Annotated in this window: 48 protein-coding genes and 1 pseudogene; 20 read left to right on the top strand and 29 right to left on the bottom strand. The window is 74.1% G+C overall.

The features are described 5' to 3' along the window. A pseudogene (locus IH44_RS0119645) lies at positions 1-1,232 on the top strand (hypothetical protein); the annotation flags it as partial. A 66-nt stretch (positions 1,233-1,298) separates the two neighbouring features. Here the strand turns inward: IH44_RS0119645 and IH44_RS0119640 are convergent. Continuing rightward, on the bottom strand, positions 1,299-1,820 hold the full coding sequence (locus IH44_RS0119640) for a MarR family winged helix-turn-helix transcriptional regulator (RefSeq protein WP_081966984.1): 522 nt from the start codon (positions 1,818-1,820) through the stop codon (positions 1,299-1,301). A gap of 133 nt (positions 1,821-1,953) precedes the next feature. Then, complete coding sequence (locus IH44_RS0119635; protein WP_030460927.1) at positions 1,954-2,865, bottom strand: nitroreductase/quinone reductase family protein; 912 nt, start codon at positions 2,863-2,865, stop codon at positions 1,954-1,956. A gap of 350 nt (positions 2,866-3,215) precedes the next feature. Between IH44_RS0119635 and IH44_RS0119630 the strand changes: the two genes are divergently transcribed. Together IH44_RS0119630 and IH44_RS0119625 are read left to right on the top strand one after the other, a co-directional pair. Further along, a complete protein-coding gene (locus tag IH44_RS0119630; protein ID WP_198545015.1) occupies positions 3,216-4,688 on the top strand; it encodes a chitinase in 1,473 nt (490 codons plus the stop codon). 32 nt (positions 4,689-4,720) lie between these two features. Then, on the top strand, positions 4,721-6,901 hold the full coding sequence (locus IH44_RS0119625) for an RICIN domain-containing protein (RefSeq protein ID WP_030460925.1): 2,181 nt from the start codon (positions 4,721-4,723) through the stop codon (positions 6,899-6,901). A gap of 139 nt (positions 6,902-7,040) precedes the next feature. Here the strand turns inward: IH44_RS0119625 and IH44_RS0119620 are convergent, their stop codons facing one another. From IH44_RS0119620 to IH44_RS0119585, 8 genes are all read right to left on the bottom strand, one after another. Then, a complete protein-coding gene (locus IH44_RS0119620) occupies positions 7,041-7,424 on the bottom strand; it encodes a VOC family protein (protein ID WP_030460924.1) in 384 nt (127 codons plus the stop codon). 44 nt (positions 7,425-7,468) lie between these two features. After that, on the bottom strand, positions 7,469-8,404 hold the full coding sequence (locus tag IH44_RS0119615; RefSeq protein ID WP_030460923.1) for a trans-aconitate 2-methyltransferase: 936 nt from the start codon (positions 8,402-8,404) through the stop codon (positions 7,469-7,471). A 113-nt stretch (positions 8,405-8,517) separates the two neighbouring features. Further along, positions 8,518-9,219, bottom strand: coding sequence for a hypothetical protein (locus IH44_RS0119610; protein WP_030460922.1), 702 nt, complete (start codon positions 9,217-9,219; stop codon positions 8,518-8,520). Positions 9,220-9,343: 124 nt separating this feature from the next. Then, positions 9,344-9,826, bottom strand: a complete 483-nt coding sequence (locus tag IH44_RS0119605) for a macro domain-containing protein (protein ID WP_030460921.1) — start codon at positions 9,824-9,826, stop codon at positions 9,344-9,346. Between the two features lie 76 nt (positions 9,827-9,902). Beyond that, positions 9,903-11,168 carry an FAD-dependent monooxygenase gene (locus IH44_RS0119600; RefSeq protein ID WP_030460920.1) on the bottom strand — a complete coding sequence of 422 codons (1,266 nt, stop codon included), beginning with the start codon at positions 11,166-11,168 and terminating at the stop codon, positions 9,903-9,905. Positions 11,169-11,295: 127 nt separating this feature from the next. Further along, on the bottom strand, positions 11,296-11,979 hold the full coding sequence (locus IH44_RS0119595) for a maleylpyruvate isomerase family mycothiol-dependent enzyme (protein WP_030460919.1): 684 nt from the start codon (positions 11,977-11,979) through the stop codon (positions 11,296-11,298). After that, positions 11,976-12,815: a fumarylacetoacetate hydrolase family protein gene (locus IH44_RS0119590; protein WP_030460918.1), complete on the bottom strand. Its 840-nt coding sequence runs from the start codon at positions 12,813-12,815 to the stop codon at positions 11,976-11,978. Before IH44_RS0119590 ends, IH44_RS0119595 begins: the two co-directional genes overlap by 4 nt. Then, complete coding sequence (locus IH44_RS0119585) at positions 12,812-13,981, bottom strand: cupin domain-containing protein (RefSeq protein WP_030460917.1); 1,170 nt, start codon at positions 13,979-13,981, stop codon at positions 12,812-12,814. The genes IH44_RS0119590 and IH44_RS0119585 overlap by 4 nt, the downstream gene beginning before the upstream one ends. Before the next feature lie 76 nt (positions 13,982-14,057). Here IH44_RS0119585 and IH44_RS0119580 point away from each other — a divergent pair, with 76 nt between their 5' ends. Beyond that, entirely contained in the window at positions 14,058-14,834 is a 777-nt protein-coding gene (locus IH44_RS0119580) for an IclR family transcriptional regulator (RefSeq protein ID WP_030460916.1), read from the top strand. 311 nt (positions 14,835-15,145) lie between these two features. Further along, positions 15,146-16,015 (top strand): N-acetyltransferase, encoded by an 870-nt coding sequence (locus IH44_RS0119575; RefSeq protein ID WP_030460915.1) that lies wholly within the window; start codon positions 15,146-15,148, stop codon positions 16,013-16,015. An 85-nt stretch (positions 16,016-16,100) separates the two neighbouring features. On the opposite strand, the gene IH44_RS0119570 is transcribed toward IH44_RS0119575, so the two are convergent. After that, positions 16,101-18,311: a TerD family protein gene (locus IH44_RS0119570; RefSeq protein WP_030460914.1), complete on the bottom strand. Its 2,211-nt coding sequence runs from the start codon at positions 18,309-18,311 to the stop codon at positions 16,101-16,103. Positions 18,312-18,437: 126 nt separating this feature from the next. Then, positions 18,438-18,935, bottom strand: coding sequence for a MarR family winged helix-turn-helix transcriptional regulator (locus tag IH44_RS0119565; protein WP_030460913.1), 498 nt, complete (start codon positions 18,933-18,935; stop codon positions 18,438-18,440). A 183-nt stretch (positions 18,936-19,118) separates the two neighbouring features. On the opposite strand from IH44_RS0119565, the gene IH44_RS0119560 reads away from it, so the two are divergent. Together IH44_RS0119560 and IH44_RS42905 are read left to right on the top strand one after the other, a co-directional pair. Continuing rightward, positions 19,119-19,961 carry an SDR family oxidoreductase gene (locus tag IH44_RS0119560; RefSeq protein ID WP_030460912.1) on the top strand — a complete coding sequence of 281 codons (843 nt, stop codon included), beginning with the start codon at positions 19,119-19,121 and terminating at the stop codon, positions 19,959-19,961. A gap of 132 nt (positions 19,962-20,093) precedes the next feature. Continuing rightward, positions 20,094-21,155, top strand: a complete 1,062-nt coding sequence (locus tag IH44_RS42905) for a VanZ family protein (RefSeq protein WP_051817074.1) — start codon at positions 20,094-20,096, stop codon at positions 21,153-21,155. A 6-nt stretch (positions 21,156-21,161) separates the two neighbouring features. On the opposite strand, the gene IH44_RS0119545 is transcribed toward IH44_RS42905, so the two are convergent. The 5 genes from IH44_RS0119545 to dhaK all read right to left on the bottom strand — a co-directional run bounded on the left by IH44_RS0119545 (position 21,162) and on the right by dhaK (position 26,419). Then, positions 21,162-22,160 (bottom strand): TIGR03842 family LLM class F420-dependent oxidoreductase, encoded by a 999-nt coding sequence (locus IH44_RS0119545; RefSeq protein WP_030460910.1) that lies wholly within the window; start codon positions 22,158-22,160, stop codon positions 21,162-21,164. A gap of 19 nt (positions 22,161-22,179) precedes the next feature. Further along, positions 22,180-23,568: a dihydropyrimidinase gene (gene hydA, locus IH44_RS0119540; RefSeq protein WP_030460909.1), complete on the bottom strand. Its 1,389-nt coding sequence runs from the start codon at positions 23,566-23,568 to the stop codon at positions 22,180-22,182. A 5-nt stretch (positions 23,569-23,573) separates the two neighbouring features. Next, positions 23,574-24,416: a nitrilase-related carbon-nitrogen hydrolase gene (locus IH44_RS0119535; protein WP_030460908.1), complete on the bottom strand. Its 843-nt coding sequence runs from the start codon at positions 24,414-24,416 to the stop codon at positions 23,574-23,576. A 286-nt stretch (positions 24,417-24,702) separates the two neighbouring features. Then, the gene (dhaL, locus tag IH44_RS0119530) at positions 24,703-25,356 is read right to left on the bottom strand and encodes a dihydroxyacetone kinase subunit DhaL (protein ID WP_030460907.1); all 654 of its coding nucleotides are present in this window, start codon (positions 25,354-25,356) and stop codon (positions 24,703-24,705) included. 73 nt (positions 25,357-25,429) lie between these two features. After that, complete coding sequence (dhaK, locus tag IH44_RS0119525) at positions 25,430-26,419, bottom strand: dihydroxyacetone kinase subunit DhaK (protein WP_030460906.1); 990 nt, start codon at positions 26,417-26,419, stop codon at positions 25,430-25,432. A gap of 245 nt (positions 26,420-26,664) precedes the next feature. On the opposite strand from dhaK, the gene dhaM reads away from it, so the two are divergent. Together dhaM and IH44_RS0119515 are read left to right on the top strand one after the other, a co-directional pair. After that, a complete protein-coding gene (dhaM, locus tag IH44_RS0119520) occupies positions 26,665-27,057 on the top strand; it encodes a dihydroxyacetone kinase phosphoryl donor subunit DhaM (protein WP_030460905.1) in 393 nt (130 codons plus the stop codon). Between the two features lie 123 nt (positions 27,058-27,180). After that, a complete protein-coding gene (locus IH44_RS0119515; RefSeq protein WP_157852397.1) occupies positions 27,181-27,474 on the top strand; it encodes a hypothetical protein in 294 nt (97 codons plus the stop codon). Here IH44_RS0119515 and IH44_RS48190 read toward each other — a convergent pair. From IH44_RS48190 to IH44_RS0119500, 4 genes are all read right to left on the bottom strand, one after another. Next, positions 27,471-27,770 carry a transposase gene (locus IH44_RS48190; RefSeq protein WP_232795015.1) on the bottom strand — a complete coding sequence of 100 codons (300 nt, stop codon included), beginning with the start codon at positions 27,768-27,770 and terminating at the stop codon, positions 27,471-27,473. The two genes, IH44_RS0119515 and IH44_RS48190, sit on opposite strands and share 4 nt — an antisense overlap. 94 nt (positions 27,771-27,864) lie before the next feature. Then, positions 27,865-28,017: a hypothetical protein gene (locus IH44_RS48185; RefSeq protein WP_232795014.1), complete on the bottom strand. Its 153-nt coding sequence runs from the start codon at positions 28,015-28,017 to the stop codon at positions 27,865-27,867. A 35-nt stretch (positions 28,018-28,052) separates the two neighbouring features. Then, entirely contained in the window at positions 28,053-28,574 is a 522-nt protein-coding gene (locus IH44_RS0119505) for a hypothetical protein (protein WP_030460903.1), read from the bottom strand. Positions 28,575-28,933: 359 nt separating this feature from the next. Beyond that, positions 28,934-29,539 (bottom strand): TetR/AcrR family transcriptional regulator, encoded by a 606-nt coding sequence (locus tag IH44_RS0119500; RefSeq protein ID WP_030460902.1) that lies wholly within the window; start codon positions 29,537-29,539, stop codon positions 28,934-28,936. Positions 29,540-29,751: 212 nt separating this feature from the next. Between IH44_RS0119500 and IH44_RS41195 the strand changes: the two genes are divergently transcribed. After that, positions 29,752-30,180: a hypothetical protein gene (locus tag IH44_RS41195; protein WP_030460901.1), complete on the top strand. Its 429-nt coding sequence runs from the start codon at positions 29,752-29,754 to the stop codon at positions 30,178-30,180. Between the two features lie 47 nt (positions 30,181-30,227). Here the strand turns inward: IH44_RS41195 and IH44_RS0119490 are convergent, their stop codons facing one another. The 3 genes from IH44_RS0119490 to IH44_RS0119475 form a co-directional block, all read right to left on the bottom strand. Next, positions 30,228-30,752 (bottom strand): GNAT family N-acetyltransferase, encoded by a 525-nt coding sequence (locus tag IH44_RS0119490; RefSeq protein WP_232795013.1) that lies wholly within the window; start codon positions 30,750-30,752, stop codon positions 30,228-30,230. A 60-nt stretch (positions 30,753-30,812) separates the two neighbouring features. Next, positions 30,813-31,991 carry a hypothetical protein gene (locus IH44_RS42900; RefSeq protein ID WP_157852395.1) on the bottom strand — a complete coding sequence of 393 codons (1,179 nt, stop codon included), beginning with the start codon at positions 31,989-31,991 and terminating at the stop codon, positions 30,813-30,815. Between the two features lie 356 nt (positions 31,992-32,347). Further along, on the bottom strand, positions 32,348-33,625 hold the full coding sequence (locus tag IH44_RS0119475) for an MFS transporter (protein ID WP_030460898.1): 1,278 nt from the start codon (positions 33,623-33,625) through the stop codon (positions 32,348-32,350). A 424-nt stretch (positions 33,626-34,049) separates the two neighbouring features. On the opposite strand from IH44_RS0119475, the gene IH44_RS0119470 reads away from it, so the two are divergent. Further along, positions 34,050-35,000, top strand: a complete 951-nt coding sequence (locus IH44_RS0119470) for a beta-ketoacyl-ACP synthase III (RefSeq protein WP_030460897.1) — start codon at positions 34,050-34,052, stop codon at positions 34,998-35,000. A gap of 106 nt (positions 35,001-35,106) precedes the next feature. Here the strand turns inward: IH44_RS0119470 and IH44_RS0119465 are convergent, their stop codons facing one another. Then, complete coding sequence (locus IH44_RS0119465; RefSeq protein ID WP_030460896.1) at positions 35,107-35,451, bottom strand: hypothetical protein; 345 nt, start codon at positions 35,449-35,451, stop codon at positions 35,107-35,109. Between the two features lie 202 nt (positions 35,452-35,653). On the opposite strand from IH44_RS0119465, the gene IH44_RS0119460 reads away from it, so the two are divergent. Continuing rightward, entirely contained in the window at positions 35,654-38,146 is a 2,493-nt protein-coding gene (locus IH44_RS0119460) for a DEAD/DEAH box helicase (protein WP_369794975.1), read from the top strand. 9 nt (positions 38,147-38,155) lie between these two features. Here the strand turns inward: IH44_RS0119460 and IH44_RS0119455 are convergent, their stop codons facing one another. Beyond that, on the bottom strand, positions 38,156-38,830 hold the full coding sequence (locus IH44_RS0119455; protein WP_030460894.1) for a hypothetical protein: 675 nt from the start codon (positions 38,828-38,830) through the stop codon (positions 38,156-38,158). 89 nt (positions 38,831-38,919) lie between these two features. On the opposite strand from IH44_RS0119455, the gene IH44_RS0119450 reads away from it, so the two are divergent. Further along, on the top strand, positions 38,920-39,732 hold the full coding sequence (locus tag IH44_RS0119450; protein WP_030460893.1) for an aminoglycoside phosphotransferase family protein: 813 nt from the start codon (positions 38,920-38,922) through the stop codon (positions 39,730-39,732). 309 nt (positions 39,733-40,041) lie between these two features. Next, positions 40,042-40,941 (top strand): NAD(+) diphosphatase, encoded by a 900-nt coding sequence (gene nudC / locus IH44_RS0119445; RefSeq protein ID WP_030460892.1) that lies wholly within the window; start codon positions 40,042-40,044, stop codon positions 40,939-40,941. 189 nt (positions 40,942-41,130) lie between these two features. Here the strand turns inward: nudC and IH44_RS0119440 are convergent, their stop codons facing one another. Then, on the bottom strand, positions 41,131-41,667 hold the full coding sequence (locus IH44_RS0119440; RefSeq protein ID WP_030460891.1) for a TetR-like C-terminal domain-containing protein: 537 nt from the start codon (positions 41,665-41,667) through the stop codon (positions 41,131-41,133). Positions 41,668-41,886: 219 nt separating this feature from the next. Here IH44_RS0119440 and IH44_RS0119435 point away from each other — a divergent pair, with 219 nt between their 5' ends. Beyond that, a complete protein-coding gene (locus IH44_RS0119435) occupies positions 41,887-42,897 on the top strand; it encodes a zinc-binding dehydrogenase (RefSeq protein WP_030460890.1) in 1,011 nt (336 codons plus the stop codon). A gap of 32 nt (positions 42,898-42,929) precedes the next feature. Then, positions 42,930-43,349: an Imm7 family immunity protein gene (locus IH44_RS0119430; protein ID WP_030460889.1), complete on the top strand. Its 420-nt coding sequence runs from the start codon at positions 42,930-42,932 to the stop codon at positions 43,347-43,349. A 4-nt stretch (positions 43,350-43,353) separates the two neighbouring features. On the opposite strand, the gene IH44_RS0119425 is transcribed toward IH44_RS0119430, so the two are convergent. Further along, positions 43,354-44,568: an MFS transporter gene (locus IH44_RS0119425; protein ID WP_035955652.1), complete on the bottom strand. Its 1,215-nt coding sequence runs from the start codon at positions 44,566-44,568 to the stop codon at positions 43,354-43,356. 126 nt (positions 44,569-44,694) lie between these two features. Here IH44_RS0119425 and IH44_RS0119420 point away from each other — a divergent pair, with 126 nt between their 5' ends. Beyond that, entirely contained in the window at positions 44,695-45,684 is a 990-nt protein-coding gene (locus tag IH44_RS0119420) for a DUF5937 family protein (RefSeq protein ID WP_030460887.1), read from the top strand. Between the two features lie 25 nt (positions 45,685-45,709). Here IH44_RS0119420 and IH44_RS0119415 read toward each other — a convergent pair whose 3' ends face one another. Continuing rightward, on the bottom strand, positions 45,710-47,962 hold the full coding sequence (locus tag IH44_RS0119415) for a hypothetical protein (protein ID WP_030460886.1): 2,253 nt from the start codon (positions 47,960-47,962) through the stop codon (positions 45,710-45,712). 149 nt (positions 47,963-48,111) lie between these two features. Here IH44_RS0119415 and IH44_RS0119410 point away from each other — a divergent pair, with 149 nt between their 5' ends. The 3 genes from IH44_RS0119410 to IH44_RS0119400 all read left to right on the top strand — a co-directional run. Next, positions 48,112-48,903 carry a hypothetical protein gene (locus IH44_RS0119410; protein ID WP_030460885.1) on the top strand — a complete coding sequence of 264 codons (792 nt, stop codon included), beginning with the start codon at positions 48,112-48,114 and terminating at the stop codon, positions 48,901-48,903. A gap of 151 nt (positions 48,904-49,054) precedes the next feature. Next, positions 49,055-49,978 carry a phosphotransferase gene (locus IH44_RS0119405; RefSeq protein ID WP_369794974.1) on the top strand — a complete coding sequence of 308 codons (924 nt, stop codon included), beginning with the start codon at positions 49,055-49,057 and terminating at the stop codon, positions 49,976-49,978. 225 nt (positions 49,979-50,203) lie between these two features. After that, on the top strand, positions 50,204-52,393 hold a 2,190-nt coding region (locus tag IH44_RS0119400), incomplete at its 3' end, for a glycosyl hydrolase family 28-related protein (protein ID WP_030460883.1).

The raw sequence follows: 52,393 nt of genomic DNA, 5'->3' as shown, positions 1-52,393 counted from the left end.
CCCCGGCCGACACCCGACCGCTCCCGCCGACCGCCGCGACCTTCCCACTGCCCACCCCGGCCCCGCTGCCCACCCCGGCCCCACCGGCCACCCCGGCACCGCCGGCCGACACCCGGCCGCTCCCGCCGACCGCCGTCACGGCCCCGCTGTCCGTTCCGGAGCCCGGATCGCACGCCGGGGAGTCGACGTACGTCGACTGGATCCGGGCGCTGGACGCCGCCGGTCAACTCCCGCCGCCCGAGCAGCTGTTGGCCCGGCACGGCCGGGGCTACCAGTCCACCGCCTGGGTGGACGCCGTGGCCCGGGCCTGGCCGGCGGCCGGGATCGGTGCGCTGCTCGCCACCTACGAGGAGGCCCGGCTGCCCCGGCTCGCCAACGAGATCGTCCGCAGCATTCCGGCCCGCCGCACCACCGCCGAACTCCCCGCCCTCCTCGCCGGGCTCCGCGAGGCCGGGCAGCACCTGCGCCTCACCATGCTGACCGCCGCCCTCGAAGCCCACCACCCACAACTCCCGTACCCGGCACCGGTATCGACACCAGTCGCAACACCAGTACCAGCACCAGCCGTGCCGGTCGCGGTGGAGCGGGCCGCCCTGTTCGCCCGGTTCGCCCACCGCACGCGGGCCGTCGAGGCGGAGCGGGCCGCGCTGCTCGCCCGGTTGGCCCGCGGGATGCGGGCGGTCGCGGCCCGGCCGGGGGTGCCGCCGTTCGCGGCGGTCGTCACGGCGGTGGGTGCGCTCACCGCCGCGGGGGTCGCGGACGAGGCGGCGTTCCTGGAGTGGATCCGGTCCCGGCCGTCGGGGCCGGAGCGGTTCCGGGCCGAGTGGCTGCCGACGCTGCACCAGGTCCGGCACCCGGGGATCTCGCCGGACGACCTGGTGACGACGGTTGCCCGGGCCTGGCCGGCCGCCGAACTCGGTGCGGTGGTCGCGGCGTTCCACGCCGCCGGGCAGTTCGCGGTCGCAGAGCGGCTGGTCTGCCTGGCCCCGGCGGTCCGGGCGTCCGCGGAGTTCCCCGACCTGGTGGCCGGGTTCCGCCGGGCGGGCCAGCACGGGCGGCTGGAGGTCCTGCTCCGGGAGGCCGGGCGGCTGTCCCCGCTGTCCGTCGCGGCGGCCGCCGCGAACCTCACCGCCGCCGGGGAGGCCGACGCCGCCCTGGCGGTCCTGCACCCGCGGCCGATGACGCTGTCCGAACGCCGGAACCTGCTGCTCAACCGCGGCCCGCTCCGCTGACCCCGCCCGCTCCGCTGACCCCGCCCGCTCCGGCAGTCAGGCCCGCCGCCCCAGCCTGACGGTCCGTCAGGAGCCGTCCGCGGTGCCCTGTTCGTAGGCGGCCATGGTGCGGACGAACAGGGCGCGTTCGGCGGGGGTGAGCGGCGCGAAGGCGGACCGCCAGGAGGCGGAGCCGTTGGCGAGCCAGCGTTCGATGGCGGTGCGGGTGGTGGGGTCGGCGGTCAGCGAGACGATGGTGCGGCGGCGGTCGGCGGGGTCGGGGCGGCGGTCCAGGACGCCCTGGCGGGTGAGGTCGCCGACCATCAGGCTGGCCGTGGTGTGGGCGACTTCGAGGCGTTCGGCGAGCGCGCCGACCGGCATCGGTCCGTCGAAGACCAGGTAGGCCAGCAGCGAGAGGTGCCGGGGCGCGAGCTGGAAGCCGGCCAGCGCCTCGGGCACCGCGGTCCGCTTGACCCGGGCGGCGACCCGCGGCATCAGCAGCAGCATCGCCCGGACGGCGTCGTCCGCGGAGAGCCCCCCGCCGCCCCCGCCATCGCCCCCGTCGCCATCTTCGCCACCGTTCGGCAGGTCCGCGGACGGGCCGGTCATGCGCCCTCCCGGGTCGGTACGCGTCGAGGTCCGGCCCCACGGTCGCGGAGCCGCACCTCACGCTACCGGACCCCGCCCGCAGCCCCGTCCACCCCCGCCGGCAGCCCCGTCCACGCCCGCACGCTCCCGTGCCTCAGCGCTCCGGGTGCGGGGCGGACACCGCGAGCAGCCGTTCCTCCTCGTACGCGAAGTGCGCCTCCAACCCCTCGGTCAGCCGGTCGAGTTCGGTGCGCAGGGCGGCGGGGTCGGCGGCGGCGGGCGTGGCGAGGTGGGCCTCGAAGCGGGCGAGGGCGTCGGCGACGGTGCGGTGGTCGGCGCGCAGGCGGGCGATCGCGGGGCCGAGTTGCGGGTACTGCCGCTGGAAGGCGGTGAACGCGCCCTCCTCCCGGATGTGGTGCATGTCGAGCCCGTGGCAGAAGCTCAGGCAGCGGGCCCGCAACTGGGCCGCCAGGTCGGGCCCCGCCCCCGGCCCGAGCCCCGCCCCCGGCCCCGCGGTCCGGAAGTCCGCCCCGGGCGGCACGGCTGCGCCGTCCAGGCGGGCCCGCAGGTCGGCGAGTTGGCGGCGCAGGTCCTCGTGGTGGAGCCGGAGTCCGGCGACGATCGCGGCGGGCAGCGCGGGGTCGCCGGAGAGGTCGAGCGGGTGCAGGGCGATCACCGGGATGGCGCGGTCGGCGCGGTCGGCGTATTCGGCGAAGGCCGGGACGCGGCGGGCCTGTTCGGCGTACTGGCGGGCGCGTTCGTCGGGGTCGAGCTCGACGGGGCGGACCGAGTGGGCGACGGTTCCGCCCGCGCCGTCGGGGAGTTCGGCGGTACCGCCGCCGGCGGCGAGCAGGTTGCGGTACCAGAGGGGGTGCTGCGGGGCTCCGCCGTTGGAGCCGAAGACCAGGTAGCGTCCGGCGTCCTCGCGGTAGGCGAGCGGGGTGGTGCGGGGTCGGCCGGTGCGCCGTCCGGCGACGGTGAGCAGCAGCAGGTCGGGGAAGCCGTCGACCTTCCCGCCGTTGGCCCGGAACCGTTCGATCACCTGCTGGTTGAAGTCCTCGGCCATGGTGCGCGCCTCCCCGTTCCGCGCGGCCCGTCGCCGGTGCCGCGACCGATTCACATTTGCAAGCAAATACAATCTAGGCACGCCCCGGCGCGGCGGTCAACCACCGCCCCGCTCCGCACACGTCCTTCGACTCCTGTACGCACAGGGGTTGACGTGGTCGCGCAGACGCCCCTAACTTCACGTCTTGAAAAAGGTCCAGACCAAAGCCGGCAGGGCTGTTGGCCACCACCACGTTGATCCCCCGTCAGGGGGACGCTCCGCCCTGCCCGGACCGCTCCGGACGCTCCCTCAGGCATCGCTTCGCGTTCACTACCTGAACGAGTGAACGTTCTCCCCCACGAGGAGCCGCCTTGATCCGCACCCGTTCCAGCGCCCGTTCCCACGCTCGCCCCCACGCCCGCCCCCGTACGGCCCTGCGCGCCGCCGCGGCCGCCGTCGCGCTGCCCGCCACGGTGGCCGGCCTGCTGGTGGCCGGCGCCGGCCCGGCCTCGGCCGCCGCCAACGCGGGGCCTGGCTTCCCGGCGCACTACGCGGCGCCGTACCTGGAGACCTGGAACTCGCCGAACACCCTGGCGGACGCCCGCAACAGCGGCGGGCTGAAGTACGTCACCCTCGCCTTCGTGATCAGCGACGGCAGCTGCAACGCCACGTTCAACGGCAACACCCCGATCACGGACGCCGGTTGGACCAACGCGATCAACGCGCACCGGGCGGCCGGCGGCGACGTGATCGCCAGCTTCGGCGGCGCCTCCGGCACCGAGCTGGGCCAGGCGTGCACCAGCGTCTCCACCCTCCAGGCGCAGTACAAGCGGGTGGTGGACGCGCTCAACCTCACCCGCATCGACCTGGACGTCGAGGGCGGCGCGCTGAACGACACCGCCGCCAACGACCGCCGCAACCAGGCGCTGGCCCAGCTCCAGCAGGCCCAGGCGGCCGCGGGCAAGCGCCTGGACGTCAACTACACGCTGCCGGTCAGCCCTTCGGGACTCGAATCCAACTCGATCAGCCTGCTGAACAACGCCAAGAGCCGCGGCCTGACCGTCAACGCCGTCAACATCATGACGATGGACTACGGCTCGCCGATGGACATGGGCCAGGCCGCGATCAGCGCCGCCAACGGCCTGCACACCCAGCTGGGCCAGATCTGGACCTCCAAGACCTCCGACCAGCTGTGGGCGATGGAGGGCAACACCCCGATGATCGGGGTCAACGACACCACCTCCGAGGTGTTCTCCACCGCCAACGCGCAGACCCTGGAGACCTTCGCCGCGTCCAAGGGCATCCAGCTGCTCGCCTTCTGGGCCCTCGGCCGCGACAAGGCGTGCGCCAGCAACGGCACCCTCTCCGACACCTGCAGCGGCACCCCGCAGTCGGCGTACCAGTTCGCGAAGACCTTCAACCAGATCACCGGCGGCTCCACCACCCCGCCGACCGGCGGCCGCACCGGCCAGATCACCGGCTACGGCGGCAAGTGCGTGGACGTGGCGGCCGCCAGCTCGGCCAACGGCACCGCCGTGCAGCTCTACGACTGCAACGGCACCGCCGCCCAGCAGTGGACGGTGGGCACCGACGGCACGATCCGGGCGCTGGGCAAGTGCCTGGACCTGACCTCGGGCGGCACCGCCAACGGCACCCAGGCCCAGCTGTACGACTGCAACGGCACCGGCGCCCAGCAGTGGCAGGCGCAGGCGAACAAGACCCTGGTGAACCCGGCCTCCGGCCGCTGCCTGGACGCCACCGGCCCGTCCTCGGCGAACGGCACCCGGCTGCAGGTCTGGGACTGCTTCGGCGGTGCCAACCAGCAGTGGAACCTGCCCGCCTGACCGCCCGTCGACCTGAGAAAGGAGCGACACCCATGCGCAGCAGCAAGAGACTCCTCCCGCTGACCGCCACGGCCGGCCTGCTGGCCTCCGCCACGGCGCTGCTCTCCCCCGCCCCCGCCGCCCTGGCGGCCGTCCCGACCGGGGCGACCACGCTGGTGGCGCAGAACTCCGGCAAGTGCGTGGACGCCGCCGCGGCCGCCACCGCCAACGGCACCGCCGTCCAGCAGTACGCGTGCAACGGCACCACCGCCCAGCAGTGGCAGGTCCAGGACCTCGGCAACGGGTACGTCCGGATCAACAACCAGAACGACACGTCGAAGGTGCTGGACGTGGTCGACGTCTCCACCGCCGACGCCGCCAAGGTCCAGCTGTGGACGTACGGCGGCGGCCTGAACCAGCAGTGGCAGGCGGTCGCCGAGGCGGGCGGCGCGTACCACTTCGTCAACCGCAACAGCGGCAAGTGCCTGGACGTGCCGAGCGCCTCGACCGCCGACGCGGTGCAGTTGCAGCAGTACGCCTGCAACGGCACCGCCGCGCAGTCCTTCACCTTCGGGAGCACCGTCACGAACCCGCCCGGCACGCCCGACTTCGGGCCGAACGTGGCCGTCTTCGACCCGTCGACGCCCGCCGCGACCATCCAGGCCAAGCTGAACGCGGTCTTCTCGCAGCAGGAGACCAACCAGTTCGGCGCCCAGCGCCAGGCCCTGCTGTTCAAGCCGGGCAGCTACAGCGTGGACGCCAACGTCGGCTTCTACACCCAGGTCGCGGGCCTCGGCCTGTCCCCCGACGACGTCACCATCAACGGCGCGGTGCACGCCGAGGCCGACTGGTTCCAGGGCAACGCGACGCAGAACTTCTGGCGCTCCGCCGAGAACCTGTCGGTCAACCCGACCGGCGGCACCGACCGCTGGGCGGTCTCCCAGGCCGCGCCCTACCGCCGGATGCACGTGCGCGGCAACCTGCAGCTGGACGACGGCGGCTGGTCCTCGGGCGGCTTCATCGCCGACTCGAAGATCGACGGCCAGGTCCGCTCCGGCTCCCAGCAGCAGTGGCTGTCGCGCAACGCGCAGTGGGGCAGCTGGACGGGCTCCAACTGGAACATGGTGTTCGTCGGCGACGTCAACGCGCCCGCCAACTCCTTCCCCAACCCGCCCTACACCACCGTCAACCAGACCCCGGTGGTGCGCGAGAAGCCCTTCCTGTACGTGGACGCCGCGGGCGCGTACCAGGTGTTCGTCCCGGCGCTGCGCTCCAACACCTCCGGCACCAGCTGGGCGGGCGGCGCGCAGCCGGGCAGTTCGCTGCCGATCGACCGGTTCTTCATCGTGAAGCCGGGCGCGACCGCCGCCGACATGAACGCGGCGCTGGCCCAGGGCAAGAACCTGCTGGTCACCCCGGGCGTCTACCACCTGAACCAGACCCTGAACATCAACCGCGCCGACACCGTGGTGCTCGGCCTGGGCCTGGCCACCCTCGTCCCGGACAACGGCGTCACCGCCGTCAACGTCGCCGACGTGGACGGCGTCAAGCTGGCCGGCCTGCTGATCGACGCCGGGACGGTCAACTCCCCGGTGCTGATGCAGCTCGGCGCGGCGGGCTCGTCCGCCGACCACAGCGCCGACCCGACCTCGCTGCACGACGTGTTCTTCCGGATCGGCGGCGCGGGCGTCGGCAAGGCCACCCAGTCGCTGGTGGTCAACTCCAACAACGTGATCGGCGACCACATGTGGCTGTGGCGCGCGGACCACGGCAGCGGGGTCGGCTGGACCAGCAACACCGCCGCCAACGGGCTGGTCGTCAACGGCAACAACGTCACCATGTACGGCCTGTTCGTCGAGCACTACCAGCAGACCCAGGTGATCTGGAACGGCAACAACGGCCGCACCTACTTCTTCCAGAACGAGCTGCCGTACGACCCGCCGAACCAGGCCGCCTGGACGAACGGCTCGACCCGCGGCTACCCGGCCTACAAGGTCGCCGACTCGGTGACCGATCACGAGGCCTGGGGTCTGGGCTCCTACGCCTACTTCAACGTCAACCCGGCCGTGGTCGAGGAGCACTCCTTCGAGGTCCCGAACCGCTCCACCGTCCGCTTCCACGACATGGTGACCGTCTCGCTCGGCGGCACCGGCACCATCGCCCACGTCATCAACTCCACCGGCGGCCCGTCCAACTCCACCACCAACGTGGCCAACCTGGTCGCCTACCCGTAAACCCGACCCCAGTCCGTCCCCAGCCCGACCCCAGTCCGGTCCCCACCGGAGAACGGCCGGGGCCGCCCCTCCGTGCGGGAGGGGCGGCCCCGGCCGCCTTGCCATCGGCCACCTGCCGTCAGCCGCCTGCCACCTGCCGTCAGCCGGTGGCGGCCCGCTCGGCGGCGCCGCGCAGGACGCAGAACTCGTTGCCCTCCGGGTCGGCCAGCACCGCCCAGCCGGTGCCGTCGGCGTTGCGGCGGTCGGCGACCAGGGTGGCGCCGAGGGCGAGCAGCCGGTCGACCTCCGGGTCGCGGGCGGTGTCGGGGCGCAGGCACAGGTGGACCCGGTTCTTGACCGTCTTCGGCTCGGGCACCTGGTTGAAGTACAGCACCGGGCCGCCCTCGGCCAGTTCCACCAGCGTCTCCGGATCGCCCGGCCCGCTGTCCGGGTCGACCGGACGGCCCGTCACCTCGCTCCAGAACCGGGCCAGTCCATAGGCGTCCGCACAGTCGATCGCCACGTTCTGCACTACTGAGACCATGCCCGAGAGTCTCCCCCATCGGCCGCCGGAAGACGAGCCGCCGCTCAGCGGCGGGCGGCCCAGACCTGGCGTTCGGTGCGCACCGCGAGGTCCGGGCGCAGCGCGATGCTGTCCGGGCCGTCGGCGTCGACCAGCCGGTCGAGGGCGGCCAGGTCCGCGGGGTCGAGCGTCTCGGCGGCGGCGGAGCGGATCCGGCGCAGGGTGGCCAGGGCGTAGCGGCCGACGGAGGGGTGCTCGGTGGCGGCGATGTCGACGGTGACGGCGCGTTCGCCGGTGACAGTGAGCCCGGCGGCGGTCAGGATCGGCCCCCAGTCGGCGCCCCGGTGCGGGACGTGCTCGGCGTGCAGGCGGTCGGTCGCGGCGTGGCAGCGCTCCTCCAGGCCGGGGCGCTCGGCGGGCGCGTCGGGCGGCAGGAAGCGCGGGAAGCCGGCCAGTTCGACCAGGGCGAACACGCCGTCCGGTCCGAGGAGGTCGCGGACCTGGCGCAGCGCCCGGACGGGGTCGGCCAGGTGGTGCATCGAGGCGGACGCCCAGACCAGGTCGGGAGTGCCGAGGTCCGGCCAGCGGGCGCCGTCCAGGTCGGCCTGCACGGTGGCGATCCGGCCCGCCAGGCCCAGGGCGTGCGCCTTCTCGCGCAGGCGCAGCAGGTGGCCGGGCGAGGCGTCGACGGCGGTGATCCGGGCTTCGGGGAAGCGGCGCAGCAGGGCGAAGGTGCCGGCGCCGGTGCCGGCCCCGAGGTCGACGACGTGCCGCGGTTCGGCGTCCAGCGGCAGCCAGTCGGTGATCGCGGCGAGGTGCTCGGCCAGCACCTCGGCGTCCAGGTCGAGGACCTCGGCCTGCGCGGCGTCGTCCTCGGCGGGGTGCCGGTGCTGCTGGTGGCCGTGGTCGGGGTCCTGACCGTGGCCGTGGCCGTGCTGGTGGCCGTGGTCGTGTCCGTGATCGTGGCCGGGGGCGGGGGCGGGGGTGTGCGGGTGGCTCATGGGGCCACCGTACGGGCGCCATGCGCGCGGGGCACGCACCCTCCCGGAATGCGCAAGGGACGGGCCCCCGGGCATGCCGCACGCGCAAGTGGCCGGTGGCCGGTGGCCGGCCGCTACACCTGGTCGGGGACCGCGTGGGTGAGCGGGCGGTCGGCGTCGGTGAGGCAGGAGATGGCCCGCTGGTGCAGGTCGCCGAGCCGGTCCCGGACGGTGACCCGCACGTACAGGTCCCGGACCACCACGAGCGCGGGCTCGGCGAGCCAGCCGAGCAGGTAGTTGCTCTCGCCGCCGAACACGCTGTTCGGGCTGATGGAGGCCAGCCGGTAGTCCGTGCCGGGGCGCAGCCCGTACGGGGTGACGGCCGCGATCGCCCCGGCCCGGTCGGTCCAGCCCGTGCTCGGCGCCGGTCCGGCCGACTCCTCGGCGGCGGGCGCGGGCACCCCGAAGTCGATCCAGTACTCGACGGAGACCACCACCACCGCGCTCTGGCCGCTGTTGACCAGGTGGCACGTCCAGGCGAGTGCCCCGTCGGGCGCGTGCCCGATCCCCGGCCAGGCCCGGCCGCCCAGCAGCGGCTGCACGGTGCGGGCGAACTGGGCCCGGGCGATGATCGCCCCGATCCCGGCCATCAGTGCGGCGGTGGCGCTCTGCGCGTCGAGCAGTTGCCAGGACCACGGCCAGTCCCGCTGCCCGTCCGGCGACAGGTTCTGCCGCACCATGGTGTGCACGAACAGCAGCACCGACACCGCGGCCAGTCCGTTGAGCGTCCAGACCACGAACGGACTCCGCCGCACCACCCGCTGACGCAGGTCCACGATTCCCCTCCCCCGCCCCGGGCCCACCGAATCGAACACCCGACGCACCCCCAGCGTCCCGCCGATCCGCCCGCAGCGGAAGAGGGCCGCCACCGGGGGCGGCCACCACCGGGGGCGGACCCCGCTACCCGTGGTCGTAGACCGTCACCGGTACGCCCCGGGCGGTGAGCCGTGCGGTGATCAGCGGTTCGACCCGTTCCCACCGGCCGCCCGCCAGGCCGCAGCCGATCCGGGGCATGTGGACGGAGGCGCCGAGCCGTTCGGCCTCGGGGGCCAGCTTGGCCAAGGCGGCGTCGATCGCCTCGTAGCGGACCGGGACGCCCGTGGAGCGGGCGGTGCGGGTGCCGCGCTGGCCGACCAGGTTGGCCACCCACAGGTAGGGGCTGACCTGCACCAACTGGAGGGCGCCCAGCCCGAAGTCGTTGCCGGCCCGCTCCCGGTGCCAGCGGCGGAACGCGGCCTCCGGCTCGGGCCAGCGCCGGGAGAGCGCCAGCACGAACCCCTTCCCCCAGCCCCCGAGGTCGTTGCACACGTGCGCGATGATCCGCACGCCCTTGCCCTGCGGCGCGGTGGCGTCGCCCCGCACGTAGGTGATCGTCTCTCCCATCCGGGCATCCTGGCATCCGCCGCTGACACGCCGTCGGGCGGTCAGCGGGCCGGCTGTTCCTCCTGGCGCGCGCCCGTCAGCGGGCCGGCTGTTCCTCCGGGCGCGCGCCCGTCAGCGGGACGGGGGTGAACATCGGCGGTTCCCGGTCGGGGGTGAGGGCGGTCGGGCCGTAGATCCAGTCGGTGAACGCGTAGTCGTCGGCGACCCGTTCGCGCAGGACCTCGTTGCGCCGGAGCCGGGCCTCGCCGTCCAGGTGCCACAGGTCGCCCCAGCTGCGGGCGGTGGTCTGGACGCGGCGGCAGTGCTCCACCCGGACGTCCTGGTAGGCGGCCAACGCGGCGTCCCACTGCGGGAGTCCGCCCTCGTCCGTCAGCCGGGCGGCGTGTTCGGCGAGCACCCAGCCGTCCTCGATCGCCATGATCGCGCCCTGGGCCATGTACTGCAGCGGCGGGTGCGCGGCGTCGCCGAGCAGCGCGATCCGGCCGTGCACCCAGGTCTCCACCGGGTCGCGGTCCATCATCTGCCACCAGCGGTCGCGCCACATCAGCGGGATGCCGGTGCGGACGGTGTCGCAGGTCGCCCCGAACGCGGCGTCGAGTTCGTCGGGGGTGCCCCAGTCGGGGTCGCCCGCCTTGGCCTTGGGCGACTCGAAGACCGCGACCTGGTTGAACATCTCGCCGCCGCGCAGCGCGTACTGCACGAAGTGGCAGCGCGGGCCGACGTACACGGTGACGTCGTGCTCGGCGATGCCGTTGCCCCGGACCTGCTCGATCGGGACGGCGGCCCGGTAGGCGACGTAGTCGGAGCTGACCACCTCGTCGCCGACCAGCTTGCGGCGCGCCACCGAGTGCAGCCCGTCGGCGGCGATCACCAGCGGCGCCCGCTCGGTGCTGCCGTCCGCCAGCACCACCCGGGCGCCGTCGCCGTCCTGCCGGTAGTCGACCACGGTGCGGTCGGTGAGCAGTTCGACCCCGGCCCGCCGGCAGGCCCGCAGGAAGATGCCGTGCAGGTCGCTGCGGTGGATCACCACGTACGGGTAGCCGTAGCGCCGTTCGAGGTCGCGCAGGTCGAGCCGGGTCAGCTCGCGGGCGTCCAGCGCGTCGCGCATCACCATCCCGTCGGGCAGCACGCCCAGCTCGCGGGCCTCGTCCAGCAGGCCGTAGTCGGCGAGGATCCGGGTGCAGTTGGGCGCGATCTGCAGCCCCGCCCCGACCTCGCCGAACTCCTTCGCCCGCTCCAGCACGCGCACGCCCAGGCCCTTGCGGGCCAGCGCGAACGCGGCCGCGAGACCGCCGATGCCGCCGCCGACGACGAGCACGTCAGGGGTGGTGGGAGGGTTCATGAGCTGCTTCTTTCGACATCACGGGGAGGCAGGTGCACGCCGGGGAAGGGGAGCGGTGGGGCACGGGCCCGGGAGAGCCGGGGCACGGGGCCCGGGGCACGGGGCCCGGGAGAACCGGGCTCGGGCGTCAGAGCCAGGGGCCGAGGGGCGGGGCGCCCTCGATGTGCTGGCGGCCGGTCAAGTAGGCGGCGAGCTGCGGGAGTTCCGCTTCGAGCACCGGCTGCTCGCCGTCGCCCGGCGGGTTCCACCGAACGCCGCCGTCCGGGGTCCGCAGGGCGAACGCGGGGGTCCGCTTGGCGAGGACGTCCGCGCAGAGGGCGGCCAGGAAGCCGGCCGGGAGGTCGGCGAAGGCGGTGCCGGCGGCCAGGTCGACGGCGTGCACGCAGGCTTCGCGGGCGCGCAGCCAGGGGAGTTCGGCGGCGGGGACGGTGCGGCCCTGGGCGGTGGTGACGGGGGCCTGCCACTGCTCGGGAGTGAGGGCGTCCAGGCCGGCGGTCAGCCGCTGCGCGGATTCCCTGACCCAGGAGGTGAGTTCGGCGGCGGGCAGGGCGCGGCCGCGTTCGATGCCGGCCAGCCGCTCCTCCGGGGAGGCGTACATCGGGGTGGGTTCGCCGGTCGCGGCCCAGTGCACCAGGTTGCCGAGCGCGTCGGCGTTGGCGGCGAGGTGGGCGGCGAGGTGGGCCCGGCTCCAGCCGGGCAGCGGGGTGGGGGCGGCGTACTCGGCGGGGCCGAAGCCCTCGGCGGCGGCCAGGAAGAGCCGGGTGCCGAGCGCCGCCCAGCCCCGGGCGTCGGCCAGGGTGCGGCCGCTCATTCGGCGCCGTCCCGCACGACGCGGTTCTCCAGTCGGCCGAGGCCCTGGATCTCGGTGACGACCCGCTCGCCGCCGCTCAGGTAGCGGGCGGGCTTGCGGGCGTGGCCGACGCCGCCGGGGGTGCCGGTGGCGATCAGGTCGCCGGGGTGAAGGCGGATGACGGTGGAGACGTACTCGACCAGGGCGACGGGGTCGAACAGCAGGTCGCCGGTGTTGTCGGACTGCATGGTCTCGCCGTCGACGGTGAGCGTGACGTCGAGCGCGGGGCGGACGCCGCCGGGCAGTTCGTCGGGGGTGACGAGGTAGGGGCCGACCGGGGTGGTGGAGTCCCAGGTCTTGCCCTGGAGCCACTCGCGGGTCCGGAACTGCCAGTCGCGGCAGGTGATGTCGTTGAGGACGGTGAACCCGGCGATCGCGGCCTCGGCCTGCTCGCCGCGGGCCCGGCGCGCGGACTTGCCGATGACGACGGCGAGTTCGACCTCCCAGTCGAGCTCCGCGGTCTCCGCGGGGCGCAGGATGTCGTCGCCCGCGCCGATCAGCGAGTCCGCGAACTTGGCGAACAGGGTGGGGTGTTCGGGCAGGTCGCGGCCCATCTCCTGGATGTGGTTGCGGTAGTTGAGGCCGACGCACACCACCTTGGAGGGCCGCGGCACCACGGGCGCGAACTCGGCGCCCGCCAGCGGGTGGGTCGCCCCGGTCGCGGCGGCGGCGATCCCCGCCCAGTCGTCTTCCGCGAGCAGCGCGCCGAGGTCGGGGTACCCGAGGTCGGTCAGGGTGTCGCCGTCGAGCCGGACGGCGCGGGTGGTGCCGCCGGTGCGGAGGGTGGCGAGCTTCATCGGGTGGTTCCTTCCACGTGGGTGCGCTGCAGGTGCAGGGCTTCGAAGATCGGGGCGTCACTGAACCGGAACAGGTCGAGCGCGCCGGAGTCGGAGTCGGTGGCGCCGGCCTCGGAGCGGATCGAGAGCGGCTGCCAGGAGGGGACGGTGAACAGGTCGCCGCGGGCGACCGTCCAGGTGCGTTCGCCGACGGTGACGGTGCCGGAGCCGTCGAAGACCTGGTAGACGGAGGAGCCGGTCTCCCGGACGGGCGCGGTCTCGGCGCCGCGGGCGATCCGGTGCATCTCGGCCCGCAGGGTGGGCAGCACGTCGCCCGCGGTGGCCGGGTCGGTGAACCGGACGGCGGCGTGGCCGGGCTCGACGGTGCCGCCGAACCCCTCGGCCTCCAGGGCGAGTTGGTCGGTCAGCGCACGGTCGGTGTGCTCCCAGCGGTAGGCGAGCAGCGGACTGCCGGGGCCGGGGCACCGGGCGCCGACGGGGCGCAGGCCGGGGTGGCCCCAGAGGCGTTCGGCCCGGGAGCGGTCGGGGGTGGCGCGTTCGGCGGCGGAGATCTCGTCCCGGCCGAACTCGAAGAACTGGGTCTCGCCCGCGTACTGGAACGGGATGTCGAGGCCGTCGATCCAGGCCATCGGGGCGCTGGTGGCGTTGTGGTGGGCGTGCCAGTTCCAGCCGGCCTGCGGGAGGAAGTCGCCGCGGCGCATGGCGACGGGGTCGCGGCCGACCACGGTCCACACGCCCTCGCCCTCGACGACGAAGCGGAAGGCGTGCTGGGTGTGGCGGTGCTCGGGGGCGTCCTCGCCGGGCATCAGGTACTGGACGGCGGCCCACAGGGTGGGGGTGGCGAACGGGCGGCCGCCGAGCGCGGGGTTGGCCAGCGCGATCGCCCGGCGTTCGCCGCCGCGTCCGACCGGGACCAACTCGCCCGCACGGGCGGCGAGTTCGCGCAGCTTCTGCCAGCGCCACAGGTGCGGGGCGGCGTGCGAGCGGGGGTGGGCGGGCATCAGGTCGCCGATCTCGGTCCACAGCGGGACGAGCAGCTCCTGTTCGAAGCCCCGGTAGAGCTCGTGGAGCGCCGGGGTGACCTCGGGCTGCCCGGCCGCGGCGACGGCCTGGAGCCGGACCGGGGAGCCCGTTGCGGGGTCTGGGGCGGGGGTGGACTCGATCACGGGCCCAGCGTGCCTCGTCCCGCCCAGGAGAACGGGTAGATTCTTCACAGCAGAACAGCCACCGAAGGGCCCCGCCGTGGACAAGCCGCTGAAGACCCCGCCGCCGTACCCGATCGCCAGCGTGGACCACGCGCTGCGGGCCGCGACCATGCTGCAACTGGAGGGCGGGGCCACGGTCTCCCAGGTCGCCGAACGCCTGGGCGTGGCCCGCTCCACGGCGCACCGGATCCTGGGCATGCTGGTCTACCGGGACTTCGCGGTGCAGGACGACGACCGGACGTACCGGGCCGGCCCGGTACTGGAGCTGGCCGCGCACTCCCGCTCGCTGGTCTCCCGGCTGCGCCCGGCCGCGCTGCCGCACCTGCGCCGGGCGGTGGACGTGCTGGACGAGACGGTGAACCTGATCGTCCGGGCCGGCGACACCGCCCGGTTCATCGCCAGCGTGGAGTCCGCGCAGACCCTGCGGGTCGGCTCGCGCGAGGGCATGGTCTTCCCCGCGCACCGCACCACCGCCGGGCTGCTGCTGCTCGCCGAGCTGACCGACGAGCAGTTGGAGGAGGTCTACGCCCCCGAGCGCTACCGGGACCGGCCCGGCGAGCGGCCCGACCTGCCGCAGCTGCGGACCGAGCTGAAGCGGCTGCGGCGGGCCGGTTTCGCGGTCAACCGGGAGCGCTCCGAACGCGGCCTGGTCGCCGTCGGGGTGACCGTCCGGGACGCGGCGGGCACGGCGGTGGCGGGCCTGTCGGTGTCGATGCCGGGCGTCCGCTACGACCCGCACCGGCTGCAGTCGCTGGTGGCCGTGCTGGAGGCGGCGGCCCGCGCCCTGGAGGCGGACCTCGCCGAACAGCCCTGACCCCGCCCCCTCCTGACGCCCCGTCGACGACACGAGCCGGGGCACCCGTGGCGGGCGCCCCGGCTCGGGGTCGACGGCGAGGAAAGCGGACGGACTGGAGTCGTTATGCATACGAAAGGAGAAGGAAGCCCGTCCATGGCCTCACCGAGCCGCCACGTTAGCACCCGCCCCGCCCCCGGGTCACCCGCGTTTCCCCGGCCTTGAACCCGCCACCGGACCCGCCACCGGACCCGCCCCTGGCCCCTCTTCTCTTTGCCGGCGGGCCGTTAATCGGGTTGCGGGCGGCCGCGCCGGGGTGTGTGCTCCCGCCCATGACGATTGCGCCGGGGACGCCGGGCCCCGAGGGGACGCGCGGGGCGATGGACGCGCTGCGGGAGTGGCAGGACGACGGAGCGCCGATGCAGCTGCACCCCGGGGACCTCGGCTGGAACCACCGCTTCGGCACCGCCGAGACGGCCGCGGTGGTCCGGACGTGGAGCCGGGGCGGGCGGATCCTGGCCGTCGGGATGCAGGACTCGCCGACGGTGTTCCGGATGACCGCCGCCCCCGACGCCTTCCGGGACGAGGAGCTGGCCCGGCAGCTCGCCGAGGACCTCTCCCGGCCCGAACGCGGCGTGCTGCCGGCCGGCCGGGTGTCCGTCGAGGCGCCGCTCGGCCTGCTGCTCCACGACCTGCTGACCGAGCGGGGCTGGGGCCTGGACGAGCCGTGGACGCCGCTGTTCCGCGACCTCGCCGCCCCGGTGGAGGACCCGGGCGTGCCGGTCGAGGTGATCGGCCCGGAGCGGGCGCAGGGCTTCGCCGAGGTCCTGCGGTCGGCGTTCGACACCCTGCGGCCCTCGGCCGCGTACTGGCACGCGATGTCGGCCGGGCCGTCCTATCACCGGGACGCCCGCTGCCTGGGCGTCTTCGACCGGCGGGGCGGCGCGGCGGCGGTGGTGACGGTGTGGTCGGCGGGCCCGGGCCGGCCGGGGCTGGTCGAGCCGATGGGCGTGCACGCGGACCACCGCGGCCGCGGCCTGGGCCGGGCGATCACCCTCGCCGGGGCGGCCGCGCTGCGGGAGCTGGGCTCGTCGAGCGTGCGGGTGTGCACGCCGAGCTCCAACGCCGGCGGCGTCGCCACCTACCGGGCGGCCGGGTTCGCGGCGCAGCCGGAGATCGGTGACCGCGTCCGCCCGGCCTGACCCCCTCCCCCGGCCCTGGCACGGAACGGATCAGGCCGGGATCAGGTCGAGGCCAGGCCGGAATCAGGCCGGGATCAGGTCGAGGTCAGGCCGGGATCAGGTCGCGCAGGTTCTCCGGCGTGATCGCCACCGAGCCCTCCGGGAGGCCGTCCGGCCGTTCCAGGCCCAGGTAGGTGACCGGGCCGTCCGGGAGCCGCCCGTCCCAGGTCTCGACCTCCGCCCCGTTCGCGGCCATCAGGCCGATCAGGTGGCGGACCGTCAGGTAGCTGCGCGCGACGCCGGCCCGCAGCAGGTCGGCGACCGTGCCCCGGTTGCCCTCGACCTGGTTGGCGGACGGCTCGCCCCGCAGGTGGACGTGCAGCCAGCGGGCGTACCACCGGCCGTCCTCCCGGCGTTCGAACACCAGCGGCAGGGCGACCCGTCCGGCGCCGCGCAGGTCGGACTTCATCCGGACGGTGCGCGGTTCGAACGGGCGGCCCTGCTGCTCGTCCTCGCGCAGCATCCAGCCGAAGAAGGACTCCTCGACCTCCTGGAAGCCCTCGCCCTCGTACACGTTCACCTCCGGCACGACGAACGCGCCGGAGACCGACGACAGCCGCAGGTTGATGAACTCCGAGGCGCCGTCGGGCGCGTCGACCACGTCCCCGGAGTGCTCGCCCACCAGGGAGCTGAGCCGGGTGAACGAGATCCAGGTCGGGTCGCCGTAGTCCCGGTCGAGGATCAGCGCGGACAGGTCGAAGTCGGTGCGCCGCTCGCGCTGCTTCCAGTACACGAAGAACCGCAGCAGCTCGCCCCGGACGGGCTGCACGGAGCCGCGCGGCAGCACGCCGATCCCGGTGGCGCTCGCGTTGCCGCTCAGCGGCAGGGCGACGTCCAGGACCTCCGGGTCGACCAGCAGCCGGGGCGGCCGGTCGGTGGGCAGGCAGCGGACGGTCTCGGCGTCGAGGGCGGCGATCAGGCGTTCGCGTTCGGCGGCGGGCAGCGGCGGGCGGTGGTCCGCGGTGACGTGGCTGCGGGCGTACCGGTTGACGAAGACCCGCCGTTCGGGGCCCGCGCCGGCCCGGTTGCCCAGGTGGGCCCGGTTGCCCAGGTGTTCGCGCAGCGAGAGCAGCAGCCGGCCGGACGCGGCGGGCAGGGCGCGTTCGGCGGCGGCGGCCACCGCGGCCCGGTCCTGCTCGGTGCGGGCGGTGCGCAGCAGCCGGTCCAGGGCGCGCAGCAGCTTGCCGGGGGCTGCGGCGGCCAGCAGGTCGGCGGCGGCGGCGACCTCCCCGGCGGCGAGGAGTTCCTCGACCCGGCCGTCCGAACTGCGGACCGCCGACTCGCCGCGGGCGACGGCGAACACCTCGGCGGCGTGCGGCCACTTCGGGTACTCGTGCGGGTGCAGGCGCTCGCCGAGCCGCTTGAACGGCTCGCGGTGCGGCAGCACGTCGGCGAGCTTGCCGGGGGCGGCGGCGACCAGCCCGTCCAGCGCGGCCAGCAGGGCCCGGCGCACCGGGCGCGGCAGCGGGCCAAACCTGGTCGGTGCGGCGAGCGTCACATCGCCGCCGGACAGCGCGCAGGCGGTGCGCAGCACGTCGGTGACGGTGTCCGCGAGCAGCGGCGAACCGGCTTGCAGCCGGGCCGCGTTGACGGTGGCCCGGTTCTCCCGGACGGGTATCGCGACGGGCTGCGGACCGTCCGCGCAGTGCCGGGCCAGCTCCGCCAGGTCGCGCAGCGCCTGCTCGCCGAGCGGGGTGGTGCTGCCCGCCAGCGCCAGGTAGAGCGCGGCAGCCTCCTCCTCGGGCGTGCCGCCGAGGTGCAGCACCGTCACCCGGTCGCCCGCACCGGCGATCAACTCCCGGTGCGCGGCCAGCAGTTCGGCGTACCCGTGCCGGTACACGCCGTAGCCGTCCAGCGTCAGCAGGTCGACCCCGTCGAGCCCGGCCTCCCCCTCCTCGACGCCGGCGGTGCGGGCCAGCAACTCCCGCCAGAACTCCTCGGTGTCCGGCACGTTGCGCGGGAAGTCCACGAAGTACGCGTTGTGCCGCACGTGGTCGCCGACCAGCTCCCGGACGGCGGCCAGCCCGCCCTCGGCGAGCCGCCCGGCCTCCGCACCCGGCAGCCCGGACAGCCGCTCCAGCAACTCACCGGACAGCTTGAAGCCCACCGACATCAACGCGGCATCGAACTGCCGCGCCACCACCGCCCCTTGTCCTTGTCCTTGTCCTTGCCCTTCTCCCCCGGCCCCGGCCCCGACCTCCGGCACGGGCAGGCGGCGGGCGTGGCGGACGATCAGCGGCGTGAGCACGTACGACATGCCCCGCATGCTCGCAGACCCGCCCGTCGCCCCGCACCCGGTTTCCCCGCTGCCGGAACCGCCGTGGGAACGGCCCGGGGGCCGTTCGGCGACGGGCCGGGGGCGCTGCGCCGACCGGTGCGGTCGTCAGTCGGTGTCGCGCCGACGCTCCTTCAGGTGGTCGAGGGAGTCGACGTACTTGAGCATCAGGCGGGCGAACTCCAGGCGCTCGGTCTCGGCCCAGTCCGCGGTGATGTACTCGAACGCGGAGCGCTGGTGGCGGCGGAAGCGGGCCATCAGCTGGGCGCCCCGGGGGCTGAGGTGCAGGACGGTGCGGCGGCCGTCGTGCTGGGAGGCGGTGCGCAGCAGGTAGCCGGCCTTGATGTTGTCGGTGACCATCCGGCTGGCGACCGAGGGGTCGACGGCGAGGAGTTCGGCGATCGCGCCGACGGTGACCTCGGCCTCCGGGTCGCGGGTGTGCTCCAGGACGAGGTTGAGCACCAGGGTGCGGCTGAGGTCCTTGGCGGAGATCGGGTGCTCGACGTCCAGCAGCGAGGTCCGGCGCAGCTTGCCGAAGGCCGGGCCGACGGCGTCCAGCAGCTCGTCGGCCGTGGGGTGCGGCCAGTGGGCGTCGTTCTTCGTCATGCGCCCATGGTAGGTGCGTGACAGCGCGCAGGAACATGCCGACCCGCAGAAGCATGCAGACTTCCAATAATGTGTTGCTCGGCAATTACATGCATGACAGCATGCATCAATAGCCCGATCCGGGCCGGCCGGCGGACGTCCGCCCGCTTCCCATCCCGCCTCTCTCCACCCACGGGGGTTCCCATGACCGTCCTCATCACCGGTGCGCGCGGCCAGATCGGCCGCGCCGTCCTCGAGCGGCTGCACGCCGCCGGCCGGCCCGTCCGCGCCGCCAGCGCCCGCCCGTCCGGGCTCGACGTCCCGGCCGGGGTGGAGCGGGTCGAGCTGGCGCTGAACCGGCCCGACACCTTCGCGGCGGCGCTGGCGGGCGTGCGCCAGGTGTTCCTGTACCCGGAGCCCGCGGGCATCGACGCGTTCGTCGCGGCCGCCGGGGCCGCGGGCGTGGAGCACGTGGTGCTGCTCTCCTCCGCCTCGGCCCTGTCGCCGGACGCGGAGAGCGACCCGCTGGGTTCGCACCACCTGCTGGTCGAGCGCGCCCTGACGGCCTCCGCCCTGCCCGCCACCCTGCTGCGCCCCGACGCCTTCGCCAGCAACGCCCTCGGCTGGGCCCACCCGATCGGCGCCGGCCTCCCGGTCGAACTCCCCTACCCGGACGCCGTCCTGGCCCCGATCCACCCCGCGGACGTCGCCGACGTCGCGGTCGCCGCCCTGACCGGCCCCGCCCTGCGCGGCCGCGCCGTCACCCTCACCGGCGGCCAACGCCTCACCCTGCGCGAGCAGGTCGGTGTCCTGTCCGAGGTGCTCGGCCGCCCCGTCCCGGTGGAGACCATCACCCGCACCGAGGCCGAACGCCAACTCTCCCGCTTCATGCCCGCCCCGATGGCCGACTCCCTGCTCTCCTTCTGGGCCACCGCCACCACCACCCCCACCCCCCTCGGCGACACCACCCGCACCCTGCTCGACACCCCGGAACGCACCTTCCACCAGTGGGCCACCGAACACGCGGCCGCCTTCACCACGGCCTGACGCCCCATCAACTCACCACCCCCACAACACATGTGGGAGTTTGCCGACGCCCGACAGCGGATCGTACGCTGACGGCCGACCGCGAGGGGTGCTCCCCTCTGGCCTCCCCGTCCCGTCCCGCCCGGAGGACCGATGCTCGAAGCCGCCCTCTCCGCCGTGCCGCTGCTCTTCCCCGCCTTCGCCGTCCTCGGCGCGCTGTTCGGGACGGTGATGTTCCGCCGGGCCCGCCGGCAGGAGCAGTCGGCACTCGCGCCGGTCCTGTGGGCCGTGGCGCTGGCGGGGGAGGTCGCGGTGACGCTGACGCCGACCGCGGGCGGCGCCTCCGGTTCGGTGAACTGCACGGTCGGCGCGGGCAGTTGGGAGGTGGCGCTCGGCCAGCAGGGGCTGCTGAACCTGGCCCTGTACGTGCCGCTGGCGGCGTTCGGGGTGTGGGCGTTCCGACGTCCGCTGTCGGTGCCGGCCGGGTGCGTGGTGCTCTCCGCGGCGACGGAGCTGCTGCAGACCGTGCTGGGGACGGGCCGGGCCTGCGACGCCGCCGATTTCGTCGACAACTCGACGGGAGCGCTGCTGGGCACCGTGCTGGCCACGGGCGCGCTGGCGCTGGCCGGGCGGAGGCCGTTGGCGGTGCGGCGGGACGGGGTGCGGGCGCTGACCGCGGCCGGTGGCGGCCTGTCGGCGGTGGCGGTGGCGGTGTGGCTGTTCGTCCCGCTGTACGACGAGACGGCGGCCCGCGCCCCGTTCTCGGGCTCGGCGGACGTCCTCGGACCGGCGCGGCAGCTCGCGGACGGGCTGTTCGGTCCGGGGAGCCGGGTGGAGACCACCTCGGCGGTGGCCGATCCGGCGCTCTCCCGCTTCGCGCTGACCGAGGTGGTCACCGACCGGGGGCGGTTCCGGTTCGAGGAGCGGAGCGGGAGCCTGGTCTCCGTCGAGTTCGCCGATCCGGGCCCGGCCGGGGCGTCCCCGCTGCCGGAGGGGCAACTCCTGCGGGCGGGCGGGGAGTTCGCCGCCGTCTGGTTCCCGGACCTGGCGAGCGGCGTCCGTCCCGTCCTCGCCCCGGGCCCGGACGCCGACGGGTCCCGGGTGCTCTCCTACCGCCGTCCCGACGCGGACGGGGCGCAGCAGCCGGGGCGGTTGGACGTCACCGTCTCCGCTTCCGGCCGCGTCCGGTCCGCGACCGCCGCCCGTCCGCGCTGAGGTGGTTCAGGACAGGGCCGGGATGACTTCCGCGCCGTAGGCGTCGATGACGGCTTCGCGGGCGTCGTGCATCGCGTACAGCGCGAACTGGTCGACGCCGGCGTCGCGCAGGACGCGGAGTTTCTCGATGTGGGCGGCGGCGGGGCCGAGGAGGCAGAAGCGGTCGACGACGGCGTCGGGGACGAAGTCGGTGGAGGGGTTCCCGGCGCGGCCGTGGTGGCTGTAGTCGTAGCCGTGGCGGTCCTTGATGTAGGCGGTGAGTTCGTCGGGGACGAGGTCGGAGTGCTCGCCGTACTTGGCGACCAGGTCGGCGACGTGGTTGCCGACCATGCCGCCGAACCAGCGGCACTGTTCGCGGGCGTGGGCGAGGTCGTCGCCGACGTAGGCGGGGGCGGCGACGCAGACGGTGACGGCGGCGGGGTCGCGGCCGGCTTCCTCGGCGGCCCGGCGGACGGCCTTGACCATCCGTTCGGTGAGGTAGGGGTCGGCGAGTTGGAGGATGAACCCGTCGGCCTTCCGGCCGGCCAGGGCGAGGGCCTTGGGCCCGTAGGCGGCCATCCAGACCGGCAGCCGGCCGTCCCGGATCCACGGGATGCGGATCGGGGTGCCGTCGACCTCGGCCTCGCGCCCCTCGGCGAGGTCGCGGATCGCGTCGATGGCGGCGCCGAGCCGGGCGAGGGTGTTGGGGCGGCGGCCGGCCACCCGCATCGCGGAGTCGCCGCGGCCGATGCCGCAGACCGTCCGGTTGCCGTACATGTCGTTGAGGGTGGCGAAGGTGGAGGCGGTGACCTCCCAGGCGCGGGTGCCGGGGTTGGTGACCATCGGGCCGACGTGCAGGCGTTCGGTGTGTTCCAGGATGCGGCTGTGGATGACGAAGGGCTCCTGCCAGAGCACCGCGGAGTCGAAGGTCCAGCCGTGGCTGAACCCGGCCCGTTCGGCGCGGCGCATCAGGTCGACGACCTCGGCGGCCGGCGGGTCGGTCTGCAGGACGAGTCCGAAGTCCACGCGGGGGCTCCTTGAAGGGTCAGAGGTACTGGCAGGTGGAGCGGGGCAGGAAGGTGCCGTGTCCGGGGCGGCCGAGGTAGTCGCCGCGGTCGAGCACGACCTCGCCGCGGGAGAGCACGGTCTCGACCCGGCCGGTGACGGTGCGGCCCTCGTACGCCGAGTAGTCGACGTTCATGTGGTGGGTGGCGGCGGAGAGGGTCTGGACGGCGTGCGGGTCGTAGATGACCAGGTCGGCGTCGGCGCCGGGGGCGATGGTGCCCTTGCGCGGGTGGAGGCCGAACATCCGGGCGGGGGCGGCGCAGGCGAGTTCGATCCAGCGGCGGCGGCTGATCCGGCCCTCGACGACGGCCTGGTGCAGCAGGTCCATCCGGTGCTCGACGCCCGGCAGCCCGTTGGGGATCTTCGAGAAGTCGCCGCGGCCGAGTTCCTTCTGCCCCGCGAAGCAGAACGGGCAGTGGTCGGTGGAGACCACCTGGAGGTCGTCGGTGCGCAGGCCGCGCCAGAGCGCGTCCTGGTGGTCCTTGGGGCGCAGCGGGGTGGAGCAGACGTACTTGGCGCCCTCGAAGTCGGGTTCGGCGAGGTTGTCGGTGGACAGGAACAGGTACTGCGGGCAGGTCTCGCCGAAGACCGGCAGTCCGAGGTCGCGGGCGGCGGCGAGTTCGGCGAGCGCCTCGCGGGCGGAGACGTGCACGACGTACAGCGGCGCCCCGGCGACCCGGGCGAGCTGGATCGCCCGGTGGGTGGCCTCGGCCTCCAGCAGCGCCCGGCGCACCTCGCCGTGGTACCGCGGGTCGGTCTCGCCGCGGGCCAGGGCCTGTTCGACCAGGACGTCGATGGCGGGGCCGTTCTCGGCGTGCACCATGGTGAGCGCGCCGAGGTCGGCGGCCTGCTGCATGGCGCGCAGGATCTGCCCGTCGTCGGAGTAGAAGACGCCGGGGTAGGCCATGAACAGCTTGAACGAGGTGACGCCCTCGCCGACCAGTCCGGGCATCTCGCGCAGCACGGCCTCGTTGACGTCCGAGACGATCATGTGGAAGGCGTAGTCGATCGCGCAGTTGCCGTCGGCCTTGGCGTGCCAGTCGTCGAGCCCGGCGCGCAGCGAGGAGCCCCTGCTCTGGACGGCGAAGTCGACGATGGTGGTGGTGCCGCCCCAGGCCGCGGCCCGGGTGCCGGTGGTGAAGGTGTCGGAGGCCCGGGTGCCGCCGAACGGCATCTCCATGTGGGTGTGCGCGTCGACGCCGCCGGGGACGACGTACTTCCCGCTCGCGTCGAACACCCGGTCGGCGCTCCAGCGCTGACTGCCGGGCAGGGCGAGGGCGGCGACCCGGCCGTCCTCGACCAGCACGTCGGCGGGCACCTCCTCGGCGGCGGTGATGACCAGGCCGCCGGTGATCAGGGTGCGGGCCATCGCGCTCAGCCCTCGGTCAGCGGGCCGTAGGCGTCCGGGCGCCGGTCCCGGTAGAACGCCCACTGCTGGCGGACCTCGTCGATCAGGCCGAGGTCGAGGTCGCGGACGACGAGTTCCTCGCGCTTGTCGGAGGCGACCTCGCCGACGAACTGCCCGCGCGGGTCGACGAAGTAGCTGGTGCCGTAGAAGTCGTCGTCGCCGTACTCCTCGACGCCGACCCGGTTGATCGCGGCGACGAAGTACTCGTTGGCGACGGCGGCGGCGGGCTGCTCCAGCTGCCACAGGTAGGCGGACAGGCCGCGGCTGGTCGCCGACGGGTTGTACACGATCTCCGCCCCGGCGAGGCCCAGCGCCCGCCAGCCCTCCGGGAAGTGCCGGTCGTAGCAGATGTACACGCCGACCTTCCCGACCGCGGTGTCGAACACCGGCCAGCCGAGGTTCCCCGGCTTGAAGTAGTACTTCTCCCAGAATCCGCGCACCTGCGGGATGTGGTGCTTGCGGTACTTGCCGAGGTAACTGCCGTCGGCGTCGATCACGGCGGCGGTGTTGTAGTAGAAACCGGCCTTCTCGATCTCGTACACCGGCGCGACCACCACGATCCCCAACTCCCGGGCCAGCGCCTGCATCCGCCGCACCGTCGGCCCGTCCGGGACGGGCTCGGCCCAGGCGTAGTGCTCGGGTTCCTGCACCTGGCAGAAGTACGGGGCGTTGAACACCTCCTGGAACCCGATGATCCCCGCCCCCCGCCCGGCCGCGTCCCGCGCGGCCCGCTCGGCGGCGGCCAGCATGGTCTCCTTGTCCCCCGTCCACGCGGTCTGGAACAGGGCAGCCCTGACGACACGGCTCATGGGCACAACTCCTCGGCTCGACGGCGCGAAGGCGCGGCGGAAATGGCGCGGCAGCGCGGCAGCGCAGTGGCGCGGTGGCGCTTCAGCACAGCGGCGCTCCAGCGCTGAAGCGCTGTAGAGCGTCGAGACTAGGAGCTTTACGGCGAATGGGTGGGTGCCACGCGGGAGGAGCCGGAAATTCGCCTTCCCGCACATTCCTCCGATTTTCCACCGATCATCCGGCCATCCGGCCATTCGGTCCGCCGACCATTCGGTCATTTGATCCTCCCGGCGCGGGATTTCCGGATCAGCGCGCGGCGGCGTCCGCGAGGGCCCGGACGATCAGGGCGGCGGAGGTCGCACCCGGGTCCTGGTGGCCGACGCTGCGCGGGCCGAGGTAGGAGGCGCGGCCCCGGCGGGCCTGGAGCGGGGTGGTGGCGCGGGCGCCCTGCTCGGCGGCGTCGGCGGCCGCGGCGGTCGCCCCGGCGAGGGTGGCCCCGGCCGCGGCGGCGGTGCGCAGGGCGTCCACGGCCGGGGCGAGCGCGTCGGCCATCGTCTTGTCGCCCGGCTCGGCGCCGCCCAGCGCCCGGACGGCGGCGAGGCCGGCCGCCAGCGCGTCCGCGCAGGCCGCGGGGCCGGCGTCCGGCGGGAGTTCGGCCCCGGCCACCCGGAACGCCTGCCCGTACAGCGGCCCGGAGGCGCCGCCCACCTTGGCCAGCAGCGTGCTGCCGACCGTGCGCAGCAGCGCGCCCGCACTGTCGAAGCCGGCGGAGCCGTCCGACCCCGCGTCGTCCAGCGCGGCGAGGACGGCGGTGAAGCCCCGGCGGAGGTTGCTGCCGTGGTCGCCGTCGCCGATCGCCGCATCGAGCGCGGTGAGTTGCTCCTCGGCGCGTCCGACGGCCGCGGCGGCGGCCCGGATCCACGCCTCGGCGAGGGCGGCGTCGAGGGTCTCGTGCGTCATGGTGCTGCGTCACTTCCTGCCGGAAGCCGCCCCGTACTATCGGCCGCCGTACCCGCCATACCTGCCATCCCCATCACGTCCGAACCAGGGCGGGGGTGTCGGCCGGGGCGTCCCACAGGTCCAGCATCCGGGGGTCGGCGCCGGTCAGGGTGATCGAGAAGCCGGCCATGTCGAGGCTGGTGACGTAGGAGCCGACCAGGGTGCGGGCGGCGGGGAGGCCGTGCTCGGCGAGGCGGTCGGTGACGGCGGCGCACAGGACGTACAGCTCGATCAGCGGGGTGCCGCCGAGGCCGTTGACCAGCAGGATCGGCCGCTCGTCCGGGCCGGGCCGGTAGTCGTCCAGGATCGCGTCGACGGCCGTGGCGGCCAACTCGCGGGCGGGGCGCAGCCGGTCGCGGCGGCGGCCGGGCTCGCCGTGGATGCCGACGCCGACCTCGATCTCGTCCTCGGCGAGGTCGAAGCCGGGGCGGCCGACCGCCGGGTTGGTGGCGGCGGTGAGCGCGATGGCGAACGAGCGGGACGCGGCGACGACCCGCTCCCCCAACTCCCGGACCTCGTCCAGGCCGGCGCCGCGTTCGGCGAGCGCGCCGCAGATCTTGTGCACCAGCAGGGTCGCGCCGGTGCCGCGGCGGCCGGCCGCGGAGTCCCGGACGGCGACGTCGTCGTCGACCAGGACGGTGGCCACCCGGTGGCCCTGCTCGACGGCGAGTTCGGCGGCCAGCCGGAAGTTCAGCACGTCGCCGGTGTAGTTCTTCACCACGAACAGCACGCCCGCGCCGTTGTCGGCGGCCTGCGCGGCGGCCAGGATCCGGTCCGGCGGCGGTGAGGTGAACAGGTCGCCGGGGCAGGCCGCGTCCAGCATGCCCGGGCCCACGAACCCGACGTGCAGCGGCTCGTGGCCGGAACCGCCGCCCGACACCAGCGCCACCTTCGGCCCGGCCGGACGCACCGCCCGGGTGACCACCCGCCGGTCGAGGTCCACCGCGAGCGCGGGGTGGGCGGCGGCGAGCCCGGCCAGTGCGTCGTCGACGACGCTCTCCGGGCTGTTGATCAGCTTCTTCACGGCGGTCGTGCCCCTTCGTCCGCACCCGGCCGATTCGTTGGATCCCATCCGGTCCACATGATTGACCCGGTTCACATGATTGATCCGGTCCACACGGTTGATCCGGTTCACACGGTTGATCCGTTTCATTCGTTTCGCCGGATTCCGGCCGACGCTACCCCAACCCCCGTGCCCCGCCGCCGAACCCCGCCACGCCCCGCGCGGCGCGCCCGGCCACGCCCCCGGCCGCCGGTAGGCTGCGCCGCATGCGCGCTCCGGTCGGTCTGGTCCTGGTCTCCCACAGCCCGCACCTGGCCCGCGGCGTGCAGGAACTGCTCGCCGAACTGGCCGACGACGTCCCGGTGCTGCTCGCCGCGGGCACCGAGGACGGCTCCCTCGGCACCAGCTACGACCTGACGGCCCGCGCGGTCCGCGCCGCCGACCGCGGCACCGGCGTCCTGCTCCTGGCCGACCTCGGTAGCTCCGTCCTGACCGCCACCCTCGTCCTCGCCGACCTCGCCATCCCCGCCACCGCCCTCGCCGACGCCCCCTTCGTCGAGGGCGCCGTGGCCGCCGCCGTCACCGCCGCCACCTGCGCCCCGTTCCCCGAGGTCCTGGCCGCCGCCGAAGGGGCCCGCGACTTCCGCAAGCGCCAGTAGGGACCCGGCCGGACGGGCAGAGCAGCGGCGCGTTCCCGAACGCCTCGTTCACGGCACGGGCGCATGGGAACAACGGAACTGGCGCAACGTACCGGGCCCTTCTACGCCGGCGACACGGACAGCATGGCCACCGGGCGCCTGGACGCTGTGGAGACCGTCCGCGACTGGTGGCGGGGCCGGGCCCGGGTCAGGGATCGGGCGGTTGCCATCGCCGCCGACTGGGGTGCGGACACCCACCCCCACTGGGGCTTCAACGCCGATCCCCGCTACCTCGGCCACTACCACGATGCGGCCCGAGGGCACCGGGACTTCATCGCCTACATCGACGACGGGCTGGAGTCGTACCTGCGCGGCTACCTCTTCTGGCTCGAACAGCGACGCGAGCCGCACGTCGGCGAACCCCTCCCCCACCTCTAGCCGACTGCGGCACCGCAGTAGTTCCGGTCGCCGATCAGGATCTGCCCCGCCCGGGCGGTGACCAGCCCCGGCTCGGCGTGGAACCTGCCCGGCAGGGTCTCGCGCTCGTCGGCCTTCGCGCCGGTCAGCGCGAAGGCGACCGGCAGCCCATGCAGGGTACACACCAGGTGCAGCCGCAGGCCCTGGAAGAATCGCGTGCGGCTGGCGCAGCAGCCGTACTCGGCCCGTCCGGCCAGGTCGGGGCGTTTGACGGTCTCCCGGGAGCGCCCGCATTCCACGGGTGTGGAGTCGACCACCCGCACGGTGTCGGTCCACGGCGAGGTGCCGGTCGCCAGGAGCCGGTTGACGTGTCCGATCAGGTCGGCGGCCCTGCGCAGGCGCCCGTTGGAGTCAGGCCGGCCGGGCAGGTACGGAGTACAGGTGCCGCAGGTTCGTGCGGGCGTGGCGGAGCCAGCGGCGTTCGTCGTCGGTCTTCACGTAGAGCGCGGTGGCGAGGGAGTCCAGGTCAGGCGCACAACCGATCTTCGGACTCCCTCGCTTCATGTCATGCGCGACAGCGAGCCCTTGGACTCGATCGTCTATTCGCACTCCCGGAAGCGTGGGTCGCCCTTCGGCGCGGAGCCCGGCAACAGCGTCAGGTGGTCGGTGGCCTTGGCGCCCTCCCGGACGACCTCGGCGGGCATCGTGCCGGACACGGCCCACGGGGCCACCGTCGTGTAGAAGGTCCGGGTCCCGGCCGGGGTACGCAGAGTGCCCACCTCGGTCAGCGGCAGGCTGACGCCATTGCAGGTGAGGTTGTCGACCTTCTCCTGGTCCACGAAGAACACCATCGCCCACGCGCCATCGTCGATGAAACTCGGGCCGATCAGCCCCTTGAGCATCGGGGTGCTGCCCGCCGACAGGTCCTTGTCCGCGTAGCAGCCGCGCACCAGGCCCAACGGCGCGTGCTCTCCCCAGCAGAGGTCGCCGCCAACCGTGGGCCACAGGAACCAGTACACGTCCCCCTCGTGGAAGGCCGGGATCAGCCGGTCGATGACCGGACCCTCGCCGGCCTGCTCGGCCAGCTCGCGGATCTGCTGCTCCGCCCTCGCCGGCGTCACCGGCGGTCGGCTTGCCGGGGAGGGCCAGATTGTCACGGTCGGGATCGCACTCGGATCGGCCGAGCCGGGCGCACCGGGCACCGTCGGCGCGGGAGCACTCGGTGTGGCCGACGCTGTCGCCGACAGGGACGTTGCTGCGTCCGCCGACCGCCCCGGCGCCCCGGTGCATCCGCCGGCCAGCAGAATCGCCGCCCCGACCGCGGCAAGACAGCCGTACCCGACCCGCCCCATGGTCCCCCCGTGTTCGACTCGCGCAGTGCATAGATGATGCCAACGAGACCTTGGCATCAATCATCCAGGCAGTGCCGCCGGAGCACTCCCGGACGGCGGGCGCGGCGCCGTGGACTCCCCGGTGGCGGTCAGGCGGGGAGGAGGCGGTCCAGGGCGCGGCGGGTGCGGGTGGCGGCGAGGGGGTCGCGGAGGAGTTGGAGGGCCTGGTTGAGGGCCAGGTAGATGCCGGTCAGCTCGTGGACGACCTGTTCGGGGTCGGTGTCGGAGGGGAGTTCTCCGGCTTCGACGGCGAGGCGGACCTCGCCGGCCAGGCGGCGGCGCCAGACCATCAGCAGGCGGGCGACGTTGCGGCGGACGGGGCCGTCGTGGGCGTCGAACTCGACGGCGGCGGTGGTGAACAGGCAGCCGCCGGGGAAGACCTCGCGGGCGTGTTCGAGGTAGTCGATCCAGCTCTGGCAGACGGCCCGCAGGCGGCGCAGGCCGGGTTCGACGGTCGCCGCCGGGTCCCAGACCAGAGCGGTGAAGAGTGCGGAGGCCCGTTCCAGGGTGGCCAGTTGGAGGGCTTCCTTGGTGCCGAAGTGGCCGAGCACGCCGGCCTTGGAGAGGCCGAGATCGGCGGCCAGCCGTCCGATGGTCAGCCCTTCCAGCCCGTCGACCGAGGCGAGGGCGACGCTGCGGTCGATGATCCGGGCCCTGGTCCGGCGGGTCTCGACCACCGTGCTGCGCGGGCTCATCCGATCCTCCTCCGCGGTCCGCCTCGTCCGGGTGCGCCCGATCCGCACCCCGGCCCGGAATCCTACGTCGTACGGCCCCGGGGTGCGGTGGCCCGCGCGGCCGGGCGGGCTTCGGCGCGCCTTCGCCGCCCCACTTGTCGTCCAGCCGACGAGAAGTGTTATCGTCTAAGTGACGCTAACGCCTGCCGGGTCGACCGCCCCAGGAGGACACCGTGGAAGAACAGCAGCCCAGCACCTCCGCCCCCACCACCGGCTGCGCTCGGAGCACCGGCCCCGACCTGCGGAACGGCCTGCGAAACAGCCTGCGGAACGGCCTGCGGAACGATCTGCGGAACGACCCGTGGGGCGACCTGATGGACCAGTTGCTCGACGACCCGTCCGAGGAGGTGCGGCGCGCCGCCACCCTCCGGACCCGCGACACCGCGGCGCTGTGGCGGGCCGCGGAGGACGTCCCGGCCGTCCGCGCGGCCGCGGCCGCCAACCCGCACGCCCCCGCCGACCTGCTGGCCGAACTCGCCGACGACCACGACGGGGACGTCCGGGCCGCGGTCGTCCGCAACCCCGCCTGCCCGCCGGGGCTGCGCCAACGTGTCGCGGCCGCCCACGCCCCCTCCCCCTACACCTGCACCCCGAAGCACTGACCCGGCCGGGGCGCTGAGCCGACAAGGCGCCGAGCCGACGAGGCACGTCACCGCTCGGGGCGGTGCTCCAGCAGGAGGCTCCCGTCCGGGCGTTCCCCGCCCGCCCCCGGTGGCACCTGCCGGAACCCGGCCTTCTCCCAGGCGCGCACGGCCCGGACGTTCGCCGCCGCCGGGTCGACGGTCACCCGCCGCCACCCCAACTCCCCGACCAGGTGGGCGAGCAGCGCCCGCGCGGCGTCCGGCCCCAGGCCCCGGCCCCGGGCGTGCGGCACCAGGACCAGGTCGATGCCGCCGCCGTCCGGCCCGGCCCGCCAGTACTGGGCGTAGCCCACCGGCGTGCCCGCGGCGAGCACCAGGAACGACTCCACCTGCGGGCGCCGCCGCCCCAGGTACTTCTCGGCGACCTCCTGCCGCGACAGCGGCACCCCGCCCCAGTGCTCCACGAACCCGGGGTCGGCGAACCACCCGGCCAGCAGCTCCAGGTCGTCCTCGCCCGTCGGAACGAGCCTGGTCAGCACCCCGTCCAGCCCGTCCAGCCCGTCCAGCCCGTCCAGCCCGGAACCGCCACCCACCGCGCCCACCCCTCCCCGCTCTCCGCCTGTTCGACGCCCCAGCGTTCCATGCCCGCCCGGTCAACGGCGCCGGCGCGCCCGCGGCCCGGGCCCGTCCGGCAGCAGGCCGGTGCGCCGGGCCGTCAGCAGCGACCATCCCGCGAGGTTGCCGGTCGGCCAGGCGGTCAGTTCCGCCAGGCGGGCCGGCCAGCCCGGCTCGCGCAGCAGGGCGGTGAGTTGCGCCAGGAGCGCGGCCCGGCCGCCCGGTGGCCGGTCGAGGGCGGCGGCCTCTCCCCGCGGGTCGGCGAGGTGGCCGGCCAGGGCGAGGACGGAGCGACAGCGGTCCGCGGTCGGGGCGAGGCGTCCGACGTGGTCCGCGTAGTGGGTGAGCAGTTCCCGGGCGTTGTCGAGCCGGGCGAGGGTGGCGCCCGTGCCCGCGCAGTCGGTGGTGGCGCGCAGCAGCCGGCCGGTCTGGTCGACGGTCTCGCTGTCGGCGTGCGGGTCGGCGATCGCCCGTTCGACGTCCGCGGCGACGAGCGTCTCGGCGGCGAAGTACCCGTTGAAGTCGCCGTGGTCGGCGGCCCGGCGGCGCAGCCAGTGGACGGCCTGCGGGTCGGCGGGCCGGTCGGGGTCGGCCAGCGGGTGCGGGCCCTGCCACCACGGGTAGTGGGCGCGGGGATCGGCGAGGCGGTTCAGCGCGTGGACGCAGTGGGTGCGGGCGGTGCCGGTGGTCCGCTCGGCCAGCCGACTCAGGGCCGGGGTGGCCGCCGCGTTCGGCAGGCGTTCCAGCGCGTCGGCGGGGAGCCGGCCGAACGGGGAGCCGAGCAGGCCGACGGTCAGGATCAGCGGGACGTCGCTCTCGACGGCCGTCTCGGCCAGCAGGGCGAGTCCGGCGGCCACCGCTTCCCGCCCGGTGCCGTGGCGCACCAGCCAGCGGCCCACCGTGCGCAGCAGCGCGGGCGGGTGACGCCTGCTCAGGTCGCGGACCGCCGGGTCCCGGTGCCGCGGCACCGGCACCTGCGCCAGCGCGCTGTCGAGCAGCCGCAACGAGGCCGGGCTCAGCGGGCGGCCGAGCCGCTGGTCGAGGACGGCCGCGGTGCGGGCGCCCCGCAGCCGCACCTCCGCGAGGTCCCGGTGGTACCGCTGCCCGCGGTCCGGCTCCGGCGGGAGCACGACCTCCCGCAGCGGGCCGTCGGGGTTCGGGCGGTGCAGCCGCAGCGCGTACTCGTACAGCGGCACCCGCGCACCGGGCGCGGTCACCGGAGGGTGTCGGACTCGATTCTCTTCACACCCCGGAGCCTGGCACCCCCGCCCCTCCGCGGACAAGGGCCCGACGGGCCCCTTCCGCTGACGGGCTGCCAGAACGGCGGTCCGGCGGTGTGCGTGCCGGAGGAGTTGCGCTGCTTCCCCGGTCCGGCCGAGGCCGATGAGGATCTCGGCCCGGAGCCGGGCGCTGTGGCCGGGGTTCCGTTCGAGGGCTGCGAGGGCCTCCTCGATGCGGCCGGCCGGCCGGGACGAGGAGTTCACCCAGGGCCCGGGCCGCGTACCGGGTGTCGTCCCGGGGTGCGCCCGGGCCCGGGTCTCCGGTACAGCTCGGGGGAGCCCGGGCCGCCCGTTCAGGCGCTGAGCTCCCGGGACCGTCCGGCCCAGCGGACCACGAGCGGCATGGCCAGGCCGGCCGCGACGAAGACGCCGCCCATGGCCAGCCAGCCGGGGGCGCCCCAGCTCAGGCAGAGCAGGCCGAGCAGGCCCGGGGCGACGGTGTAGCAGAGGCCCATGCCGATGCCGAACACGCCGGAGTACTGGCCCTGCGCGTGCGCGGGGGCCAGCCGGAAGCGCAGTTCCAGCGACCCGGCCGCGTGCCACAGCGAGCCCACGGTGTGGACGGCGACGCCGGCCGTCATGACGGTCGCGGCCGCCCAGCCCGGCAGGCCGGCGGCCGTTGCGATGACCGCCATGCCGACCAGGAACGCCAGCCCGGCGCGCCGGGTGGCCCGGCCGGCGACCTGTCCGCCCTTGATCCCTCGGCTGGTGCGGATCTGCAGGACGACCACCATCACGGTGTTGACGGCGAGCGCGACGCCGGTGAACCAGCGCGGCGCCTGGGTGTGCAGGACCACCCACAGCGGCAGGGCGTAGGTCACCACCTCGCCCTGGATCCACAGGATGCCGTCCAGGACGACGAACGCCATGTACGGCTTGTCCTTGAGCGCGAGCCACCGGTTCGACCCGGTCGCGGCGGGCAGCGGTTCCAGCGCGGGCAGCCGGAGCACGACGGCCGCGCAGCCGACGAAGGTCAGGGCGTTGGCGACGATGAGCGCGCGGTAGGCGGAGCCGGAGTCGAGCTGGATCACCACACCGGCGGCCAGCGCGCCGAAGGTGCTGGCCAGGAAGGCGGTCGAGCGCAGGTAGGAACGGAACTTCGGCACCTCGTCACCGCCGAACCGGCGGATCATCGGGCCGCGCGCCGCACCCCCCGAGGCGCCGGCCAGGTCGGTCACCGCCATGGACACCATGAACGCCGTGAACGAGTGGGCGAACAGCAGCGACAGCATGGAGACGGTCTGGATCAGCAGGGTGACCAGGAAGACGCCGCGCGGGCCGCGGCGGTCGGCGAGGTGCCCGACGGGCGGGCCGGCCAGCAGGCCGACCACTCCCGCGACCCCCAGCCCGAGCCCGACCTGCCCGATCGGCAGGCCGATCACCCGCAGCGCGTACAGCGGCGCCGTCGCCAGGAAGGCCGCGGTGCCGAGCTGGTTGACGAAGCCGCCGAGGGCCAGCCGGCGCTGGGGGCCCGACTCGAGGAGCAGCCCCCGGCGCACCGGCCAGGGCCGACGGTCCGGGGCGGTGTCCTCCTGACAGTCTTCGGGGGGCAGCGTGCCGGTCTGACTCACGTGGGACTCCTGGACGTTGGCCGCGGCTGGGCGGGGACGGTCGGTGCGGTGCGGTCTCCGGGAGTGAACGGCGCATCGCGCGCGCCCCGGCGAACCCCGGAGAGGGGCCCGGCCGCAGCCGCCCCTCCCGGTCCGCCCGCCGCGCCCCCGGTCCGCGGCTCAAAGCTTCAAGATCATCTCAAAGGAGGACGCCCGCCGCTCCCGAACCCGGCAAACCGTCGGTTCTCCGTGCCGGACACGGCCCGGGTCCGGCCGAAGGCTCTGCCGACGAGTCCGAACACGATCGGGCCCGGCGGCCGGCCGGACCGCTCCGCCCTCGTGGCGTCCATTCTTCGGGCCGCCGTTTAGCTTCCGATCGGTCGGTTGCTATATTCCTGGCCGTTGCCCCGGCACCGGTCGGGTGCCGCTGCGGAAGGGGAACGCCATGCCCGGAGTCCGGATCGCCGCTCTCGGCCACCACCAGCCCGGCCGGGTGCTCGGCAACGACGAGCTGGCGACGATGGTGGACACCAATGACGAGTGGATCCGGCGGCGCACCGGGATCGTGACCCGGCGGATCGCCGGGCCGGACGAGTCGGTGACCGACCTGGCGGCGGGGGCCGCGGCGAAGGCGCTGGCGGCCTCGGGGCTGGACCCGGCGGACATCGGGCAGGTCACGGTGGCCACCTGCAGCGCGGTGGACCGCTGCCCGTCGATCGCGGCGCAGGTCGCGGGCCGGCTGGGCATCCCGTCCGCGGTGGCGTTCGACCTGAACAACGGCTGCGCCGGGTTCTGCACCGCGCTGTCGGTGGCGAACCACTCGCTGCTGGCGGGCGGCGCCAAGCACGCGCTGGTGATCGGCGCGGAGAAGATGTCGGACCTGGTCGACTGGACGGACCGGCGCAGCTGCATCCTGCTGGGCGACGGCGCGGGCGCGGCGGTGCTGTCGGCCACCGACGGGGACACCAGCGCGATCGGCCCGGCGGTCTGGGGTTCGGACCCGTCGCGGGCGAGCGCGGTGCGGCTGCTGGGCGAGTGGCACCCGCAGTTCGAGCAGGACGGCCAGGCGGTGTTCCGGTGGGCCACCACCGAGCTGCCCGCGCTGGCCGAACAGGCGTGCCGGGCGGCCGGGTTGAGCCCGGCGGAGCTGGACGGGGTGGTGACCCACCAGGCGAACCTGCGGATCATCGAGTCGCTGGTGCAGAAGCTCGGGCTGCGCGAGGACGCGGTGATCGCCCGGGACGTGGTGGACTCCGGCAACACCTCGGCGGCCTCCGTGCCGCTGGCGCTGGCGAAGCTGGTGGAGCGCGGCGAGCTGCGCTCCGGCGCCCGGGTGCTGCTGTTCGCGTTCGGCGGCGGCCTGTCCTGGGCCGGCCAGGTGGTCACCTGCCCGTGAGACCGACCCGGGGCCGGCCCAGGGGACGGCCCAGGACGGTCCAGGGGACGGCCCAGACCGATCCAAGACACGGCCCAGGACGGGCCGCCGGGGTCGGGCAGCGGGTTCAGCAGCGGGTGCAGGTGATGGTGAGCGCGATCTTCTCGGGCGGCGGCGGGGAGTTCAGGTAGGGGGCGATCCAGCCCGCGAAGCCGTCGTCGCCCTGGATCGGGCCGTAGTGCCAGCGCTGGTCGGGCGCCAGTGGGGTGCCGTCGGCGTTGGTGATGTGCGGGTCGCTGGGGGTCCAGCCCTGGGGGCAGCGGGCGACCACGCCGCCGGAGGAGCCGACCGCGGTGACCGTCTCGACGTTCGGGTCGGCCGCGGCGGCGGCCGGTCCGGCAGCCACCGGGACCAGGGCGGCCAGGGCGGCGGCCAGGGCGAGGCCGGCGCCGAGGATGCGCTTGCGCGTCATGGGGGTCCTTCCGTTGCTCGTGCCGCCCCCGTCGGTTCGTGGGCGGTCGACCGGCATCATCTCCGTCACGCAGCGTGATATCACCAGCGCTGCCCGCAACCACTCGTTCGGCCGGAGCGCGGGGGCGGGGGTGGTGCGGGGGCGAGCTTTGCCCGCGGTGATCGAGTGCGGGCAAGATAGCGGGGTGACCCTCCTGGACCTGATGCCGAAACCCGCCACGCCCGACTCGCTGTTCGAGACCTTCGCCGAGTGGGCGTCGGAGCGCGGCATCACCCTCTACCCCGCCCAGGAGGAGGCGCTGATCGAACTGGTCTCCGGGAACAACGTGATCCTGGCGACCCCGACCGGGTCGGGCAAGTCCCTGGTCGCGGCGGGCGCGCACTTCGCCGCGCTGGCCGAGGGCAAGCGGACGTTCTACACCGCGCCGATCAAGGCGCTGGTGTCGGAGAAGTTCTTCGACCTGTGCAAGGTCTTCGGCACCGAGCAGGTCGGCATGATGACCGGCGACGCCTCGGTGAACCCGACCGCGCCGATCATCTGCTGCACCGCCGAGGTGCTGGCGCAGATCGCCCTGCACGACGGCCCGCGCGCCGACATCGGCCAGGTCGTGATGGACGAGTTCCACTTCTACGCCGAGCCGGACCGCGGCTGGGCCTGGCAGATCCCGATCCTGGAGCTGCCGCAGGTGCAGTTCCTGCTGATGTCGGCGACCCTCGGCGACGTCCGCCGCTTCGAGGAGGACCTGACCCGCCGCACCGGCCGCCCGACCACCGTCGTCCGCTCGGCGACCCGCCCGGTGCCGCTGTTCTACGAATACCGGCGCACCAACCTGCACGACACGCTGGAGGAGCTGCTGACCACCGGCCAGGCGCCGGTGTACGTCGTGCACTTCACGCAGAAGGAGGCGGTGGAGCGGGCGCAGTCCCTGATGAGCATCAACATGTGCTCGAAGCAGGAGAAGGACGCAATCGCCTCGCTGATCGGCAACTTCCGCTTCACCACCAAGTTCGGCCGCAACCTGTCCCGGTACGTGCGGCACGGCATCGGCGTGCACCACGCGGGCATGCTGCCCAAGTACCGCCGCCTGGTGGAGCGCCTGGCGCAGGCGGGCCTGCTGAAGGTGATCTGCGGCACCGACACGCTCGGCGTGGGCGTCAACGTGCCGATCCGCACGGTGCTGTTCACCGCGCTGTCCAAGTACGACGGGCAGCGGGTGCGGATCCTGCGGGCCCGCGAGTTCCACCAGATCGCCGGGCGGGCGGGCCGGGCCGGGTTCGACACCGTCGGCCAGGTGGTGGCGCAGGCCCCCGAGCACGTGGTGGAGAACGACCGGGCGCTGGCCAAGGCCGGCGACGACCCGAAGAAGCGCAAGAAGGTGGTCCGCAAGAAGGCCCCGGACGGCTTCGTGTCCTGGACGGAGGAGACCTTCGAGCGCCTGATCGGGGCCGACCCGGAGCCGCTGGTGTCCCGGTTCAAGGTCAGCCACGCGATGCTGCTGTCGGTGATCGGCCGCCCGGGCAACGCCTTCGACGCGATGCGCAAGCTGCTCACCGACAACCACGAGGACCGCGCCGCCCAGCGCCGCCACATCCGCACCGCGATCGCCATCTACCGCTCGCTGCGGGAGGGCGGCGTGGTCGAGCAGTTCGACGAGCCGGACGCCGAGGGCCGCATCGCCCGCCTGACCCTCGACCTGCAGGAGAACTTCGCGCTCAACCAGCCGCTGTCCACCTTCGCGCTGGCCGCCTTCGACCTGCTCGACCCCGAGTCGCCCTCGTACTCCCTGGACGTGGTCTCGGTCGTCGAGGCCACGCTCGACGACCCGCGGCAGATCCTCGCCTCGCAGGAGAACAAGGCCCGCGGCGAGGCCGTCGCCGAGATGAAGCGCGACGGCGTCGAGTACGAGGAGCGGATGAACCGGCTCCAGGAGATCAGCTACCCGAAGCCGCTGGAGGAGCAGCTCGGCCACGCGTACGAGGTGTACCGCCGGGCGCACCCGTGGATCGGCGACCACCCGCTGCGGCCCAAGTCCGTGGTGCGCGACCTGTACGAGCGCGCGATGACCTTCACCGACTACGTGGGCTTCTACGAACTGGCCCGCACCGAGGGCATCGTGCTGCGCTACCTGGCGGGCGCGTACAAGGCGCTGGAGCAGACCGTCCCGGACGACATCAAGACCGACGACCTCAAGGACGTCATCGCCTGGCTCGGCGAGCTGGTCCGGCAGGTCGACTCCTCGCTGCTGGACGAGTGGGAGGCGCTCGCCAACCCGACCGAGCCGGAGGCCGCCGAGGTCCGCCTGGACGACAAGCCCGCGCCCGTCACGGCCAACGCCCGGGCCTTCCGCGTGCTGGTCCGCAACGAGCTGTTCCGCCGGGTCGAGCTGTGCGCGCTGGAGCACTACGACGAGTTGGCCGAACTCGACGGCGAGGACGGCTGGGACGCCGACCGCTGGGCCGACGCGATGGACGGGTACTGGGAGGAGTACGACGACCTGTACACCGGCCCGAACGCGCGCGGCCCGAAGATGCTGCTGATCGAGGAGGTCGAGGACGAGGGCCTGTGGCGGGTCCGGCAGATCTTCGACGACCCGAACGGCGACCACGACTGGGGCATCTCCGCCGAGGTCGACCTGTACGGCTCGGACGAGGAGGGGCGCGCCGTCGTCAAGGTCACCTCGGTCGGCGCGCACTGACCCACCCCGTCAGGACCCCGGCTGCTGCGCCTCGTAGTGCGCGAGGTAGGCCAGCAGCCGGGGGTCGGTGGGCCCGTCGCCGTTCGTGAAGTCCAGGCAGATCCGGCTCTCCACCCAGTAGCGGTAGGCGAACTCCTCGAACGAGGCGGCGCACCAGCGGATCGCCTCCGGGTCCGCCATCTCCTCCTCGGTCAGCTCGCCCTCGGCCAGCAGTTCGTAGTCGCCCTCGTACTCGTTCCAGGAGTGCACCACGAAGCACTCCCCGCCGGGCCGCAGGTAGAGGTACCAGAGCACGCAGTCCTGCTGGTCGCGGAAGAAGCGGACCAGGTACGCGCCGGGCTCGACCGGACTGGGCAGCGGCGGCGAGAAGTTCGTCCAGTTGCCGGCCGGGGCCACCTCGTCGAGCGACCAGAGCAGCCGCCCGTCCCGGTGGTAGGCCAGGAAGTCCGCCGGGAGCGCCAGCCCGAGGTCGGCCACCGCCCGTTCCAGCTCGGCGAGTTCGGCCGCCGAGGCGTCCGGCACCGGCTCCCCGCTCAGCCCGCCGAGCCAGTCGAAGGTGCCGGTGAACCCGGCCGGGTCGAGCGGGGGCAGCGTGTCGAACGGGTAGCGCTCGTAGGTGTAGGCGCAGTCCCGGTACGGGCCGAGTTCGTGGTGGCACCAGTCGGCTTCGAAACGGACGGTCATCAGGGCCTCGGCGGTTCGTCGGGGTCGTCGGCGCCCCGCAGGCTAGCGGTGCCCGCCGACAGTGCGGTGCGGGCCCGTACGATGGCGCGATGGAAGAGCTGGTGCGGGTGCCGCCGGAGGTCCGGGAGCGGTTCGCCGTCCGGTTCGGGCGCGGGGTGGCGGGGTGGTGCGACGAACTGCCTGCCCTGGTTGGCGAGTTGGCCGGGCGGTGGGGGCTGGAGGTGGCCGCGGCGGGCGGCGGCGGCACCTCGCGGGTGTTCCGGTGCGTGCGCGGCGGTGAGGTGGTGTGGCTGAAGCTCACTCCGGAGCCGCCGATCGCCCGCGAGGAGGCCGAGGCGCTGCGGCACTGGGCGGCCGTGCCCTCGGTGGTTGCGCTGCTCGCCGCGGACCTCCCGGCCGGGGCCCTGCTGCTGGCGGACGTCCGGCCCGGTACGACGCTGCGGAAACTCGGCTGGAACCTGCCGGAAGTCGCCGCCCTGCTACGGGACTTGCGTGCCCCCGCCGAGCCGGGGGCGGACTCGGTGCTGCGGCCGCTCGCCGACCGGGTCGCCTTCCTCTTCGACCTCGCCGAGCGCCGGGGCAGGCCCGTCCCGGCCGCGCAGCGGGCGGCCGCCCTGGAACTCGCCTCCGGCGGACCGGTCGGACTCGTCCACGGCGACCTCCACCCGTCCAACGTGCTGGCCGGCCCGGACAGCCGCCCGGTGGCGATCGACCCGCGGCCGTCCTGGGGCGACCCGGACTTCGACGCGATCGACTGGGTGTTGGAGGGGGCCACGGACCTGGCCGGGCTGGAACGGCGGATCGCCGACCTGGCCGCCCTCGTCCCCGGCCTCTCCCCCGACCGCCTGCTGGCCTGGTGCCGGGCCCTGAGCGTCCTGACCGCCAACCCGCTGCCGGCCTGATCGGCTCCCAGCGGGCGTCGGGTGCGGCTATGTCCGTTTCGTCGTTGCACATTCGTGCGGGGTCTTCGGGAACCGGTGGCGGTTGGGGCGTCCTCGGTGGTGCGCCGGCGCGGTGAGTGAGCGCAAGGCGCATCCGGGCGACGTGTCCGACGCGCAGTGGTCGCCGATCGAGCCGATCCTGCCGGTCCCGCCCGGCCGAACTCGACGCGGAACGCGCCGGCCTCGTCGTCGAGACCGAACTCGATACCCCAGTCGGTGGACGCCCACTATCGTGGAATCCGCGCAGGACAGGACGGGCTAGGGGGAACCTTGTACTACAGCGGCTTGGGGCTTGACCGGGTTGGCGGCCGGCGTACCGACTCGGAGTGGGTGGCCGGGCTGTTGGCGAGCCCCGGTACCCAGGTGGTTCCCTTGTGGCGGGACCACTGTCTGGTCCGCGACGACAGGCCCGTCCGGCTGCCGCTGGCCGAGGCGCGGGGCATCCTCGACGCCGCCGACGACCAGGTGTTCCTCGGCATGGACGGAGAGGCCGCGGTGTTCGCGGCCGACGTGTCCCGCGTCGACCGGTCCGACGCCGTCGAACTGGCCACCGCGGACACGGTGCTGGAGGTGCGAGCCATGGTTCCCACCATCACGCCGGACGAGGCGGGCCTGCTCGCGTATGCCCGTGGAATCCTGCACTGGAACCGGAATCAGCGGTTCTGCGGTGCGTGCGGCGGTCCGGCCGTCCCCAGCAACGGTGGCCACCTGCGGACCTGTCAGGGCTGCGGAAAGCTGCTCTTCCCGCGGATCGAACCGGCCGTGATCGTGCTGGTCGAACTACCCGGCACGCCTCGGCGCTGCCTGCTCGGCCGGCACGCGGGAGCCGGTCCGGACCGCTTCAGCACGCTGGCCGGGTTCGTCGAGATCGGGGAGAACCTCGAGGACGCGGTGCGCCGCGAGGTCTCCGAAGAGGCCGGTGTCGAGGTGGGGACGATCACCTACCAGGGATCCCAGTCGTGGCCGTTCCCGTCCGGGATGATGATCGGGTTCCGCGCCGAGGCCGTTTCCGACCGGATCGACGTGGACGACGTGGAGGTGGTGGAGGCACGTTGGTTCACGGCGGCCGAACTCCGGTCGCGAATCACGGGCTCCGCTGTCGACGGGCCCTACCGGGTCGACTCGATCGACAAGGTGCTCATCGACCAGTGGCTGGCCGACGTGGAGTGAGTCGGCTTGCCGCACTGTTGACTTGCCACGCCGTTGGGGGAATGTGAGCCGAACTCGACGCGGAACGCGCCGACCTGGCAACCGCCCGCAATGTCGTCCCGTCCCTCGGCGACGACGAGCCCACCGGCGACCGGATGCCGGGCCGGGGACGGGGGCGGGGACGGGGACGGGCCAGCACCGGTGCCGGGCTCAGCGCGGGGTGAGGCCGTCCAGGACCAGGTCGACCAGGGCGGTGACGAAGGCGGGGGTGACGGGTTCGCCGAGCAGTAGGTGGCGGGCGAACAGCGGGCTCATCAGGGCTTCGACGGCGGCCCGGGGGTCGGCGTCGGGGCGGATCTCGCCGCGGGCGGCGGCGCGGTGCAGGAGCTGTTCGGCGCGGGTGAGGCGGTCGGCCCAGTAGGCGTCGCGGCCGCTGCGGGTCTCGGCGGTGGCGGGGGCGATGCTCAGGTGCAGCAGGGCGGGGCCCTCGGGGGTGTCGAGGAAGGCGCCGAGGGCGGTGAGGAGTCGGCGCAGGTCCTCGCGCAGGCTGCCGGTGTCGGGCAGCGGCATGGCCTGGTCGGTGTAGTCGGCGAGGGCTTCGCGCAGCAGGTCCTCGCGCGTCCCCCAGTTCCGGTAGACCGAGGTCTCGTGCACTCCGGCCGCGGCGGCGACCGCGGCGACGGTGGTGGCCTCCAGGCCGCCCTCGGCGAGCAGCCGCACGGTGGCGTCCAGTACGGCCCGGCGCATCGCGGCGCCGCGGCGGCGCAGCGGGGCGGCGGCCTTGGCCTGGGGGGTCTCGTCCTGGGGCACACCGGGAGCCTAACGCAAGGCTCCTTGCGTTGCACCGGGCTGCGACGTAGCCTCGACAACGCAAGTCACCTTGCGATATCCCGCCGTACGCCGGGGTGTCGTGAGCGGCAACGAGGCCGCCGACGGCTCGCCGCCGGCCGGAGAGGAACGAGATCCATGGCTACGATGCGCGCCGTCCGCCTGCACCTGCCCACCCGCACGCTGAGCGTGGAGGAGGTGGAGCGTCCGGTGCCCGGCCCCGGCCAGGTGCTGGTGAAGGTCGAGGCGGCCGGCGTCTGCCTGTCCGACGTGCACCTGATCGAGGGCTCGCTCACCCCGCTGTACCTGCCCGGCGAGAGTGTCACGCTGGGGCACGAAGTCGCGGGCACCGTCGCAGAGTTGGGCACGGAAGCCGGCCGCTGGCAGGTCGGTGACCGGGTGGTGCTGCAGGCCGGCGAGAAGCGCGACGGGATCACCTGGACCCGCGGCGTGGACTACGACGGCGGCTGGGCCGAGTACGCGCTGGCCCGGGTCGACACGCTGTTCGCGCTGCCCGACTCGATCCCGTTCGAGCAGGGCTCGATCATCCCGGACGCGGTCTCCACCCCGTGGGGCGCGGTGACCACCACCGGCGGCGTCCGGCCCGCCGAGCCGGTCGGCGTCTGGGGCGTCGGCGGCCTGGGCGCGCACGGCGTGCAACTGCTGCGGGCGATCGGCGCCAACCCGATCGTCGCCGTCGACCCGGCGCCCGCCGCCCGCGAGCGCGCCCTCGCCTTCGGCGCGGACCTCGCCCTGGACCCGTCCGACCCCGAGCTCGCCGCCAGGATCGGCGCGGCCACCGGCGGCGCGGGCCTGGCCGCCGCGTTCGACTTCGCGGGCGTCCCCGCCGTCCGCGAGCAGGCCATGAAGGTGCTCGGCGCGCACGGCCGGCTGGTGCTGGTCGGCCTCACCGACCAGCCGCTGACGGTCACCGACAGCATCCGCTTCTCCTACCTGCAGCAGCAGATCCTCGGCCACTACGGCTCCGAGGAGGACGCCGTCCCCCAGCTGATCTCCCTCGCCGCGGGCGGCCGGCTGGACTTCTCCCGCTCCGTCAGCGAGGTCCTCCCGCTGGAGCGGGCCGCCGAGGCCGTCGAGCGGCTGCAGACCAAGCAGGGCAACCCGATCCGGCTGATCCTCAAGCCCTGAGGGGCCGTCAGGGGTGCTGCTAGGCTGCGGCCGTGTTCGAGTACCACGGCTGGATCAAGGTCCTGATCAGCGCCGCCGCCGAGGAGGACGACTCCGAACCGGCCCGCACCATGGCGGCCGTCGAGGACATCGGGCGGCGCATCCAGGAGATCCACACCCCCTACCTGCTCGACGTGAGGTGGATGAACGGCGAGGCGTTCGTCCACCTCGCGGGCGCCCCCAACCACCGCGACCCGGAGATCCTCCGTTTCTTCGCGGAGGTCGGCGAGCGGGCCCCGGGGTCGTACGGCCTGCTGCACGTGCGGGACGACGAGGACCCCGAGGGGTGGAACGGGGTCCGGGTGCTGCGGATGGTGCGCGGGGCGGTGACCGAGCACCCGGAGCCGCTGCTGTCGCCCTGCATCCCCGTCCTGGAGGACCCGGATCCGCTCACCCTCACGTCCGAGGAGTAGCCGCTCAGACCGCCTCCGCCGGTTCCGCGAGCGCGGGGGCCGGGGTCGGGCGGTGCCAGGCGGCGATCCACAGGGCGGTCAGGGCGGCGGCGGTGCCCGCGGTGGCCATGGCGGGGCCGGTGCCGGTGAGGGTGGCGGCGGTGCCGAAGAGGGCGGGGCCGATGCCCTGGAGGGTCATGTTGCCGGAGCCGAGCAGGGTGAACGCCTGGCCCCGGGCGTCCGCGGGGAGCGCGTCCAGGAACGGGCGCTGGAGGCCGAGCGCGTAGGCGAAGCCGAAACCGGCGGCCAGCAGGGCGGCGGCGCACAGCGGGAGCGGGACGGGCAGCGCGAAGACCAGCAGCGGCAGGCCCATCAGCGCGGCCAGCGGCGCCACCAGGCGCTCCCGGGTGGCGGGGGCGGCGAACCGGCCGACCAGCAGGTCCCCGACGAGCATCCCGACCGGCAGGCAGGCCAGCAGGAAACCGTAGCCGCCGGCCGGGAAGCCCCGTGCCCCGGCGTACGCGATGACCAGCGACTCGGCGCCGGTCACCGCGGCGGACGGCAGCCACTGGGCGAGCAGCAGGCGGCGGACCGGGGTGCGGCGCAGCAGGACGCCGTTGCCGCGCAGGCTCTGCCGGAGCACCGAACCGGTGGCGCGCCGCAGCGGCGGCAGGTCGGGCAGCCGCAGCCGGATTGCCAGCGCGTTGGCGAGGTGCAGCCCGGCGGCGACCAGCAGCGCGCCGGGCGGGCCGAGCAGGGCGACCGTCACGCCGCCGCCGGCCAGGCCGAGCAGTTGCGCGCCGGAGGAGGCGACGTTGGTCAGCGAACGGCCGAGCACGTACGCGTCGCCCCGCAGGGTCTCGGCGACCAGCCGGCCGGACGCCCCGTTGAAGACGGGGGTGAGCACCGCGACCGCGCCGACCAGCAGCAGGCTGACCGCGACCGGCATCCGCACCAGGGCGAGCAGGGCGGCGGCGGTCGCGTCCAGCAGGTACCCGGCGGTGATCAGCAGCCGGGGGCGCAGGCTGTCGGTGAGCGAGCCGAGCAGCATCGAACCGAGCAGCTGCGGCAGGAACCCGATGCCGAAGGCGACGGCGCTCAGCAGGGCGGAGCCGGTGCCCGCGTAGATCAGCACGGCCAGGGTGGTGATCCGCAGCGAGTCCCCGACGATGCCGAGGGTGCGGGTGGTGAACAGCAGTCGGAAGCGCGGGTCGCCCAGCACCTCGCGGTAGGTCGTCATGGCGGCGAGCCTGGCGTCCGGGGGCCGGTGCGGGCGAGAGATTCGCCCCTGGACGTAAGGTCGTGGGGCGGCGGACGGCCGTCGGCGCGTCACCGGGAAGCGTGGAGAGTGTGGAGGGAGTGCCGGGTGCTGAGGTACGAGGTGGCCGCGGAGGACCTGGTGCGCAGCCGGTTCGCGCTCTCGCCCGCGTTCGAACTGGCCAACCTGCTGCGGCTGTTGGACCGGGGCGGGGAGCGGTCGCTGCCGCCGGGCTGGCGGGAGCGGCTGCGCCCGGCGTTCCTGCGGCTGCGGGCGGATCCGGCGGTGCGGGCCGCGCTGGCGCTGCACAACGAGAAGTTCGGGGCGGACTTCATCGCCATCCCGCCGCGCGGCATGGACCAGACCTGGGCGGACGACCTGGCGGCGATCCTGGCCGCCCCGCCGGAGCTGGCCCGGGCGGAGATCGCCCGCTGCCTGGCGGCCCGGCCCGACACCGACGGCCCGGCCCGGGCCGTGCTGGCCGCGCCGGACGCGGTCCGGCAGGTCGCCGGGGCGCTCGACCGGACCTGGCACGCGCTGCTGGCCCGGGACTGGCCGCAGCTGCGCGCCCTGTGCGAACGCGACGTGGTGCACCGGGCGGGCGAGTTGGGCCAGCGCGGCTGGGCGGCGGCGCTGGCCGGGCTGCACGAGAACGTCCGCTGGCGGGACGGCGGCATCGACGTCCCGCCGTTCGACGCCGCCACCACCTACCCGCTGCGCGGCGCGGGGCTGCTGCTGGTGCCCTCGGTGTTCGTCTGGCCGAACGTCGCCGCGCACCACGACGAGCCGTGGCCGTGCACCCTGATCTACCCGGCCCGCGGCATCTCCGCCCTCTGGGAGCCGGGCGCCGCCGTCCCGCCCGACGCGCTGGCCGCCCTGCTCGGCCGCTCCCGGGCCCGCATCCTGGCCGCCCTGGACACCCCCGCCAGCACCACCCAGCTCGCCCGCAGCCTGCACCAGACCCCCGGCGCGGTCGCCGACCACCTCGCCGTCCTGCGCGCCGCCGGCCTCCTCTCCCGCGCCCGCGCGGGCCGCTCGGTCCTCTACCGCCGCACCCCGATGGGCGACGCCCTGATCGGCTCGGCGGGCCTGGACTGACCCGGCGGGGCCGCGCACCGGTCCGTCACGGCCCCTGGGCGATCTCCCGCACCCACCCCTCGGGCTCCGCCAGGACGGAGGCGCACTGCGGGACGCGTCCGTCGGCGTACTCCTTCAGCTGCGCGACCAGTGCGGCCCGGTCGCCGCGTGCCCGGGAGAGCAGCTCGTCCGCCCCGGTGATGCCGGCCTCCACCAGCCAGCCGACCACCTCAGGTTCCCTCAGCGAGTCGTGGAGGGCGGCGATCCGCGCCACGCCGCCGAGGTAGCGCACCCTCAGCCCGGAGACCGAGAGGTACCCGGCCAGTTCCTCCTCCCTCTCGATCCGGGCACGATCCCTGAACTGTTCGAAGGTCGTCAGGCCGATTTTCTTGAGTTTCCCCGCGTACTGCTTGAACGGGGCTATGTCGAGCATCTCGGGCTTCCCGACCCCCAAGAGACTCCGCATCTTCTTGCTGTCGGCGGCGTCTTGGCGGAGCAGGGCGAACGACGGGTCGGACCACAGGTCCCCCTTCCGCTCGGCCGAGAAGACGATGTAGTCCTTCAGGACGCCTTCGCCCGAGGTGTCCAGTTGCCCGCACAGCTTCGCCAGGGCGATCCGGCAGGCGTACTCGTAGGCGATGATCGGTTTCTCCGCACCCAGGGCCGTCGGCTGCCAGGTCGGGCCCTGGGCGGTAATCCGGTTCTGGTCCTCGCGGAACAGTTCCACCATTTCACCGAGAATCTCGGCGGACCTCCGCATCTCCTCGACGTAGTCGTGGAGCTCGCCGTCCGGGTTTTTCAGGAGCTTCGTACAGGTACCGGTGAACTCCCTGCTGCTGTCCTCCGCCTCGGCAAGCTGCGGATACCTCGGACACCGCCGGGTACACGCCCAGTCAGTGAGGCAGCAGTTGACCAGCATGGCGGTCCGGGCGTACAGCGCCTGAAGGCACGTGCTGGTCCATCCGTCCCGCACCTTTGCCGCGGGGTCGTCGCTCCCCTTCGCCAGTTTCACGACGGACGCCATCATCCTGCTGATCCGCAGCCGGTCTTCCCTCCGCCGCTCCGTGGTGGAGAAGAGCGTGCTCAGGTAGGCGACGCGGGCCGGGCCGTACCCGGGTTCGGCGTCGATCGCCTGCTTGAGCAACTTGAGGGATCCGGCAGTATCCTCGCGCATCAGGGCCGGTTCGGTGGCGATCGCGTGCTGTGCGACCGCTCGCCACTTCCCCGCCCCGCACAGCGCGGTCCGCACCTCGTGGTGGCAGCGGCCGAGCCTGACCAGGATGCAGGCCGTGGCGGCGGTGAGCAGTTGGGCGCGCGCCCGGTCGTTTTTCTCGAGGTCCGGGATCTTGTCCGGCCAGGCTGGAAGGCCGAGTTCGGGTCTGCTGATCACCGTGCTGTAGGCATGCCTACTGTTGCGGCTGAGGGCGACCGCGACGCGGTCACCGTCGACTGTCGTCACCTTCGCCCGCCAGGTGAGGCCGGGGCGGATCGCGTACAGGATGCGTGCCACCGCTCCGGCGACGTTGCCGGCCGGGATCGCGCTCCAGTCCTCGGTGGCCAGTTTCGCCAATTCGGTCGGACGGTTGGCCATGCCACCATCCACCGGACGGGTTCCCAGGCTGACGACCCGCCCCAGGATGTAGTCGGACGCGGCGGCATCGGCCTGCCCCTTCGCGTCCTGGGCCTCGACCTGGATGCTGAGGTTCTGGCCGAAGGCGGTGGCGGTGGCGCTGATGCCGAGGACCGCCAGGGCAACGGCGGCCGGGGCCATGCGGTGGGTGCGGCCGAAGGTGAAGAAGCAGACGAGCAGGAACGCCCAGAGGACGAGCAGGATGCCCGCGGTCCAACCCGGCATGACCGCCCGGCTCGTCCCCGGCTCCCAGCCCCGCTGTTTCCTCCAACTGCCGTACCGCAACCACCCCGGGCACCGCTCCCCGCGCCGCCACTTCCCCGAATACCGCTCCCCGCACCGGCCACCCCGCGCGACGATCGGCAGCAGGACCCCGAATCCCGCGCACACCGGGAAGACCCAGGTCAGCCACGTCCCGTCGCGGAACGGCGCGTACACCAGGTAGATCGGCAGCAGGGCAGCCGCCGCGAACAGAGCCGTCCCGCCCAGCACCTTCCAGAAGACCGTGGTGCCCTTCTCCCAGGACACCGCCTTCCCCGCCACCATCGTCCGGTCGAGCAGCCCGGTCAGCGCCACCAGCACCGCCAGGACGACCAGTGTCGCGCCGGCCGCCAGACCGGCTTCCCGTAACCGGTCCTGTTCTTCCGGGCTGACACCCGCGAGCCCCATGCCGACCGTCGAAGCCGCTGCTGCCGGAAGTATCATCGCGCCACCTCAGGGCTCTCGGTCCACCCCACTCGACGGTAGGCCGTTCGAGTGACGGGCGCTCGGCGGGGACGGCCGACCCGGCTGTGGGCGGGCGTCGTTACAGTGCGGCCATGACTGACATCACTGCGGCGGACTCCGACTGGGACCGCCAACTGGCCGACGGTTTCGCCGTGTTGCTCGGGCGGCCGATCGAGGCGTTCGACGCCGGGGCGGTGTACGCGGCCGAGGTCGACGGCAACCTGCTGGCCGAGACCGGCTTCAGGCAGGAGCCGACCTGGGTGCGTCCGGCCGCGCTGCGCGGGGAGGAGTCCGTGCCGGGGTTGTGGGTGTACGACGCGGGGCGCGAGCTGCCGCGGTTCGACGCCGCCCGGTCCCTGTTCGACTTCCCGGCGGGGGCGCCGGGGCGGGACGCGCTGCCGCCGGCGTTCCTGGCCGCGGTCGGGGCGGCCTGCTTCCGCCCGTCGCTGATCCGCGGCGCGGACCTCGCCCCGCTGGTCGAGGAGTACGGGGTCGACCTGGCCGACCCGGCCTGCCGGGGCGCCTGGTCGGTGTACTTCGCCCGGCTGGTGTCGGACGGCACCCTGTTCGGGGCGCTGGTCGCGGCGCTGCAGACCGGGCGGGGCCCGGCGGAGCTGCTGGAGTTCGAGTTCGAGCCGGAGGAGGAGGTCGAGGAGTCCTGGCGGGCGGGGCTGGCCGGGGTGGCGCACCCGGAGCTCCGGCACCACCTGGGTTTCTTCTGCACCGAGGGCGAGAGCGGCCTGATGCCGGTCGACCGCGGGAGCACCGGGCACCGCCTGGACGGGGACGGCTGCGCGGGGGTGATGGGCTGGGAGGACGGGTACGGCCAGCTAGAGGTGAACGTCGTCCGGCTGAGCGAGCAGGTGGCCGGCCCGCACCGCTGAGCTCCGCGACGCCTGCCCCGCCTCCCCCGTCCGGCCCGTCTACCTCGGCCGTCATGTCCGGCCCGTCCGGTCCGGCCGGTCCGGCCGGCCCGGCCAGCTCGCTGCGGGAAATCCGTTGGCCCGGGGCGGGGCGGGGCTGAATGCTCGTCGCATGACGGAGCTGATCCTGCACGAGGGTGAGATCCCGGCCGACGCGGCGACGGTGCGCGCGCTGCTGCGCGAGCAGCGGCCGGAGTGGGCCGGGCTGCCGGTGGTGGCGGCGGGCGCGGGCACCGACAACCGGATGTTCCGGCTGGGCGACGGGCTGCTGGTGCGGCTGCCGCGCACCGCGGAGCACGCGGGGGCGCTGCGCAAGGAGCGGCGCTGGCTGCCCGGGATGGCCGCGCGGCTGGCGCCGCTGCGGGTGCCGGAGCCGGTGCACGCGGGGGTGCCGGGGGCGACATTCCCGCTGGACTGGTCGGTGTACCGGTGGATCGAGGGCACGCCGCCGGGGCCGGGGACGGTGTCCGACTGGGCCGCGCTCGGCACCGCGCTGGCCGGGGCGGTCCGGGCGCTGCACGCCGCACCGCTGCCGGCGGCGGGTGAGCGGGCGGGCCTGGACGGTTACCGGGGACGGGAGTTGGGGCCCTGCGACGGATGGGTGCAGCAGCGCCTGGCCGAGCTCCGGGCGACCGGCGGGGACGGTCTCGACCTGCCGCTGCTGGCCGGGCTGTGGCGGGCGGGGGTGGAGCTGCCCGCGCCGTCCGGGCCGCCGGTGTGGCTGCACGGCGATCTGAAGCCCAGCAACCTGCTGGTCCGGGACGGCGCGCTGCACGCGGTGATCGACTTCGGCGGCCTGGCGGTCGGCTTCCCGGACGCCGAGCACGCCCCGGTCTGGGACCTGCCGGCAGCCGCGCGCCGGGCGTACTGGCGGGCGGCCGCGCTCCCCCGGGAGACCTGGCTGCGCGCCCGGGCCTGGGCGGTGGCGGTGGCGGCGGCCGGGCTGCCGTACTACCGGGAACGCGATCCGGCCTTCGCCGCCGAGTGCCTGGCCCGGCTGACCACCCTTCAGCAGCACCCGGAGGAGGGAGCCTGAGCACCGAGCCCGACTGCCGGGCCGGGCCGGGCCGGGCTCGGCCGATTACCTACCTACCTACCCACCACCGGCATCAAAGTCGGGTTTCATCAATCCTTCACAGCTGATCTTGCGTCAATCTGTATCTTTTTTGCGTTCACCCGTGGACTTCATGCCACCGTGCGCCCTACGCTCGGCACGCCCGGCCACCACCCGGGCCCTCCCCCGCAGGAAGCACGGTCATCCATGCTGAATCCCCCCACGCGCGCCAGACGGACCGTCGCGTCCCTGGCCACGCTCGCCCTGGGCGCCTCCGGGCTGCTGGCGGCGGCATTCGTCAACGCCGGCCCGGCGCACGCCGCCGCCGTCCCCGCGCTCTCCCCGCTGGCCGTCCCGGGCCGCGGCGCGAGCGTCCCGTTCATCGAGCAGGAGGCCGAGTACGCGGCCACCAACGGCACCGTGGTCGGGCCGGACCGGCTGTACGGCCACCTGGTCTCGGAGGCCTCCGGGCGGCAGGCCGTGACGCTGAACGCGACCGGGCAGTACGTCGAGTTCACCCTCACCGCGCCCGCCAACTCGATCGACTTCCGCTACAGCCTGCCGGACTCCGCGGACGGCAAGGGCCGCGACGCCTCGATGGACCTACTGGTCAACGGGCAGAAGCTGAAGAGCGTCGACGTGACCTCCAAGTACAGCTGGTACTACGGCGGTTACCCGTTCAACAACAACCCGGGCGACAGCAACCCGCACCACTTCTTCGACGAGACCCGCACCCTGCTGGGCACCACCTACCCGGCGGGCACGAAGATCCGGCTGCAGGTGTCCTCCACCGCCCAGTCGCCGACCTTCACCATCGACCTGGCCGACTTCGAGAACGTCGCCGCGCCGATCCCCAAGCCCGCGAACGCGATCGACGTGGTCGCGGACTTCGGCGCCGACCCCACCGGCGCCACCGACTCCACCGCCAAGTTCCAGGCCGCGGTCAACGCGGGCGCGGCGCAGGGCCGGACGGTCTACATCCCGCAGGGCAACTTCACGCTGTACGACCACGTGGTGGTCGACAAGGTGACGCTGGCCGGCGCGGGCCCCTGGTACAGCGTGCTGGGCGGGCGCGACCCGATCAACCGCAACCGGGCGGCCGGCATCTACGGCAAGTACGTGGCGGGCGGCGGCTACGGCGGCGGCATCCGGCCGCAGGAGGCGGGCGGCCCGAGCCAGAACGTCACGCTGAAGGACTTCGCCATCATCGGCGACGTGCGCGAGCGGGTCGACGACGACCAGGTCAACGGCCTGGGCGGCGCGATGTCCAACTCCACCGTGGACAACCTGTGGATCCAGCACACCAAGGTCGGCGCCTGGATGGACGGTCCGATGGACCACTTCACCATCAAGAACAGCCGGATCCTCGACCAGACCGCGGACGGCGTCAACTTCCACACCGGCGTGACCAATTCGACGGTCACCAACACCTTCCTGCGCAACACCGGTGACGACGGCCTGGCCTCCTGGCCGGAGCGGCTGGCGAACACCAACGACAGCTTCACCCACAACACGGTGGTCCTGCCGATCCTCGCCAACAACATCGTCACGTACGGCGGCAAGGACTTCACCATCTCGGACAACGTGATGGCCGACACCATCACCAACGGCGGCGGCCTGCACATCGCCAACCGCTACCCGGGCGTCACCTCCGGCAACGGCACCGCCGTCTCCGGCACCATCACGGCGGCCCGCAACACCCTGATCCGCACCGGCAACAGCGACTACAACTGGCAGTTCGGCGTCGGCGCGATCTGGTTCGACGGCCTGAACGAGCCGATCACCGGCGCGACCATCAACGTCACCGACACCGACATCCTGGACAGCTCCTACGAGGCGATCCAGACCATCGAGGGCGGCGTCACCGGCGTCAACCTGACCAACGTGAACATCGACGGCGCGGGCACCTACGCGATCCAGGCGCAGGCCAACGCCCAGATGAAGTTCACCAACGTCACCGCCAAGAACATCGCGCAGGCCGCCACCCCGATCCACAACTGCGTGGGCACCGGCTTCCAGATCACCGACGGCGGCGGCAACTCCGGCCTGAGCGGCTCCACCTGCACCGGCCAGTGGCCCGCGCCGGTCTGGACGTACAACGGCGTGCCGGTCGGCGGCGGCAACGGTGGCACCTCCTCGCCGTCCCCGTCCACCTCGAACCCGTCCTCGCCGTCCCCGTCGCCCTCCACCTCCACCGGCCCGACCTGTCCGAGCGGCACCGGCAACCTGGCCCAGGGCCGGCCCGCCACCGCCTCCGGCACCAACGCGGGCCTGGGTGCGGGCAACGCGGTCGACGGCGACGCCAACAGCTACTGGGAGAGCACCAACAACGCCTTCCCGCAGTGGATCCAGGTCGACCTCGGCTGCTCGCTGAGCCTGACCAAGGCCGTCCTGAAG

The sequence above is a fragment of the Kitasatospora sp. NRRL B-11411 genome (assembly GCF_000721345.1).
In the GTDB taxonomy this organism is placed as follows: domain Bacteria; phylum Actinomycetota; class Actinomycetes; order Streptomycetales; family Streptomycetaceae; genus Kitasatospora; species Kitasatospora cineracea.
The sequence above is the reverse complement of the archived record's forward strand: the minus strand, read 5'-3'. Positions and strand labels throughout refer to the sequence as shown.

Coding starts and splice junctions, on each gene's coding strand:
- IH44_RS0119440 (WP_030460891.1), bottom strand. CDS start 41,667: ATGCGCCGGGCCGTACTGGACGCCACCGTGCGGCTGCTCGCCGAGGGC.
- IH44_RS0119515 (WP_157852397.1), top strand. CDS start 27,181: ATGGCCACCGGGCGCCTGGACGCTGTGGAGACCGTCCGCGACTGGTGG.
- IH44_RS0119435 (WP_030460890.1), top strand. CDS start 41,887: ATGGCTACGATGCGCGCCGTCCGCCTGCACCTGCCCACCCGCACGCTG.
- dhaM (WP_030460905.1), top strand. CDS start 26,665: ATGCGCGCTCCGGTCGGTCTGGTCCTGGTCTCCCACAGCCCGCACCTG.
- IH44_RS48185 (WP_232795014.1), bottom strand. CDS start 28,017: ATGAAGCGAGGGAGTCCGAAGATCGGTTGTGCGCCTGACCTGGACTCC.
- IH44_RS0119635 (WP_030460927.1), bottom strand. CDS start 2,865: ATGGCCGAGGACTTCAACCAGCAGGTGATCGAACGGTTCCGGGCCAAC.
- IH44_RS0119570 (WP_030460914.1), bottom strand. CDS start 18,311: ATGTCGTACGTGCTCACGCCGCTGATCGTCCGCCACGCCCGCCGCCTG.
- IH44_RS0119415 (WP_030460886.1), bottom strand. CDS start 47,962: ATGGGGCTCGCGGGTGTCAGCCCGGAAGAACAGGACCGGTTACGGGAA.
- IH44_RS0119455 (WP_030460894.1), bottom strand. CDS start 38,830: ATGACCGTCCGTTTCGAAGCCGACTGGTGCCACCACGAACTCGGCCCG.
- hydA (WP_030460909.1), bottom strand. CDS start 23,568: ATGGCCCGCACCCTGATCACCGGCGGCCTGGTCATCACCGCCGCCGAG.
- IH44_RS0119410 (WP_030460885.1), top strand. CDS start 48,112: ATGACTGACATCACTGCGGCGGACTCCGACTGGGACCGCCAACTGGCC.
- IH44_RS0119450 (WP_030460893.1), top strand. CDS start 38,920: ATGGAAGAGCTGGTGCGGGTGCCGCCGGAGGTCCGGGAGCGGTTCGCC.
- IH44_RS0119575 (WP_030460915.1), top strand. CDS start 15,146: ATGACGATTGCGCCGGGGACGCCGGGCCCCGAGGGGACGCGCGGGGCG.
- IH44_RS0119535 (WP_030460908.1), bottom strand. CDS start 24,416: ATGAGCCGTGTCGTCAGGGCTGCCCTGTTCCAGACCGCGTGGACGGGG.
- IH44_RS0119425 (WP_035955652.1), bottom strand. CDS start 44,568: ATGACGACCTACCGCGAGGTGCTGGGCGACCCGCGCTTCCGACTGCTG.
- IH44_RS0119465 (WP_030460896.1), bottom strand. CDS start 35,451: ATGACGCGCAAGCGCATCCTCGGCGCCGGCCTCGCCCTGGCCGCCGCC.
- IH44_RS0119500 (WP_030460902.1), bottom strand. CDS start 29,539: ATGAGCCCGCGCAGCACGGTGGTCGAGACCCGCCGGACCAGGGCCCGG.
- IH44_RS0119595 (WP_030460919.1), bottom strand. CDS start 11,979: ATGAGCGGCCGCACCCTGGCCGACGCCCGGGGCTGGGCGGCGCTCGGC.
- IH44_RS0119615 (WP_030460923.1), bottom strand. CDS start 8,404: ATGAGCCACCCGCACACCCCCGCCCCCGCCCCCGGCCACGATCACGGA.
- IH44_RS0119600 (WP_030460920.1), bottom strand. CDS start 11,168: ATGAACCCTCCCACCACCCCTGACGTGCTCGTCGTCGGCGGCGGCATC.
- IH44_RS0119640 (WP_081966984.1), bottom strand. CDS start 1,820: ATGACCGGCCCGTCCGCGGACCTGCCGAACGGTGGCGAAGATGGCGAC.
- IH44_RS0119625 (WP_030460925.1), top strand. CDS start 4,721: ATGCGCAGCAGCAAGAGACTCCTCCCGCTGACCGCCACGGCCGGCCTG.
- IH44_RS0119560 (WP_030460912.1), top strand. CDS start 19,119: ATGACCGTCCTCATCACCGGTGCGCGCGGCCAGATCGGCCGCGCCGTC.
- IH44_RS0119605 (WP_030460921.1), bottom strand. CDS start 9,826: ATGGGAGAGACGATCACCTACGTGCGGGGCGACGCCACCGCGCCGCAG.
- IH44_RS0119405 (WP_369794974.1), top strand. CDS start 49,055: ATGACGGAGCTGATCCTGCACGAGGGTGAGATCCCGGCCGACGCGGCG.
- IH44_RS0119565 (WP_030460913.1), bottom strand. CDS start 18,935: ATGACGAAGAACGACGCCCACTGGCCGCACCCCACGGCCGACGAGCTG.
- IH44_RS0119460 (WP_369794975.1), top strand. CDS start 35,654: ATGCCGAAACCCGCCACGCCCGACTCGCTGTTCGAGACCTTCGCCGAG.
- IH44_RS0119620 (WP_030460924.1), bottom strand. CDS start 7,424: ATGGTCTCAGTAGTGCAGAACGTGGCGATCGACTGTGCGGACGCCTAT.
- IH44_RS0119590 (WP_030460918.1), bottom strand. CDS start 12,815: ATGAAGCTCGCCACCCTCCGCACCGGCGGCACCACCCGCGCCGTCCGG.
- dhaL (WP_030460907.1), bottom strand. CDS start 25,356: ATGACGCACGAGACCCTCGACGCCGCCCTCGCCGAGGCGTGGATCCGG.
- IH44_RS42905 (WP_051817074.1), top strand. CDS start 20,094: ATGCTCGAAGCCGCCCTCTCCGCCGTGCCGCTGCTCTTCCCCGCCTTC.
- IH44_RS0119470 (WP_030460897.1), top strand. CDS start 34,050: ATGCCCGGAGTCCGGATCGCCGCTCTCGGCCACCACCAGCCCGGCCGG.